Raw genomic sequence first — 57,671 nt, forward strand, 5'->3', positions numbered from 1 at the left:
TTGATTGCCAATCGTGGGGAAATTGCAGTCCGAATCATCCGGGCATGCAAAGAATTAGGAATCGAGACTGTAGCGGTCTATTCAGAAGCGGATAAAGAAGCATTACATGTTCAAATTGCTGATGAAGCATATTGCATCGGTCCTAAATTATCAAAAGACAGTTATTTAAATACTACGAACATAATCAGTACAGCCAAGAAAACGGGATCCGATGCGATTCACCCTGGATATGGATTCCTTGCTGAAAATGCTGACTTTGCTGAGCTATGCCGTGAATGTAATATCATTTTCATCGGTCCTAGCCCAGAAGCCATCAATAAAATGGGAACAAAGGACGTAGCAAGGGAAACCATGCGCAAAGCTGGTGTACCGATCGTTCCCGGTTCTAAAGGCATAATTAAAGATACGGATGAGGGTGTAGCCCTAGCTAACGAAATGGGCTATCCAGTCATCATCAAAGCTACTGCCGGCGGTGGCGGTAAAGGTATCCGCGTCGCAAGGACCGAAGAGGATCTCATTAAAGGCATAAGCATCACGCAACAGGAAGCCGCGACGGCATTTGGGAATCCAGGTGTATATATTGAAAAGTTCATTGAGGACTTCCGTCACGTTGAAATTCAGGTCATGGCAGATAACCATGGCAACGCCATACATTTAGGCGAGCGTGATTGTACGGTTCAGCGCCGTTTGCAAAAACTTGTTGAAGAAACTCCATCTCCAGCCCTTGATGGTGAAACACGGGCGGAAATGGGGCAGGCTGCAGTTACGGCTGCTCTTGCCGTTAACTATTCAGGTGCAGGCACAGTTGAATTTATTTATGACTATGTGAATAGAAGATACTACTTTATGGAAATGAATACACGTATCCAGGTTGAGCACCCAGTTACAGAAATGGTAACGGGCGTGGATTTGATTAAAGAACAGATCAAAGTTGCTTCAGGTGACAAACTTTCACTTTCACAAGAAGATGTGACTTTTAACGGATGGTCTATCGAATGCCGGATCAATGCAGAAAATCCAGAAAAGAATTTTATGCCTTCCGCAGGTAAAATTCATATGTATTTACCCCCAGGCGGCTACGGAGTGCGTGTGGATTCTGCGGCATACCCTGGGTACTCGATACCGCCGTATTACGATTCCATGATCGCTAAATTGATTGTCCATGCACCGACGAGGGACGAGGCGATTGAGAAGATGAAACGCGCTTTAGGCGAGTTTGTCATTGAGGGAATCAATACGACAATTCCTTTCCATATTAAGTTACTTCAGCATGAACAATTTGTTTCCGGAGAATTTAATACCAAATTCCTTGAAATATATGATGTAATGAACTCATAATGTAAAGGAAGACAGGAGGTGCTTTTGAATGAGTGAAATGGAAGGCCAATTACTCGAAATGAATGATTATAATAGTGGGCTTGGTAAAGTGGAGATTGCGCCTGAGGTGATAGAGGTAATTGCGGGTATCGCTGCATCGGAAGTTGAAGGTGTTGCACATATGCGTGGGAATTTCGCTACAGGTGTTGTTGAAAAGCTTGGTAAAAAGAATCACGGTAAAGGTGTTAAAGTGGACCTAACGGGAGAATCCATCAAAGTCGAACTTTATTGTGTCATGAAATTTGGTGTTTCAATTCCGAAAGTTGCTCAGGAAGTGCAAGATAACATTCGTGAAGCTTTGTTGAATATGACCGCTATCGACGCGGGCGAAGTGAACATTCATGTAGTAGGCATTGCGTTTGAAAATGCTAAACAAGAAGCGGATCACGAACAAGAAGTGTAAGTGGCTTCATTCGATTCACACCTGCAAAAACCCGGCAAAAAGCCGGGTTTTTGTTTTTTTGAATGTATACTCCATGATATCCCGTTTTTGGAGCCTGCTTATAATATTAAATTTAAATGAACATAATAAGGCGGTGTCTGGAAGTTTCCCTTTAATTCAAGGGTGATTTCTGTTAGAGTGTAAAAGGTGAAATATGAGCATGAAAGCTAGGCATGAGCTTTTTGACACTTTAAAAAAGTATGGGACTTTGTTGGCCATTTAACTGGAAATGGATCTTGAGATGTTGTCTTGAATCAAGGTGTTTGAGTCTTTTGGCCTTAATTTTAGTGAAGATTAGCTTGAATTATAAAAAAATAGCGAAAATCTTAATATTTTTGAAAAAATGTTATTTAATGTTCGTTTGTTCTAGCATTTTCATATATAATAGTAGATGTTAAAGGAGTAAGATTATGAAAAGAAGAGTAGCCCGTGAAAAATCCCTTCAAGCACTATATCAGATAGATATTGCCAAGTCGAATGCAGAAGAAGCAATGGAAAGCGTACTGGATGGTGCTCCTACTGATGAATACTTCAAGAAATTAGTAATGGGAATAACGGAAAATCGTGAACAACTTGATGCAATGATCAGGGACAATTTAGAGAACTGGACGTTGGAAAGACTGGCGAACATTGATCGGAATTTACTGCGGATCGCGGTTTATGAAATGGTTCACAGTGAAGATGTTCCTGTAAGTGTTGCAATGAATGAAGCTATTGAAATTGCTAAGAAATTCGGTGATGATCAATCAAGCAGCTTTGTAAATGCCGTTTTATCCAAAGTAAAGGTGAAAAGCGGCAGCTAAGCTGCAGCTTTGAACGAGGATTTTCTCAGCAATTTCTTTAGTAAATTATTTTGGGAGGAATATATATGTCAGCTCAAATCATTAATGGTAAAGAAATTGCAGAGTCAGTTAGGCAGGAATTGAGCAAGGAAGTGCAGCAGTTACGTGAAAAAAATATCGTTCCGGGTTTGGCTGTAATCCTTGTGGGCGACAATCAAGCTTCACAAACCTATGTACGCAATAAGCAAAAGGCCTGTGAAGATTTGGGCATGCATTCTGTATTAATTAAAAAGCCAGCGGAACTATCTCAGGAGGAATTAATTCAGAGCATTGATGAATTAAATCAGGATGACAGCATTCACGGTATATTGGTGCAGCTTCCGTTGCCTGGACATATTCAGGAAAAAGCGATCATTGAAGCGATTTCCCCCGAGAAGGATGTAGATGGATTCCATCCGATTAATATTGGGCGGATGATGACCGGGCAGGATGCCTTTTTACCTTGTACTCCATACGGGGTCATGGTGATGCTTGAGTATATCGATTATGACCTTGAAGGTAAGCATGTTGTCATCGTAGGGAGAAGTAATATCGTCGGAAAACCAGCCGGACAAATGTTTTTAAATGCGAATGCAACCGTTACTTACTGTCATTCAAAGACAAAGGATCTTGCGTATTATACCAAGCAAGCTGATGTCGTTGTGGCTGCTGTCGGCAAGAGGGACACGATCACGAGTGAACATATTAAAGAAGGTGCAGTCGTCATTGACGTTGGAATGAACAGGAATGAAGAAGGGAAGCTTTGCGGTGATGTGGCGTTTGATGAAGTAAAAAGTAAGGCTTCATTCATTACGCCTGTTCCTAAAGGCGTTGGTCCCATGACGATTACGATGCTTATGAAGAATACGGTCAAATCTGCTCAAAAAGCACTTGAACAGAACAAGCAAGCATTGAAAAGCTGAAAAAAGCGTTAAATTATTTTAAAGAAGCGGACCTCTTGTTTTATAATAACGGGAGACCGCTTTTTTCCATTCATAGATTTAATCAAGTTTTAAGTGTAACCTATAGATGACTTTCTTTAAATCCGATTCCATCGGAAGGAGACATTATATGAGCAACCAACAATATTTGAGTGTATCGGCTTTAACGAAATATATCAAAAGGAAGTTCGATGCCGATCCCCATTTGCAAAATGTATACATAAAAGGCGAAATTTCGAATTTTAAACAACATACTAGCGGACATATGTATTTTACTCTAAAGGACGAGAAGGCCCGACTCTTATCCGTTATGTTTGCCGCCAATAACAAAGGGATGAAATTCCTCCCTGAAAATGGAATGAAGGTACTTGTTAAGGGCGATATATCATTATATGAAGCGGGCGGACAGTATCAGCTATATGTGAAAAGCATGGCACCTGATGGTGTGGGGGATTTGTATCTTGCTTATGAACAGCTGAAGAAAAAGCTGGAGGCGGCAGGTTTGTTTTTGGCCGAACATAAGAAACCGATTCCACAGTACCCCAAGTCTGTGGGAGTTATAACTTCACCGACCGGAGCCGCACTAAGAGATATTCTGACAACGATCAAGCGGAGATATCCAATTGCCAGAATTATCGTTTACCCTGCACTTGTGCAAGGGAATAATGCCGCTAAATCGATTGCCAAGGCAATTTCCATGGCTAATGCAAGGGCGGAAAGCGATGTGCTCATTGTCGGAAGGGGAGGCGGGTCGATCGAGGAGCTATGGGCCTTTAACGAGGAGATAGTGGCTGAATCGATCTATGATTCTGATATACCGATTATTTCTGCTGTCGGTCACGAAACCGATTTTACAATTGCTGATTTTGTCGCCGATATGCGGGCTCCTACACCGACTGGTGCAGCAGAGTTAGCAGTTCCCCATCTGAATGAAATACACGAACGTCTGATGAACCGTAAGAATCGCTTGACCCGCTCCATTCGTGAAACGGTGAATTTTGAACGCACCCGATTGACCAGGATGGAGAGGTCTTATGCTTTTCGCTATCCACATAAAATGTATGAACAGAAGCTTGAACAGCTAGATAAGACGATGGACAGGCTAGGGAGGTCCAGCACGCGTTATTTCATGAAAAAGAGAGATGAGCTTAATCAGATCAACGATATTCTGAAAAAGCAGCATCCTGAACAAGCGGTGAAGAAATCCAAAGATGAATTGCGGCAGCATGCAAAAGTATTACGGAGGGCGATGGAAGCCATCTATCGGCAAAAATCACAGCAGTTCGTTCATATTACAGCCACGTTGTCTGCCCTCAGCCCATTAAAAATCATGGAACGGGGCTATGGATTGGTTTTTGCTGAGGATGAGACATTAGTGAAAAGTACACAGCAAGTAACCAAAGGGGATAGAATAGCCGTTTCCATAAAAGATGGAACCCTTGAATGTGAAATTAAAGAAATAAAGGAGCGAATGGAACCATGACAAAAAAACAGGAAGCTACATTTGAAGAAGCAATGGAGAATCTCGAGAAAATTGTGGAACAGTTGGAAGAGGGCGATGTGCCCTTAGAAGAAGCCATCTCCATATATAAACAAGGAATGGATTTATCCAGGCTTTGTCACTCTAAGCTTAAGGCAGTTGAAGATCAATTGACTCAAATTTTACGCGAAGATGGGGAACTTGAAAACTTCGCTGTTCAGGAGGAAGAATAACATGGGTACAGCGTCCTTTGATATGTTTTCTAAAGAATATAAGGCGATTATAGAACGAGAAATCGTTGAATATGTCAATAAGCTTGAAGCTCCGGCTGTGGTCAAAGAAGCCATGATCTATTCATTGGAGGCAGGCGGTAAACGGATTCGCCCATTATTGGTCTTTGCAGTTCTGGAGGCCTTTGGGAAAAACTTGAGGATGGGGATACCTGCAGCTGCTGCCATTGAAATGATACATACATATTCGTTGATCCATGATGATCTCCCAGCGATGGATGATGATGATCTCCGCCGGGGAAAACCGACGAACCATAAAGTATTCGGTGAGGCGCTAGCAGTACTGGCAGGTGATGCCCTCCTTACATATAGTTTTCAATTGGTGACGGAAATGATTGATCCCGAGGTGACGGCTGAAATGAAGCTGAACCTTGTATGTGAAATTGCTAAGTCTGCCGGAGCCGAAGGGATGGTTGGAGGTCAAGTTGCCGATATGGAAGGTGAAAATAAACAGTTGACCCTCCAGGAATTGGAGTATATCCATGAACATAAAACAGGGAAGTTATTGACTGCTAGCATCCTTTCCGGAGCTATATTGGCCGGAGCGAATGAAGAACAGCGACTGCATTTACGTGACTTTGCATACCACCTGGGGCTTGCTTTTCAGATTCGGGATGATATTCTGGATATTGAAGGATCAGTCGAGTTGATCGGCAAGCCAGTTGGCAGTGATGAGGGAAACCACAAAAGCACATACCCTTCTTTACTTACTCTTCAAGGGGCAAAGGAAAAGTTGGAACATCATATTGAACTTGCTCATGCCGCTTTAGGAAAAACAACCTTACAAACGGGTTTGTTGAATGAGCTAACTGATTTAATCGCGAACCGTAACCATTGATTGTGGCTAAATTTGTTATCAATTGAGGTTTTATGGTATACTCATTGTGCAAAAATATGTGAAAACCCAAATGAATTTTTTAATTGAGATACGTGATAAAATAGGTATATTAAGCCGCCGAAATCACCTGGGTGTTGGCGGCTATTTTTTAACTTAAAACCAATTTTTCGGTCAAGTCTTCCATATAGACCTCTTTTATGAGGCTTTGTTTTTGCTTACGACCGAAAATGACAGAAAGTGAGTGGTCCTGTTTGGATCTTCTATCTATAAAAGACCCTTCTTTTTTGAAGAATATGAATAATGAAGAACTAGTCGAGTTAAGTGTGGAAATACGTAAGTTCCTTGTGGAAAAATTATCGGTGACCGGTGGGCATATTGGTCCCAATTTAGGTGTAGTCGAGTTGACTATAGCCTTGCATAAAGAATTCGACAGTCCGAACGATAAAATTTTATGGGATGTCGGACACCAATCCTATGTCCATAAAATCCTGACTGGCAGAGCAGGAGAGTTTAATACCTTAAAGAAATATAAAGGTCTTTGCGGCTTTCCTAAAATGATTGAAAGCCCCCATGATGTTTGGGAAACCGGTCACAGTTCGACTTCTCTTTCAGCTGCAATGGGAATGGCGGCTGCCCGTGATATTAAAGGTGAAAAAAGTTTTATTTTACCTGTCATCGGGGACGGGGCCCTAACAGGCGGAATGGCGCTAGAAGCGTTGAATCATATCGGTGATGAAAAAAAGGACATGATCGTTATCCTGAATGATAATGAAATGTCGATAGCCCCTAACGTAGGAGCTTTACACACGATATTGGGAAGATTGCGGACAGCAGGTAAATATAACTGGGCAAAAGATGAATTGGAATTGCTTTTGAAAAAAATTCCTGCAGTCGGTGGTAAACTAGCGGCTACCGCTGAACGCTTGAAGGATAGCATGAAGTACTTATTGGTCTCAGGAATCTTTTTTGAAGAACTCGGTTTCACATACCTTGGACCAGTTGATGGTCATAATTATGAGGAATTGCTGGAGAATTTAAGATATGCCAAGAAAACGAAGGGACCCGTACTGCTGCATGTCATCACAAAAAAAGGCAAGGGTTATTCACCTGCCGAGTTGGATACAACTGGAAATTGGCATGGGACAGGCCCATACAAGATCGAGACGGGCGATTTCGTGAAATCCCCTAGTAAAGCTCCTGCTTGGAGTGCCCTCGTAAGTGATACGGTCAGCAGGCTCGCCCGTGAAGATGAACGGATTGTCGCGATTACACCTGCAATGCCTGTAGGTTCGAAATTGGTGGGGTTTTCTCAAGAGTTCCCAGAGCGTTTCTATGATGTAGGGATCGCCGAGCAGCATGCAGCAACTTTTGCAGCTGGATTGGCAACGCAAAAAATGAAACCATTCCTGGCTATTTATTCAACCTTCCTGCAAAGGGCTTATGATCAGGTGGTCCATGATATCTGCCGACAGAATCTAAACGTATTCATAGGGATCGACCGTGCCGGATTGGTTGGTTCCGATGGTGAAACGCATCAAGGGGTATTCGATATTGCTTTCTTACGCCACATTCCTAATATGGTGTTGATGATGCCGAAAGATGAAAACGAAGGCCAGCATATGGTCAATACGGCCTTAAGCTATAATGATGGTCCGATCGCTATGCGTTTCCCTCGTGGAAATGGTTCGGGAGTTGAAATGGATACTGACTTAAAGCAGATTCCAATCGGATCGTGGGAAGTTCTTAAAGAAGGAACCGATGCTGCCATCTTAACGTTCGGTACAACCATCCCCATGGCTCTTGAAGCTGCAGAACTGCTTGAGAAAGAGGATTATTCAGTTAAGGTGATCAATGCCCGGTTCATTAAGCCTTTGGATGAGAACATGCTAAGCAGTCTCCTTGGTGAAAAAATGCCTATCTTGACTATAGAAGAAGCGGTTCTACAAGGTGGTTTTGGTAGTTCTGTACTTGAATATGCTCATGATCAAGGTTTTTATGGGGCAATTATAGATCGAATGGGAATACCTGATTATTTCATTGAACATGGCAGTGTCGATGAACTTCTTGAAGAAATCGGTTTAACGACAGAAACAGCGATCAAAAAGATTAAAATGATAACACCCAAAAAAGAAAAAAGGGCCTGAAAATATGAAAGTGATGAAAGAAAGAGTAGATGTATTACTTGTAGAACAAGGCTTGGCCGATACGCGTGAAAAAGCGAAGCGTATGGTTATGGCTGGTCTTGTCTACGCAAATGAAGAGAGGTACGAAAAACCGGGTGAAAAAGTGCCGGTCGATCTTGAATTTACGATCAAAGGAAAAGTTATGCCTTACGTTTCAAGAGGCGGACTTAAGCTTGAGAAGGCCTTAAAGGACTTCGATTTACAAGTGAACGGAAAGATCCTGCTTGATATCGGATCATCAACTGGAGGGTTCACCGATTGTGCCCTGCAAAATGGTGCCACAATGTCTTATGCACTTGATGTAGGCTATAATCAACTTGCGTGGAAGCTTAGGCAGGATGAACGGGTAAAAGTAATGGAACGGACGAACTTCCGTTATGTTACACCCGCGGATCTCGATGGGGAGATGCCGAACTTTGCAAGCATTGATGTTTCATTCATCTCGCTAACGTTAATTTTACCGGTGCTAAAGACACTCCTCGTTCCGAATAGCGACGTCGTTGCTTTAGTTAAACCGCAATTCGAAGCTGGGAAGGATCAAGTGGGTAAAAAGGGGATTGTTCGTGATCCCAAAATCCATAAACAAGTGTTGGATAAAATCATTTCTTTTGCGAAAAAGGAAGGCTACGATATTAAGGATGCCTCCTTCTCACCGATTACCGGCGGTGATGGAAATATTGAATTTTTACTTCATTTATACTGGCAAGGGCCAAAAGATGATGGTGCAATATTGCTTTCGAAAACGGTTGATGACATCGTTGGGGAAGCCCATGCCCAATTTAAAAAAGAATAGCTAGAACTTTTGTATGGCTCCTTTGGCTGAATGGTTGGCTAAAAGGAGCTTTTTAACTTTAAATGGTCCTGTAATACACTTGAATCATTTAAGGGCGAATACATAAAATAGGTAGGAACAAAAAATAGAGTTGTTATGCATTTTAGAGAAAAAGTTGTACAATTGCATAAAAATCCGATAACATTAATATTAGCCACTTCAGAAAGCGGTCTATTTGCACGTACGGATGATACTTGAAGCAATCCATTTTGGGCAGGTTGCTTAAGTATGATATAAAAGTGATACTCCATTAAATGAGCAACAGTTGAGAAGAGGTGCTTCTACTTATGAATAAAGGACAACGACATATAAAAATAAGGGACATTATTACGAATAATGATATAGAAACCCAGGATGAGCTAGTTGAAGAGCTGAAATTAGCTGGATACAATGTAACTCAAGCCACTGTTTCAAGGGATATTAAAGAGCTTCACCTTGTTAAGGTCCCTTTATCGGATGGAAGGTATAAATATAGCCTGCCAGCCGATCAACGTTTCAATCCACTTCAAAAATTAAAGAGAATCCTGGTTGATGCATTTGTACGCATTGACGCAGCCAATAATTTACTGGTAATGAAGATGCTCCCGGGTAATGCCCAGGCAATCTGTGCATTGATTGATAATTTAAATTGGCAAGAAATACTCGGGACGATCGGCGGCGATGATACTTGTTTAATTATCTGCCGTTCTGAGGAAGATGCAAAGATCATTTCCGGCAAATTCTTGGACATGCTCTAATAATTTTGTGAGGTGACCTAGTTTGTTAACAGAACTATCGATTAGGAATTTTGCTATCATAGACAGCCTGTCCGTTTCTTTTGAGAAAGGCTTGACTGTCTTGACCGGAGAAACAGGGGCAGGGAAATCAATTATTATAGATGCCGTTCACCTTTTGGTAGGGGGACGTGGTTCTGCAGAGTTCATACGGCATGGTGAGTCGAAGGCCGAAATAGAAGGATTATTTCAAATCGAAGATGAGAAACACCCGGTCTTTGCCAAGGCAGAAGAGTTTGGCCTGGATATGAATGACGGTATGGCCATCCTTCGAAGGGATATTTCACAGAGCGGTAAAAGCGTTTGCAGGGTAAATGGAAAACTTGTAACGATTGCCATTTTACGCGAGATAGGACGGACATTAATAGATATTCATGGTCAGCATGAACATCAGGAATTAATGGATGAACGGCTCCACCTTCCTCTGCTGGATCAATTCGGTGGAGAAAAAATCGCATCGGCACTCACGGAATACCAAAAGCTATATAAACGTTATGAAACCGCTTCTAAACAATTAAATAGTTTGAGTCAAAATGAACAGCAAATGGTCCATCGCCTTGACTTGATCCAATTTCAATTCGATGAAATCCAAAAAGCTGATTTGAAACTTCGTGAAGATGAAGAATTAATGGAAGAGCGGAAGAAAATTAATAATTTCGAAAAAATCCATGAAGCGCTGCAAACGAGTTATAATGCTTTAAATGGTGAACAGCATGCAATAGATTGGCTTTCCGTAGCCATGAATAACCTGGAAGAGGCGGCAGGGCTTGATGAAGGTTTAAAAAACAGCTCCGAGACCGTTTCAAATAGTTACTTCCTTCTTGAAGAGGCAGTATCGAACATCCGAGATCAATTAGACTCTTTGGATTATGATACAGAACGTGTTGAATTCATTGAAAGTCGCCTTAATGAAATAAATCAATTAAAACGTAAATACGGGCGGTCCATCGTGGAGATCCTGGAATATGGTGCCGGCATAGAAGAAGAAGTCGAAAAACTGCTAAATAGGGAAACACACATAGCAAAGCTTGAAAAGGAAATGAAATCGATAAAGGCCGATTTAATTGTTGAAGCGAAGAATTTGTCTGATCTTCGTCAGACATTCGCTCAGCAGTTAACCAAAAAGATCCATCAGGAATTAAAGGATTTATACATGGAAAAGACAATTTTCGAACCCCATTTCCTTCAAACGGCTTATACTTTCGATGAGCTATCAGATAGGGGCATTAATCAATCGGGGCTGGATTCGATGGAATTTTATATTTCCACCAATCCGGGGGAACCGTTAAAACCCCTTTCTAAAATTGCATCGGGCGGAGAGCTGTCGAGAATCATGCTGGCTTTGAAAAGCATTTTTTCCAAGCACCAAGGCATTACGTCGATTATATTTGATGAAGTGGACACAGGTGTGAGCGGAAGGGTTGCACAATCCATTGCTGAAAAAATCTATAAAGTGGCAACGGGGTCTCAAGTGCTGTGCATATCCCATTTACCACAAGTGGCAGCTATGGCGGATACTCACCTTTTCATAGCGAAAAATGTAAGGGCTGGACGCACGAATACTTCGGTAAAGCCTCTAATCGAAGCTGAAAAAATAAAAGAAATCGGCAGGATGATTTCAGGAGTCGAGATTACGGATTTGACGAAGCAGCATGCCAATGAATTAATCCAGCTGGCCAAAAGGCTGAAGATTACATCTTGATGGGCCTGTAAGAAGGTTATTTAAACTTATCATAAGCATTCATTGTAAAGCTATCCAAAAACGGATAGCTTTTATTTTGTGCACCTGTTATAAATGACTGTCCTGAGGGCTAAATTAAAGGTGTAGCCATAAAGTTTCAGAGAGCGAGGAGAGTGAATGGATTGAAATTTGTATGGATAAACAGGATCATCGGTGGAATTCTCCTTGTTTCGCTATTAACATTAGGGTTATACCAGCCATCTCGTGAATATTTTTTAATTCCAAATCATCTTGTACTATTTGAAGGAAGTCAATATAGTATTTCCAAATCATTGCCTGTTTCTGCAAAAGCTTCGGGATCCAGTGATGGGATTTCGCTTCATGATGAGCAAGCTTCAATTACGCTTGGTGCTGAGAAACCAGGGACGAATGAAGTGTTACTGGATGTAGCAGGCTTGCCTGCCAAAAAGGTCGACATTAGAGTGATAAAAGACTTTAAAGTCATGCCTGGAGGCCAATCCATTGGAGTGAAGCTTAATACCCTCGGGGTGCTCGTAGTAGGTCATCATCTTATTGATACTGCGCAGGGGAAAAAATCACCAGGAGAAAAAGCGAAAATTGAAATAGGTGATATTATTACAGAAATCAATGGTCAGACGATAAAGAAGATGGGGGATGTAACCCCTTTTGTTCAACAGGCAGGTGAAAAGGGTGAGGCGTTGAATTTGGTCATCAACCGTGAGAATGAAGTGCTTCATAGTACCCTTTTACCATTGAAAGATAAGAATGAAGGAACTTACAAATTGGGTTTGTATATCCGTGATTCAGCAGCTGGCATCGGAACGATGACGTTTTATCACCCGAACTCGAAAAAATATGGCGCATTGGGACATGTCATTTCCGATATGGATACAAAAAAGCCGATTGTTGTAAAAGACGGACAGATCGTTCAATCGACTGTCACGTCCATCGAAAAGGGAAGCAATGGTGATCCGGGAGAAAAATTGGCACGCTTTTCTTCTAATAAAGAAAAAATCGGGAATATCAATCGCAATAGTCCCTTTGGGATTTTTGGGAAATTAAATCAAGATTTTAAAAATGGGATTAATGACAAGGCGCTCCCCATAACCCTTTCCCATGAGGTAAAGGAAGGACCAGCAAAAATCCTGACTGTTGTGGATGGTTCCAAAGTAGAGGAATTCGATGTGGAAATCGTCAGTTCCATACCACAGAAGTTTCCAGCGATTAAAGGGATGGTCTTAAAAGTGACGGATAAAGAATTGCTTCAAAAAACGGGTGGGATCGTTCAGGGAATGAGCGGAAGTCCCATCATACAAAATGGGAAATTAATCGGTGCAGTTACCCATGTATTTGTTAATGATCCTACAAGTGGGTATGGAGTCCATATCGAATGGATGTTAAACGAAGCCGGTATAAATATATACGACAAAGATAATTATGAAAAGGCAAGCTAATGAAACCGGGTATCCTTTGGATGCCCTTTTTTTATGAAAAACAAAGGTCATGGGTAGGAATTAAATATGATTTCTTCAAAAAATAGATGTTTTTTTAAAACGATGTGATAAAATGAAAACGAAATGAAGATTTTTCGACAATCGGTTCATTCGAATAGCAAACGAAGTCGAAAACAAGAGATATCCGGAGAATAATATTGAATTCCTTATATTTTTTCAAAAATAAAAGGAATTTAGTTTCCATTGTCGAAAAGTTCAATTACAATAGAATTTAGTCATATAGAAAAAAAGACCAATTGTAGTTGAGGAGGAAATCAAGCGTGAAAAAAATTAAGGTGTGCGTTGTAGATGATAATAGAGAACTTGTTGGCCTTCTGGAAGAATACATTTCTGCACAGGAAGACATGGAAGTAATTGGGGTGGCACATAACGGTCAAGATTGCCTGGGTATGCTTGAAAGCGTTGATCCGGATATATTGATCCTCGATATTATCATGCCTCATTTAGATGGGTTAGGTGTACTTGAAAAACTTCGTGAATTAAAACGAGGTGCTATGCCTAATGTAATTATGCTTACTGCCTTTGGTCAAGAAGATGTCACAAAAAAAGCAGTTGATTTGGGCGCGTCTTACTTTATCCTGAAACCTTTTGATATGGAAAATCTAGCTAATCATATTCGTCAGGTAAGCGGTAAAGGGCAGGCGGTTTTAAAAAATCATAGTCAGTTTAGCTATCGTCCTCAAAATGAACCCAAGCCTAAAAACCTCGATGCCAGCATCACAAGCATCATTCACGAAATTGGCGTGCCTGCACATATTAAGGGCTATTTGTATTTAAGGGAAGCCATATCCATGGTATATAATGATATTGAACTATTGGGATCGATCACCAAAGTTTTATATCCGGATATTGCAAAAAAGTACAATACTACAGCAAGCCGTGTAGAACGTGCAATCCGACATGCGATTGAAGTGGCCTGGAGCCGTGGCAATATAGAATCGATTTCATCCCTTTTCGGTTATACCGTCAGCATGACTAAGGCAAAACCTACAAATTCCGAATTCATTGCTATGGTGGCCGATAAGCTCCGTCTCGAGCATAAAGCATCTTGACAGGGGTAGGGGAAACGGTTGTTAAGATTCAGGGTAACAATTGACCATATAAAGGCTAGAGCCGCTAAATATAAATAAGAACTCTCCGTCTGGTGGTATGGGGACAGGAAGAAGTTGCTTTGTGATTTTTTATAATCGGCAACTTCAATTTTTTACGCTGCCGATTAAAAAAATTAAACGCCTTTTATTTATTGGATTTTGCAGGAAGAATCCAATAAATAAAAGGCGTTTTTGTTTGGATGAAAAAGCAGGATTTTCATTATATGAATCATTAATTTTTTTAAGTTTAGCTACATAGGTCATTTTTCTTAATTTTTAGCTTATAATTATAGGTATATATATCTATATGAAGGAAGGGAATTAGATGATTTATGAAAAGAACGAGCATTTTATATTAGAAACGGATACTGAAATGGTTTTTATCACCGTTTTTCAAAAAGGCTATTCCATTCTTCAATTGAATCCTATCCTGTTGGATTTTCCGCAGATCATGCTGGAGAACGTCAAGGATTTGAAGGATGCACTTTCAGAGGCAAGCGGGGAAAGAGTTAAAGTAGGAAGACTGAAACCGATTGCGGAGTTGGACATAGCTGCTGATAAAATGACCGCAAGTGTAAAACTCAATTGTTCAGAAAACTATCTGAAAGAGAACCAATCAGTAATTATGGATAATATTTTAGAGAACCTTCAAAGTGAAAATATTTCCGAAGGGATTTTATTGAATGTATTGCAAAATGAACTGAGAATCAAAGATCATACAGTCATTGCGAAAGGAAAAGAACCAGTCCATGGCAATGATGCAGTGGTTACCTATTTCAAGCGCTCGGACAGAAAACCAGCGGTACGCGAAGATGGAAAAGCTGATTATTATGATATGGGTTTTCTTGATAAAGTGAAAAGGGGGGATTGGCTGGGGGAAAAGAAACCGCCTTCATCTGGGGAGATGGGGAGGCTAGTTACCGGGGAAATTGCCTTGCCCAGAAAAGGAAAGGATAAGAAACTCCTATATGATCAAAAAACTGTAGCCGCTATCGAGGAAGACGGAAAGATCATTCTAAGGGCATTGATCGATGGTGTGGTGGAATTTAGAGAAGGGAAGATTGCGATAGGTGACCACCTATTGATTGACGGTGATGTAGGTAATAATACAGGGAATATCGAATTTGAAGGAAGTGTGACCGTTAACGGGACGGTCATCGATCATTTTTCCGTGACGGCTACGAAGGATATTTCCATTTTAAGTGAGTTTGGTGTGAGTAATGTGAAGGAAATCAAGTCAAAAGAGGGTGACGTATTCATTAAAGGGGGCGTATTTGGTAAGGGTGTGTCCAAGATATCGGCATCAAGGAACATCTTTGTGAAACATGCCAACGAATGCCACTTAACGGCAGGGGGGAATATACATATAGGATCATATTCGCTGGGGAGCTTCCTGAAAGCCAAGAATATCTTCACGGATGAAAAGAAGGGAAAATTAATCGGCGGCGTTATTGAGGCGGATGGAAAAGTTAGAGCGGCTGTGATCGGGAATCGTATGGAACGGAAAACGATAATTAATGTGAAGGGTTTTGACCGTAATCTTTTAAAAAAAGAATTGAATGATACTTTACTTTTATATAAATCAAAAATAATGGAACTCGAATCAATAAAGGAAAAGCTTGAATTGTATGATATGTTTCAGGGTCAAATTAATGTGGCGCAAAATTTTCAATATGAACAAACAGAAAATCGATTGGAGAGGTTGATGGCACAAATATATCAATTGGATGAGAAACGGAAGTCAATCATGGATATGCTTGAATCAAAAGGGGAAGGTGAAATTACGATTGGTCAAATGGCCTTTCCGGATACCTGCTTGCAAATCAAAAGTTTGGAAAAGAAATTGAGTTGTTTGACGAAAGGAACCTTCTATGCAGAAAATAATCACCTGCATTTTAAATAGTTTCCGATAAATGATTGATCAAGATGAAAATAATTTGCTGTGTCTGTTCATAAAATGGGGAAATAACGACTTTTGGGAGAGGTGGCAGATTTCATCATGACCTTAATCTTTGCACATCGAGGCTCGGCAGGAACACATCCGGAAAATACGATGGCTGCGTTCAAAGAAGCTGCACGTGTAGGGGCGGACGGAATCGAAACGGATGTCCAGCTCTCGAAAGATGGAGAAGTGGTCATCATTCACGATGAAAAGCTCGATCGGACCACGAATGCCTCAGGGTATGTAAAAGACCGGACCTTGATGGAGTTGAAAACACTTAATGCATCCCCAAACTTTAAGGGGAAATTGGGTAAAGAAAACATTCCGACGCTTGAAGAACTATTTATATGGCTTAACGATAATCAGCTTTATTGCAATATTGAATTGAAAAACACGCTTTTTCTGTATCCAGGCTTAGAAGAGAAAGTCATAGGGCTCATCCGTGCCTACGAAATAGAGGAAAGGATTATCCTTTCATCTTTCAATCATTATAGTTTGGTTAAATGTCATCAATTGGCACCAGAACTGGAAACGGCCCCGCTTTATAGGGATGGTCTGTATATGCCGTGGATATATGCCAAGGCAATAGGCGGGAGCGCAATCCATCCAAATATCCGGGCTGCCCCTGATTTTGTTATTCAAGCATCGATGAGCATGGGTGTCGCTGTACGGCCATATACCATCAATAAGGAAGCCGAGATGAAAAGATTATTCAAATTGGGGTGCAGTGCCATCATAACCGATTTTCCTGAGGCAGCCGTACGGGCCAGAGAAGGACTTAAATCGAGATAAAGAAAGAAGGTGCCATAATTACATGGCACCTTCTTTTTTGTGTTTAAAATTTATTGAACCTGCTTTGGACCTTATTTTGTTTTCGATCTCGATGAAGGACGAAGCCTGCGATAAAGGCTATCCCGGCAATCGCTAAAAGCAGTCCGATTAAAAATTGCAGCCAAAGGACTGGATAGGGAGGCTGTAAAATACCGAACACCATGTCCCTCATTATTTTTATGCCATAGGCAGCGAAGGCCCCGGGTATAAAAAGAATCAAAAAAGCGATTAAACGTTTCATGCTGTCAAATCCCTTCCGAAAATTCCATCTTTTAAAAATGATAATAGATATAAAATATTTGTCAAGTTTCGGGAATCTAGAAAATGACTGGAAGCTGGTGGCTTTTTTTAAAGGATTCCAATATGGTAAAATGAGGTGTAGAGTATGAAAAAAATTGCAGAGATAGATTTAATAAATGGGTAATTATTCTTGAGGGGGGATGGCTCATGCAAAAAGTCATGATAGTAGGGGGAGGAGTGGGAGGGACAACCGTGTTGAAACTCCTTTCGGAAAGCGAAGTATTCTCAATTGTTTGTATGGCTGATACAAATGAATCCGCTGAAGGGATGCTTGCTGCAAAAGAACGAAGGATTCCTACAGTGACTAATTGGAACAAGGGATTGGATGGGGATTTGGACATCATTTTTGATACGACTGGAGATCCGTCCGTCTATAAAAAGATAAAAAGGGATATGGATGATCAAACTATACTCATTCCTGGAAGTGTCGCCCTCATTATGACTAAGCTGTTTGAAGAGAAAAATCGGTTAATTAATAAATTGGAGAATGCCTCGGCAAAAATGGATTTGATCTTGAATACGACCAGCGAAGGGATGGTGGTGATTGATCAGGAGGGATTCATCATCATGTTCAATGATAGTGCGGAACGAGCATCTAACACAAAGCGCGAGGACGTGATTGGCAGACATATCAAAGATCTCTTCCCTTCAACTGGATTACTTCGAGTGATGGAAATGAATAAAAAAGAAGTAAATCAGGAAATCGCCCTTACTAATGGGATGGAGCTCATAACGACAAGGATTCCTCTGGTGAATGCCGATCAGGAAATCATAGGGGCTTTTTCCGTGTTTAGGAATAAAACGGAAGCTGTGCAATTGGCGGAGCAGATCACGGATTTAAAAGAGATACAGACGATGCTCCAGGCAATCATTCAATCCAGTGATGAAGCCATATCGGTTGTGGATGATCAAGGGAGGGGACTATTGATCAATCCGGCATATTCAAGAATCACTGGCTTAACAAAGAACCAAGTGATTGGTAAGCCAGCTTCCATCGATATTTACGAAGGTGATAGTATGCATATGAAAGTGCTTCAGACAAAAAAGCCTGTTCGGGGTGTCAATATGCGTGTCGGCCCAAAACATAAGGAAGTGATTGTGAATGTAGCTCCAATCATTGTGGATGGGTGCTTGAAAGGGAGTGTTGGCGTCATTCATGATGTATCTGAAATTCAAGCGTTGACTCACGAATTGAATCGGGCAAGACAAATTATCCGGACATTGCAGGCTAAATATTCCTTTGATGATATAATAGGAGCTTCCGAAGAGATGAAGCTTCCGATTGAACAGGCGAAATTATCGGCAAGGACACCTGCTACTGTCTTATTGAGAGGGGAATCAGGGACAGGAAAAGAATTGTTTGCACACGCCATCCATAATGCAAGCGATAGGAAATTCAATAAATTCGTACGTGTAAATTGCGCGGCCATCTCCGAATCATTACTTGAAAGTGAACTGTTTGGTTATGATGAGGGAGCCTTTACAGGGGCAAGCAGAGGCGGAAAGGTCGGTTTTTTTGAAGAGGCAAATCAAGGGAGTATCTTTTTGGACGAAATTGGTGAATTGCCAGCCAACATTCAAGCAAAATTACTACGGGTTTTACAAGAACGGGAAATCATCCGAGTGGGGGGAACAAAGCCGATTCCCATCAATGTCCGTGTCATAGCAGCTACGAATATCAACCTTGAACAGGCAATATCAAGCGGATCATTCAGGGAAGACTTATATTTCAGGCTGAACCGCATGCCCATTTTCATTGCTCCTTTACGAAAGCGAAAAGAAGATTTGAAAGAATTGGCGGAGCATTTAATTCATAAAATCAATCAGGAGTATGGACGGAGCATAGAGGGAATCACTGCAGATGCTATACATAAGATGCAAATCTATAACTGGCCGGGGAATGTGAGGGAACTGGAGAATATTTTAGGACGGGCGATCATTTTCATGAAATTGAACGAGACGATCATTGATATACAGCATATTCCGGATTTTATCGAAGAGGTTCCATTAAAACAGGATAAATTATTAATGAAGCCTTCATCTGACTACGTATCGGGTAAGCCGCTCGCGGAGATAATAGATCAGTATGAAGCCGAAATTATTCAGCAAGCGATCTATACACACAATGGAAATAAAACACTTACGGCAAAAGCGCTGGGGATATCAGTTAGAAATCTGTATTATAAAATGGAAAAATTCGAACTGTGAAAATATTTGCATGCTAAATTTTGCACACTATGAAAAAAGTTGCGCGGAATTTTCTGATTTATTTTAATTTAAGTGAGAGTCCACTTCTAACATGAAATATTTTAAAATTTGTTATAGGCTATAGTTGTCCAACTTATTAACCAACATCTCCTTTTTTTGGTTAAAAAGGATCTCGCTTTTCAATTTATTGGCATGTTATTTGCATATTTAAAGGTGCATGGATTTTTCAAGGGAACCATTCCAAATGGGGAAAATATCATGTGATTAACGGATTTTATTTAAAATGAACGTAGTAACCAGTAAGAATGAGGAGTAATTTAGCGTCCTCATATCTGACACGAACGAATTAAAACATCTAGGGAGGATTCCTTTATGGAAATTTTTAAATATCTTGAGAAGTATGATTACGAACAACTGCTATTCTGTCAGGATAAACAATCGGGTTTGAAAGCGATTATTGCCATTCATGATACGACATTGGGACCTGCACTTGGTGGCACAAGGATGTGGACGTATGCTTCTGAAGAAGACGCCATAGAAGACGCTTTAAGGCTTTCGAAAGGAATGACATATAAGAATGCAGCAGCCGGCTTGAATTTAGGCGGCGGAAAAACCGTCATCATCGGCGATCCGCGCAAGGATAAAAATGAAGAAATGTTCCGTGCATTCGGAAGGTATATCCAAGGGCTGAATGGGCGTTATATAACAGCTGAAGATGTAGGGACGACGGTTGAAGACATGGATCTTATCCACGAGGAAACGGATTTTGTCACTGGGATTTCCCCTGCATTCGGTTCTTCAGGTAACCCTTCCCCTGTAACTGCTTATGGGGTGTACCGCGGTATGAAAGCTGCTGCAAAAGAAGCATTCGGCAATGATTCTTTAGAAGGCAAGGTAATTGCAGTTCAAGGCGTCGGGAATGTAGCTTATAACTTATGCCGTCACCTTCATGAGGAGGGCGCTAAACTGATCGTTACAGATATCAATAAAGAAAGCGTGGCCCGTGCAGTTGAATCCTTTGGGGCGACAGCAGTGGATCCTGATGAAATTTATGGGGTTGAATGTGATATCTATGCTCCTTGTGCATTAGGGGCTGTCATAAATGATCAAACAATCAATAAAATCAAGGCGAAAGTCATTGCAGGTGCAGCCAATAATCAATTGAAGGAACCTGTTCATGGCGATCAAATTCATGAAAAAGGTATAATTTATGCTCCTGATTATGTAATTAATGCAGGTGGAGTCATAAACGTGGCTGATGAGCTATTAGGGTATAATCGGGAAAGAGCGCTGAAGAAAGTGGAAACGGTTTATGATACCATTGAACGAGTCATGGAGATTGCAAAACGTGATCAAATTCCAACTTATAAAGCAGCGGACAGGATGGCAGAGGAGCGCATTGCTCGTATGAGGAATTCAAGGAGTCAATTTTTACAAAATGAAAAGCATATCTTGAATGGAAGAAAATGAATGTAGTTATACAAGATATAGGTTCCTGTGTTTTTTTAAAATAAACACAGGAATTTTCAACATGGATAACGTAATAAACATAGGGCAAGTAAAAAAGGTGACAATCGTGTAATTGTGAGGAGGAGTGGTTTTGGCTGAAGAATTTGACCTCGTTATCCTCGGAGGAGGAACAGGCGGGTATGTGGCAGCAATAAGGGCTGCTCAGTTAGGATTGAAAACGGCTGTCGTGGAAAAAGGCAAGCTCGGCGGAACGTGTCTACATAAAGGCTGTATCCCTTCAAAAGCACTTTTAAGAAGTGCAGAAGTTTATCAGACTGCAGTGAAAAGCGAGGAATTCGGTATTATTACCGGGGATGTAAAGTTGGATTTCCTTAAGGTGCAGGAAAGAAAGAATAAAGTGGTTGATCAACTCTATAAAGGTGTTCAGCACTTGATGAAACAAGGGAAGATAACGGTTTATGAAGGATTAGGACGTATACTTGGTCCATCTATATTTTCACCGATGCCTGGGACAATTTCCGTGGAAATGAATAATGGCAGTGAAAATGAAATGCTCATTCCTCAGAATATCATCATAGCTACCGGTTCGTGTCCAAGGACACTGCCAGGTTTGCCAATTGATGGGGAATTGGTGCTAACATCGGATGAAGCCCTAAAGCTTGAGAGTTTGCCAAAATCATTGATTATTGTAGGCGGGGGAGTTATCGGAATTGAATGGGCCTCGATGCTGAATGATTTTGGAGTTGAAGTAACAGTACTGGAATATGCAGATAGAATCATCCCGACTGAAGACCATGATATTTCTAGTGAGATGCTTCGTCTCCTAACTAAAAAAGGCGTCAAATTCGTTACAGGTGCCAAGGTATTGCCTGAAACCTTGAAAACGGATGTTTCAGTAACTATTTCTGCTGAAGTAAATGGATCGGTAGAGGAATTCACTGCTGAAAAAATGCTGGTTTCCGTGGGCAGATCAGCAAATGTTGAAGGGATCGGCCTTGAAAATACGGAAATTGTGAAAGAAAAAGGCTTTATTGAAACCAATGAATTCTTCCAAACGAAGGAAACACATATCTATGCGATTGGTGATTGTATCGGAGGTCTTCAATTGGCTCATGTTGCCTCCCATGAAGGTATTACAGCCGTTGAGCATATGGCGGGCCAAAAACCAGAACGGTTGGATTATTCGCTAATTTCAAAATGTGTGTATTCTAGCCCTGAAGCTGCAAGCGTCGGTTTGACGGAAGAGCAGGCAAACAAGGAAGGCTATGAACTTAAAATTGGGAAATTCCCATTCCGCGCAGTTGGTAAGGCCCTTGTATACGGGGAAGCGGATGGTTTTGTCAAAATCATTGCAGATAAGAAAACGGATGATATACTTGGTGTTCATATGATCGGACCACATGTTACGGATATGATTTCAGAAGCTGGACTTGCAAAAGTGCTTGATGCGACACCTTGGGAGGTAGCCAAGACAATTCATCCACATCCAAGTCTTTCTGAAGCAATCGGCGAGGCGGCGCTTGCTGTCGATGGACTTGCCATTCATTCATAAAGAATAAGGTCAGGAGGTTTTATGATGGTAGAAAAACGTCATGAACAATTAGGCTTAAATGAGGAAACGGTTTTAGATATGTACAGGACAATGCTTTTGTCCCGCAGGGTTGATGAGCGTATGTGGCTTTTAAACCGGTCCGGGAAAATTCCCTTCGTAATTTCCTGCCAGGGGCAAGAAGCTGCACAGGTTGGGGCAGCTTTTGCGCTGGATAGGCAAAAGGATTATGTACTGCCTTATTATCGGGATGTTGGTGTGGTTCTTACCTTCGGAATGACCGCAAAAGACTTGATGCTTTCAGGTTTTGCGAAAGAGGAAGATCCCAATTCCGGGGGACGTCAAATGCCTGGCCATTTTGGTCAAAAGGAAAATAGGATCGTCACCGGTTCGTCACCTGTAACGACACAGGTCCCGCATGCAGTTGGAATTGCCCTTGCCGGGAAGATGGAAGGTAAGGATTTAGTAACATTCGTAACGTTTGGAGAAGGTTCATCAAATCAGGGCGATTTTCATGAAGGGGCCAACTTTGCAGGTGTGCATAAGCTACCGGTCATTTTCATGTGTGAAAATAATAAATATGCGATTTCCGTTCCTATTTCGAAACAGCTTTCATGTGAAAATGTTTCCGATAGGGCGATTGGCTATGGGATGCCCGGAATAACGGTGGATGGCAATGATCCATTGGAAGTGTATGCTGCAGTGAAAGAAGCGGCTGACCGTGCACGAAGGGGAGAGGGGCCATCCCTTGTAGAAACCGTTTCATATAGGCTCACTCCACATTCAAGTGATGATGATGACAGAAGCTACCGGACAGCGGATGAAGTGGCCGAAGCTAAGACCAAGGATTCCATAAAGACATTTGGAGCGTATTTAAAAGAAGTGGGAATCATGGATGATGATCTTGAGAAACAAATGAATGATGAAGTCATGAAGATAGTCAACGAAGCTACTGATTATGCTGAAAATGCTCCATATCCGAAGGCTGAAAGTGCAATGAATCATGTGTATGCACAAAAGTAAGGGGGTAATAGAATGCCAGTGATTTCTTATATAGATGCTGTAACAATGGCAATGAGGGAAGAGATGGAACGCGATTCCCGTGTATTCGTATTGGGAGAGGATGTTGGAAAAAAAGGTGGGGTCTTTAAAGCCACTCATGGTTTATATGACCAATTCGGTGAAGCCAGGGTCATCGATACACCGCTCGCTGAATCTGCAATTGCAGGAGTGGGAATTGGAGCCGCCATGTACGGGCTTCGGCCAATAGCTGAAATGCAATTTGCTGATTTCATCATGCCTGCCATTAACCAAATCGTTTCAGAGGCAGCCAAGATTAGATACCGTTCCAATAATGACTGGAGCTGTCCTATGGTAATCCGTGCTCCATATGGAGGAGGAATTCATGGAGCTCTTTATCATTCACAATCGGTTGAAGCAATCTTTGCTAATCAGCCGGGCTTGAAAATTGTGATGCCTTCCACCCCGTATGATGTAAAGGGGCTGCTTAAAGCTGCCATTCGCGATGAAGATCCAGTGCTATTCTTTGAACATAAACGCGCATACCGCTTGATTAAGGGTGAGGTACCCGCTGACGATTATGTACTTCCCATCGGTAAGGCGGATGTGAAAAGGGAAGGGGAAGACATTACTGTAATATCCTATGGCCTTTGTGTCCATTTTGCTCTTCAGGCAGCAGAAAAATTAGCGGCAGATGGAATCTCTGCACATGTTCTTGACTTGCGCACTGTCTACCCTTTAGATAAAGATGCTATCATAGAGGCAGCATCTAAAACGGGGAAAGTTTTACTGATTACGGAGGACAATAAAGAAGGAAGCATTATGAGTGAGGTCGCAGCCATCATTGCCGAGCATTGCCTTTTTGATTTGGATGCTCCTATAAAAAGGTTGGCCGGACCTGATGTACCTGCCATGCCATATGCGCCTACGATGGAAAAACAATTTATGGTAAATCCTGATAAAGTGGAAAAAGCAATGAGGGAATTGGCCGAGTATTAATGACTGTTAAGAAGGAGGAACGATTTATGGCTATGGAATTAATGAAGATGCCTCAACTAGGCGAAAGTGTCACAGAGGGAACCATCAGTAAATGGCTTGTAAAGCCTGGGGATCATGTCACGAAATACGACCCGCTAGCTGAAGTGATGACGGATAAAGTAAATGCTGAGGTTCCTTCTTCCTTCACCGGCATCATCAAGGAATTGAAAGCGGATGAGAATCAAACGTTGGCAGTCGGGGAAGTCATTTGCTCGATTGAAGTTGAAACGGCAAAGACGGATAACGATAATGTAGGGCAAGCTATTTCTCATAGCGAAGAAAATACTGATGCACCTGTTACAAGAGATGTGCAGCAAGCGTCGGCGGAACCATCAAGGAAAGCTCGCTTTTCACCAGCAGTGTTAAAACTTTCCCAGGAGCATGGAATCGATCTTTCAAAAGTGAAAGGAACGGGGAATGAGGGACGGATCACCCGTAAGGACTTACTGAAACTTGTTGAATCCGGTAATCTACCTAAGGCGGATGACTTTTCCGCAATATCCGATTCGGTTCATGAAGAGATCACCCCTCCTCCAGTTAATCGCCAAACCAGTGCAGTAACAAACGTTACGGCTGCTACTGGCGACAAGGAAATACCTGTAACTGGCATCCGGAAGGCAATTGCATCCAATATGTTAAAAAGTAAGCACGAAATTCCGCATGCCTGGACGATGGTGGAAGTTGACGCAAGCAATATGGTGAAGTTGCGGGATAATCTAAAATCCGATTTTAAACAAAAAGAAGGCTATAATTTAACTTACTTTGCCTTTTTTGTAAAAGCTGTTGCTCAAGCCCTAACGGAATTTCCAGAGCTCAATTCCATGTGGGCAGGCGATAAAATCATACAAAAGAAAGAAATCAATATTTCAATAGCCGTTGCAACTGAAGATGCCTTATTTGTACCGGTCATAAAAAATGCAGATGAAAAATCAATCAAAGGTATAGCAAGGGAGATACAGGAACTCGCATCCAAAGTGAAGGCGGGTAAGTTAAAAGCAGAGGATATGCAAGGTGGCACGTTCACTGTTAATAACACTGGCTCATTCGGTTCTGTCCAGTCCATGGGAATCATCAATTATCCACAGGCAGCCATTTTACAAGTTGAAACGATTGTGAAACGGCCAGTGGTCATAAATGACATGATTGCAGTACGAGATATGGTTAATCTCTGTTTATCACTTGATCATCGTGTTTTGGACGGACTGGTATGTGGACGATTCCTTGCAAGGGTTAAAGAAATCATCGAAAAGATTTCCAAAGACAACACTTCCATATACTAAAATGAAGAAAAAGGAAGGCCATCAGGTTCCTTCCTTTTTTTTGTACTTCTTTTTTAGAAAAACATCGACAAAAATTTTATTTTTGCTATTATTTTATTGAGAGCTGTTCTAATACAGAGCAGGGGCTTTACTCTATTTAAAGAGACGAAAAAGGCCATCAGCTTCTCTTAAAACTCCTTGGCTAATTTCTATTGGCTTAAATTTTAAGAAAATTATGATAGAATGTTAGTATAATCCAGATCAAATTGATGGGAGGGTGGTTTTCTTATCTAAACTGACTGAGCGTTCGTTCTCCCGAAGAATGGATATGGCGATTGAGGCGGCAGACGATAAGAAAGCGATTACAGATGGAACTGAAAGATGTAAAAAACATAACCTTTCCTAAGCCTTCTTTGGAAGAGTGGAAAGAAGCTGCGGAAGTCAGTTTAAAAGGGAAAAGTGTAGAAAATTTAAAAACGAATACATATGAGGGCATCACTTTATATCCACTCTATACAGAAACGGCGGATTCAACGGCAAATGTAGCTGAATTGCCAGGATTCTTCCCATTTACAAGAGGAACGTTTCCAACGGGTTATTATGAAAAACCTTGGCTGGTCGTTCAACCTGTAAGCGGTGTCACGGCTGAAGAGGCAAATGAAAAGATGAAGGTCTCGTTCAAGCGCGGTCAAAATGTCGTGGCATATCCTGTAAGATTACTTGCTGAAGGAGCAAGGGCTGAAAAATTGTTTAAAGATATCCCATTAAGGGAAATCCCGGTTTTCATTGACCTTAAGGGAAAACAAAAAGGATTATTCCCGCAATTCAAAGCCGTTGCTGAATCGCAAAATGCCCAATTGACAGGCGTAGTTGCAGAAGATCCCATTGCAGAATGGCTCATTGGCGGTCAGCTGCCAGCGGATACGGATCATTACTTTGCAGACTGGCTTAAGACAATCCAAGATTATCAGAAGGTAGGCCGGGATTTAAAGACAGTCCTGATTAATACGGCAGTCTATCATAATGGAGGAGCTAATGCCGTCCAAGAAATCGCGTACGGATTATCGGCAGCCGTCCAATATTTATTGGAAGGGCAAAAACAAGGGCTTTCCATTTCTTCAGTTTCCGAAAGAATAGTATTCTCGTTTGCAGTGGATTCCAATTACTTTATGTCCATCGCCAAACTGCGGGCTGCCAGGAGGCTTTGGGCAGGTCTTGCTGAAGCCTTCGATACAGCTCCGGATCATTTTAAAATGGCCATACATGCTGTTACTTCCGAATTGACAGAAACGCTATATGACCAGCACGTCAATATTCTTCGGACCACAAACCAAGCTTTCGCTGCTGCTATTGGTGGTATTCAATATCTTCAAATTCATCCATTTACTCATGCAACTGGTGAATCTGATGATTTTTCAGAAAGAATCGCCCGTAACACTCATTTGATTTTAAAAGAAGAAACAAATATCACGACCGTGGTCGATCCTGCTGGCGGTTCATGGTATGTTGAGCAATTAACGGATGAATTGGCTGAAAAGGCTTGGGCGAAATTCCTTGAAATCGATGAAGCCGGAGGGATTTTAGAGCTGATTAAGCAAGGTACCCTACAGAAAGAAATAGCTGAAGTATACCAAGGAAGAGTTCAAAATGCTGCTTTCAGAAAAGAGAGTATCATCGGAACGAATGTATATCCGAACCCAACTGATAAGATTAAAAGCCCGACACTGGATAAACATGTGTCATATATGAAAGTTGAGAAGCCGGTTGGCATTACGCCAATCGCCTTGGAACGGGTATCCATTCAGTTCGAACAAATAAGACTGCGCAGTGAAAGTTATAAAGAAATAAATGGAACGGCTCCAACAATCGGTTTGATTAATTTGAAAAACCTTAAATCCTATAAACCCCGTGCAGATTTCGTTAAAAGTCTGGCTGCAGCAGGAGGTATTGAAACAGTAGGTAGTAAGGGGTGTCAAACCATTCAGGAAGCAGTCGATTTCGTAGCTTCGACCAATTTCCCTATCTATTGTGTTTGCGGCAGTGATGGTGACTACGCGGAATTAGGGACAATCACAATTAAAGAAATTAAAAATCGATTCCCGGAAATCAATTTTTATTTGGCTGGCAAGCAGCAAGAAGAATTGGAAATCACACTAAGTGAAGCCGGAATCAAAGATTTTATCCATATTAAAACGAACGTAATAGCGATTTTATTGGAATTATTGCATGAGCTAGGGGTGAACTGAAATGAAAAAACCGAATTTTTCTGCTATAAATCCTGCCAAGGCTAAGATTAAAGGGACGGTAGAAGCATGGAAAAAAGAAGCCGAAAAAGCCGTTGGGCAAAATATCGATAGTCTTCTGTTTGAAACCAATGAACAAATAAAAGTCAAACCGCTTTATGTTAAAGAAGATAATCGCGAATTGGAGCATATGGAAAGTGTCCCAGGTATCGCTCCGTTTACAAGGGGGCCCTATCCTTCGATGTATGTCAATCGTCCTTGGACGGTACGCCAGTATGCAGGTTTTTCGACTGCTGAGGAATCCAATGCGTTCTACAGACGTAATCTGGCGATGGGGCAAAAAGGGCTCTCAGTTGCCTTTGATTTAGCCACACACCGTGGTTATGACTCCGATCATCCACGCGTTGTCGGTGATGTGGGGAAAGCGGGAGTTGCCATTGATTCCATCCTTGACATGAAAATCCTGTTCAACGGGATTCCGCTAGATCAGATGTCCGTATCAATGACTATGAACGGTGCAGTATTACCTATCCTGGCTTTTTATATCGTGACAGCTGAAGAACAAGGCGTTACTCAGGATAAGCTTTCAGGCACGATTCAAAATGACATCTTAAAGGAATATATGGTCCGGAATACGTATATCTACCCGCCTGAAATGTCCATGAAAATCATAGCTGATATTTTTGAGTATACATCCAAATATATGCCCAAATTCAATTCCATTTCCATCTCGGGTTATCATCTCCAAGAAGCGGGGGCGCCGGCGGATATCGAACTTGCCTATACATTGGCTGATGGTCTTGAGTATGCACGTACGGGCATGAAAGCAGGTATTGATATCGATAAGTTTGCACCGCGCCTGTCATTCTTCTGGGCTGTAGGATTGAACTATTTCATGGAAGTGGCGAAAATGAGGGCGGCTCGTTTCATTTGGTCAAAACTGATGAAACAGTTCGAACCGAAAAATAATAAAGCGATGGCATTGAGGACTCATTCCCAAACCTCCGGCTGGAGCCTCTCCGAGCAGGATCCGTTTAATAATGTCGCAAGGACCCTGATTGAAGCTCATGCGGCCGCACTTGGACATACACAGTCCCTGCATACGAACGCATTGGATGAGGCCATTGCACTGCCAACTGATTTCTCGGCCCGCATTGCACGTAACACACAGCTTTATCTGCAGGAGGAAACTGGGATCACAAAGGTAATCGATCCATGGGCGGGTTCATACTATGTAGAATCGCTCACTAATGAATTAATCGAAAGGGCTTGGGCTCACATAGAAGAAATCGAAGGTCTTGGAGGAATGGCAAAGGCAATCGAAACCGGCCTTCCAAAAATGAGGATCGAGGAAGCGGCTGCAAAGCGTCAAGCTAAAATCGATTCTCAGGATGAAACGATTGTCGGCGTCAATAAATATCGTTTAAAAAAAGAAGATCCGATTGAAATACTGGAGATTGATAATACCGCAGTTCGCGAAAGTCAGCTTAAGCGTTTGAGCGAATTAAAAGCGAAACGTGATCAGGCAAAGGTGGATGAAGCTCTTCAGGCGCTATCCATGGCTGCTAGAACAGGCGAAGGTAACCTGCTTGAACTGGCTGTACAAGCTACAAGAGTAAGGGCTTCACTAGGTGAGATCTCCGATGCGGTCGAAGAGGTGGCTGGACGTCACAAAGCAACGATCCGTTCTATCAGCGGCGTATACAGCTCGGCATACTCAAAAGAAGCGGAAATTGAGGAAGTCGTCCGCATGACGGAAGAGTTCCTTGAAAATGAAGGAAGAAGACCGCGTTTGTTAATGGCTAAAATGGGTCAGGACGGTCATGATCGTGGAGCTAAAGTAGTAGGAACGGGGTTTGCGGATTTAGGCTATGATGTCGATATCGGTCCATTATTCCAAACGCCGGAAGAAACCGCCTTACAGGCCGTGGAAAATGATGTGCATGTTGTCGGAATGAGTTCGCTTGCTGCCGGTCATAAAACATTATTGCCACAGCTTATGTCAGAACTGAAGAAATTGGGCCGTGAAGACATCATAGTGATCGTCGGCGGCGTCATCCCTGCACAGGATTATGATTACTTAATGGAAAATGGCGCTTCAGCCATTTTTGGACCTGGTACAGTCATTCCGCAGGCAGCGAAAAAAGTGCTTCAGGAAATATATAATCGCCTCGGATATGAGGAAGTGGCCCAATAATGAGTGAAGACAAGAAGCCGGAATGGGTCGATCTTAACAATCAGGAAGGTTTTGCTTCTTCATTAAAGCCAGGTGTAGAATTAGCAGCCAGTCATAACAAAGCTTCAAAAAGCAAGTTCGTCAAAAAACAAAATGTAAGCATACCAATCCATGAATTTAAAGAGGGAATCATAAAAGGGGACAGGGCCAATCTTGCTAAAGGGATTACACTGATTGAAAGCAATGCTCCCCACCACTTTGATCCTGCACAGGAATTATTACATTCCATCCTTCCTCATACAGGGAACTCGATTCGAATCGGGATTTCCGGAGTGCCAGGGGCCGGAAAAAGCTCATTTATCGAGACGTTCGGATCCTACTTATGTGCCAGGGGCCATAAGGTTGCTGTTCTAGCCGTCGATCCAAGCTCTTCTATCAACGGGGGAAGTATCCTAGGTGATAAGACGAGGATGGAGGAGTTGGCAAGAAACCCCCGTGCCTTCATAAGGCCCTCACCATCCGAAGGCACCTTAGGAGGAGTTCACCGCAAAACAAGGGAAACGATGTTGCTTTGTGAAGCGGCAGGATTTGATGTCATCCTGATAGAAACTGTTGGTGTCGGTCAGAGTGAAGCTATAGTACGAAGCATGGTCGACTTCTTCATGCTCCTTGTCCTAACCGGTGCCGGGGATGAATTACAGGGAATGAAAAAAGGGATCATGGAACTTGTGGATGGAATTGTGGTCAATAAAGCGGACGGAGAGAACATTCCGTTGGCGATTAGGACAAAGTCCGAATATAGCAGAATCTTGCACTTCCTTCAGCCGGCAACAAAGGGATGGGCAGGAAAGGCATATACTTGTTCTGCCATAACCGGCAAAGGAATTCCTGAGCTTTGGGATGTATTGAATGAATTTTCCGATATGACCAAGGAATCTGGTGTTTTTCAAGAACGGAGAAGAATGCAATCTAAGGAATGGCTTTATTCATTAATGGATCACCAGCTTAAAACGATGTTCTATAAAAATGAAACCGTCAAAGGTCTTCTCCCTGTTCTAGAGAATGAAGTGATGTCAGGGAATAAAACGGTCACTGCTGCTGTTAAGCAAGTCTTTCAATTTTTTACTGATACATTCAAGTCAAATTAAACAGTCAAATTAAACAGCAAAGGGATGGGGCATGAATCGTTTCTCATGCCCCATCCCTTTGTAAGAAGTTTTCTTGTTGTTACACACATGGTTCCCGCTTCTTTTTCGTTTTAAACATGTTTTGGATCCGCTTTATCCAGTTTAGCAGGTAAATTTATTGAATCACGAAGTGGCAATTGTTATGATAGGATTGAAGAGAAAACTTGGAAGGGGCACATACCATGAATATGGATTTTAATTTTTTAATGAACGACGTAGTCAAACAGGCTCGCGATGAGATTAAGACTGCTGGATATACAGAATTGATTACTCCCGAGGAAGTAGAAGAGGTATTTGCACAAAAAGGAACGACACTTGTTATGGTCAACTCCGTTTGTGGCTGCGCCGGGGGAATAGCTAGACCTGCAGCAGCTCATGCGATTCATAATGATAAACGCCCAGATCAGCTTGTAACTGTTTTTGCTGGGCAAGATAAGGAAGCGACGGAAAAAGCCCGTGATTACTTCGAAGGGTATCCGCCTTCATCCCCATCATTTGCATTGCTGAAAGATGGAAAAATCATCACTATGATAGAACGCCATGAAATTGAAGGGCATCACCCGATGTCTGTAGTTGAAAAATTACAAGACTACTTCGATCAATATTGCGAAGAAGTGTAAGCCATAGCCATAAGCAAGAAAACCCGCCCAATCGACGGGTTTTTTTTATTCATGAATCCGCATAAATAAGGAACATTTAGGAAAGAAGATAGATAAAGAAGCCAGATATTTCCCCTCTGGAGGAAAAGTGCGAACCGGAGAAGGGGAATCGTGAGAATATTAAGAAAAGTAAATCTATTATTTACGTTATTGAATAATTATTAGAGTGTGTTAAAATACACATTAGTGTATGAATATTAGTTATGCAAATAAATTAATTAATATAACCTAAAACCAAATTTAATAACAAGAGAATTGAAAATATGATTTTGGAGGAATAATAATGAAGTTGAAAAAGCAGTTAGCATTGTTGCTTACTTCTGTGTTATTAGTAGGTATTTTAGCAGCATGCGGAACATCTGAGAAAAAAGATAAAAACACAGCTGGCAAAGAAGACAAAAAGGTCCTGGTAATGGGAACATCTGCGGATTATCCGCCATTTGAATATGTTGAAACATCTAAAAGTGATGAAATAAAAGGATTTGACGTTGATATCGCTAAAGCAATCGGTAAAAAATTAGGTTATGAGGTTAAAGTGAAGGACATTGACTTTAATAGTCTTGTTCCGGCTCTGGAAAATAAATCGGTCGATTTCGTTATCTCTGGAATGACTCCAACAGAAAAACGTGAACAATCCGTTGATTTTAGTGATATATACTATACAGCTAAAAACATGATCATCACGACAGAGGACAGTAAGATCAAAACTGTTGAAGATTTAAAAGGGAAAACGGTAGGGGTACAGCTTGCATCCATTCAGGAGACATTGGCAAACGACTTGAATAAATCCAAAGATATCGGAATGAAAATTGAAAAACGGAATCGTATTCCAGAGGTTGTTCAAGAAATGTCCACAGGACGTTTTGACGCCGTGATCATGGAAGATACTGTTTCAAAAGGCTATTTGAAAGATAATAAAGATTTGGTGGGCTATTTGATCAAATCTGGTGAAGAAGATGCCGGTTCGGCAATCGCTTTCCAAAAAGGAAGCAAGTTAACTGACGAATTCAATGCCGAATTGAAAAAAATGTTAGAGAATGGTGAAATGGAAAAATTAATACTAAAATGGTTCGGTGGCAGCGAAACTGAATAATACAGAGAGAGGAAAAGCGTTCAGAAGGGATGCAATATGCCTTCTGAACGTTTTTCCGCGCTTTATTTATCATTAAATGAAGCAGGAGGAAGGCCCATGATAACGGTCTTTATAAGAGAGGATGAATGGAGTGAATCTGGAATTTGATAGGATTATACCCTCCCTTCCATATATCCTGGAGGGAATACCGACTACACTAAAGGTTGTAGCGGTTGCGGCTGTAATCGGTTTTGTTTTGGGAATAGTATTATCTATACTTAAAATCAGTAGGATCAAACCCTTAAATTGGATTGCTGACTTTTATACATCCATTTTCCGCGGTACCCCTTTAGTGCTGCAATTAATGTTGATTTATTTTGGTTCACCACAAATATTAGGGATTCAAATCGAAGCATTCCAAGCAGCATTTTTAGCATTCGGGCTAAATTCTGCCGCATACATCTCTGAGATTATCAGGGGGGGCATTCTAGCGGTAGATAAAGGACAACGTGAGGCTGCACTTGCACTTGGGGTTCCTTATTCAGGGATGATGCTAAATATAATACTTCCGCAGGCCATCAAGAATATCCTGCCGTCCCTTGTGAACGAAGTGATTTCCTTAACGAAGGAATCAGCCATTGTCACAATTATTGGGCTGGGGGATATCATGCGCCGTTCTTATATTGTCGGCGGTGAGACATATAAATTCTTCGAGCCGATTTTATTTGCCGGTCTCATTTATTATGTGATGGTTATGGTTCTTACCATCTTAGGCAAAGTGATTGAAAGGAGAATGAGACGCAGTGATTAAAATTGATGAGCTCAAAAAAAATTATGGTAAGCTCGAGGTATTAAAAGGCATCAGCACCGAGATAGGGCAGGGGGAAGTGTTAGCGATCATCGGCCCATCCGGTTCGGGAAAATCAACTTTCTTGCGTTGCATCAATATGCTTGAGACTCCAACTGATGGTCAAATTTGGTTTAAAGATGAAAACATCACTGAAAAAAAGACCAATATCATGAAAGTGCGTGAAAATGTCGGAATGGTTTTCCAACATTTTCATTTATTTCCTCATAAAACCGTCCTGGAGAATCTGACATATGCACCGATGAAGGTGAAAAAATTATCAAAAGCTGAAGCAGTAAAACAAGCTCGGGAGCTCTTGACTAAAGTCGGTTTGGCCGATAAAGAATCGTCATATCCGAATCGTCTATCAGGCGGACAAAAACAACGGGTCGCCATTGCACGGGCATTGGCAATGAATCCGGAAGTGATGCTTTTCGATGAGCCGACTTCTGCGCTTGATCCTGAGATGGTAAAAGAAGTGCTCGAGGTTATGAAGTCACTGGCACATACTGGGATGACCATGCTTATCGTAACGCATGAAATGGGATTTGCCAAAGAAGTGGCCGATCGTGTACTTTTCTTGGACGGGGGTCTGCTCGTTGAAGAAAGTGTTCCGGAAGAATTCTTTTCCAATCCGAAAAGCCAGCGTGCAAAAGACTTCTTGGAAAAAGTTTTATAAGCCAAGGCAAATAGTATATAATTATGAAAAAAAGGTAACGAATAGGTTACCTTTTTTTATTTTATTCCTATAATGTATTTTTGCATGAATGTATTTTAAAAAATTGGAAATTTCATTCACAAAGGACTGTAAAAACATCTGAAATCCTGATAGTATTATAATAGATAGCGAAAGAGCCAGGTGATACATAACAATGTTTAAAATCGGATACAGGACGATTAAAACTGCTTTGGGGGTTACCCTGGCAATTATTATTGCACAAATGCTTAACCTGGAGAATTTTTCGGCTGCGGGAATCATAACGATCTTATGCATTCAAGTTACAAAAAAGAAGTCGGTGTATGCCTCCTGGCACCGGTTTTTAGCTTGTTTGATCGCAATGGTCTATGCATCCCTATTGTTTCAGTTCATCGCGTTCCATCCGCTGATAATAGGATTGATCCTTTTGATTTTCATTCCTACGACAGTTGCCTTGAAGATTAATGAGGGAATTGTAACGAGCAGCGTCATCATCATGCATCTTTATGGATCTGGCGACATCACTTTTTCCTTGCTGATCAATGAAACGATATTAATTGCCGTTGGAATTGGAGTGGCACTTGTCATGAATCTGTACATGCCCAGTGTCGATGAAAAGCTGCTTGCTTATCAGGAAAGTATCGAAACTAACTTTAGTGCGATCTTGATGGGGATTGTCCGCTATTTAAGGGATAATGATCACACATGGGATGGTAAGGAAATTACTGAAACAGCCAATCTTCTTAACCAAGCCAAAAGCCTTGCTTTCAGGGACGTGGAAAATCATTTCTTAAGGGAAGAAGACCTGTATTACCATTATTTCAAAATGCGTGAAAAGCAATTTGAAATAATTGAACGCATTCTTCCTCTAGTCACGAATATTCCATTGGTCGTCAAGCAAAGCGGGATAGTGGCTGATTTTATTGAGGACCTGGCAGAAAACGTCCATCCACAAAATACGGCCATTCTTTATCTGAGGAAGCTTGAAGAAATGGAGATGCATTTTAGGGGAATGGCACTTCCACAGACACGGGAAGAGTTTGAATCAAGGGCCGCATTACTGCAGCTCATGAAGGAAATGGAACGCTATTTATTGTTGAAGCATTCCTTCAAGGGGTTACCTAAGCTGGCCAATAACCGAATGAAAAAGAGGCACTTGGCTTAAACTAAGCAAAAAAGTAAAGGAATTGATATAAATGAAATGGATCCTTTCTTTGTTGCTTATGCTATCTTTGTGGCCGTTACAGGTACAAGCCCAACCTCAATCGGTTAAGCCGGGAGATCCTTTTATCATCATCAATAAAGCCAACAATAAATTGGCGTTCATTGATGATAACGAGGTCAAGGAGATTCTGCCGGTCGGCACTGGGAAGAGTCAGGAATTGACACCTGAAGGGATTTTCACGGTTAAAATAAAAGCGGTCAATCCCTATTATCGAAAAAAGAATATTCCGGGCGGCGATCCCAGGAACCCTTTGGGATCGAGGTGGATTGGATTTGATGCACGAAATACCGATGGCAGGATTTACGGGATACATGGTACGAATCAACCGTCGTCAGTTGGTAAATTCATTTCAAATGGGTGTGTACGGATGCATAAATCCGATGTAGAGCGTTTGTATGAAAAAGTCCCTATCGGCACAAAGGTGTTAATCACCAAGTCGAACAATGATTTCAAAACTTTGGCAAAGAAAAACGGAGCGATAAAATAAAAAGAGAGGGAAGCTTTTTTGCTTCCCTCTCCATTCCGATATCTATTACAAAAGAAATGCTATACCTGATAATAAGGTCGTCAACAACATCGAGATAAGCATTAAATACACGACGATTTTTCTTATTTTCTTGTTTCCCATATGCTCTCTCCCTCAAACAGTTTAATTGGTTTTATTTTAACGTGAACATTTAGTAGAAACAAGTAAAAGTATAATGTTCATATTATTCCGAATCTTGAAAGGCTTGAATGGAAGATTAGTAGATTTTAAATAATACATAACATGGGGGAATGAATGATGATTAAAAATATCGATCATATCGGTATTGCCGTCAAGTCACTTGATGAAACCTTACCACTTTACACGGAAACACTGAACTTGGAACTTGAAGGAATTGAGACAGTGGAGAGCCAAGGCGTAAAAGTGGCCTTTATCTTGGCAGGCAATACCCGTTTGGAGTTATTGGAAGCGTTGTCACCGTCAAGTCCAATCGCCAAATTCATTGAAAAGCGCGGTGAAGGGATTCATCATGTGGCCCTTGGCGTCGATGGTATCGAAGATCGAATTAAAGAAATTAAAGAATCAGGATTGCGCATGATTGATGATTCATCAAGAAAGGGAGCTCACAAAGCAGATGTTGCTTTCGTTCATCCCAAGTCTACTGCAGGTGTATTGTTTGAGCTTTGTGAACGAGCCGGATCAAAGGAGGAGCAGGAATGACAGACATATATGAAACGATCAATGACTTATATGACAGACGTCGCAAAGTGGAAATGGGCGGCGGTGAAGATAGAATCGATAAGCAGCATGAAAAGGGCAAACTTACTGCAAGGGAAAGAATCGAACTTTTAGTTGATCCGGGAACTTTCATTGAACTTAATCCTTTTATCAAACACCGTAATACCAATTTTGGCATGGATAAGGAAGAAGGACCTGGAGAAGGGGTTGTTACCGGTTACGGAAAGGTAAACGGCCGCGACATTTATCTGTTTTCGCAGGACTTTACTGTATTTGGCGGTGCACTAGGGGAAATGCATGCTCTGAAAATTGCCAATGTTATGGATTTGGCAGCGGAAAATGGAGCCCCCTTCATAGGTTTGAACGATTCTGGTGGAGCCCGTATTCAAGAAGGTGTTGTTTCCCTTGACGGATATGGACAAATATTTTATCGGAACTCCATTTATTCAGGCGTCATTCCACAAATTTCTGTTATTATGGGTCCTTGTGCAGGCGGAGCCGTATATTCTCCAGCCATAACTGACTTTGTCTTCATGGTTGAAAAAACGAGTCAAATGTTTATAACAGGACCTAAAGTCATTGAAACGGTTACGGGCGAAAAGATTTCATCTGAAGGATTGGGTGGAGCGGCTGTACATAATACCATAAGCGGTAATGCGCATTTCAAGGGAGCGACAGAAGAACAAGTATTGGCCGACGTTAGACGTCTCCTGAGCTATCTTCCACAAAACAATGAAGAGAAGCCGCCGGTTTTGGAAACGGACGATGGAGATGACTACCGTCCGGACTTAACGGATGTAGTCCCTTATGAAGGGATACGTCCATATGATGTTCGGAAAGTATTGGAGCAAATTGTCGATGAGGATTCCTTCATGGAAGTGCAAGAGGGCTTTGCGAAAAACATAGTGGTCGGCTTAGCGCGAATCAAAGGGAAATCAGTGGGACTTGTCTGTAACCAGCCAAAAGTATTGGCAGGGGGACTGGATATTGATTCATCTGATAAGGCTGCCCGTTTTATTCGTTTTTGTGACTCGTTTAACATCCCGTTAATTACATTTGAAGATGTTTCAGGCTTCTTCCCGGGCGTTAAACAAGAACATGGCGGGATAATCCGTCACGGTGCAAAGCTGCTATATGCTTATTCAGAAGCAACAGTGCCAAAATTGACAATCATCCTGCGTAAAGCATATGGAGGAGCTTATGTGGCCCTTAATAGTAAATCCATCGGTGCTGATCTAACGTTTGCATGGCCAAATGCCGAAATCGCGGTAATGGGTTCTGCTGGAGCGGCAAACATCATTTTTGCCCGAGAAATTCAAAATAGTGAAGACCCTGATGCGACTCGTGCAGCTAAAATAGAAGAATACCGTGATAAATTCGCTAATCCATATGTTGCTGCAAGTCTTGGAATGGTAGATGATGTAATTGATCCCCGGGAAACAAGGATTAAGATCATTCAATCACTTGAAATGCTTCGCAACAAAAAAGAAAAACGCCCATGGAAAAAACACGGCAATATCCCGTTATGATCCAACTGCAAGGAGCCCGAAATATATTTATTTTGGGCTCTTTTCCTTACTGGGAAGAATTCATTATTAACGTAAACCATTTATATGTTATCATTCACCATTTTGAAGGAGAATGACCAGCATTCCATTTAAGCAGGGTTTCAATTTCACATTATTTGCCGGGGCACCGCTTTTAGAAGTATAATTAAAGAGGAAAACTTTTTTGGAGGTTTTATTTTATGATTAATGAAGAACGTTTAGTTAGTGAATTTATGGAATTGGTCCAGATTGATTCCGAAACGAAAAATGAAGCAGCCATCGCCAAAGTGCTGAAAGAAAAATTCGAGGCACTGGGTGTAGAGGTTTTTGAAGATGATACAACAGCAGTTACGGGTCATGGTGCAGGCAATTTAGTATGTACCTTAAAAGGAATGAAAGAAGGCGTGGATACCATTTATTTCACCTCCCATATGGATACGGTTGTACCAGGTAATGGAATCAAGCCTTCCATCAAAGATGGATACATAGTGTCAGACGGAACGACCATTTTAGGAGCGGATGACAAAGCTGGATTAGCGGTCATGTTAGAAACGCTTAAAGTGCTGAAAGAACAGAATATCGAGCACGGGACAATCGAATTCATCATAACAGTCGGTGAAGAATCTGGCTTGGTTGGGGCAAAGGCATTGGATCGCTCACTTATAACGGCAAAATTCGGGTTTGCTCTTGATAGTGATGGAAAAGTGGGCAATATCGTCGTTGCTGCACCTACTCAGGCGAAAGTGTCTGCGATAATTTTAGGCAAGACTGCTCACGCTGGTGTCGCCCCTGAAAAAGGAGTTTCGGCTATTACGATCGCTTCCAAAGCAATCTCAAGAATGCCGTTAGGCCGTATCGACGAGGAAACGACAGCCAACATCGGACGTTTCCAAGGTGGACAGCAAACCAATATTGTTTGTGACCATGTTGAAATCCTTGCAGAAGCAAGATCCTTGATTCCTGAAAAAATGGAAAAACAGGTGGCGCGAATGAAAGAAGCATTCGAGACTGCCGCCATTGAAATGGGCGGACGTGCTGAAGTTGAAGTTAACGTCATGTATCCTGGTTTTAAATATGGGGCTGGCGATCATGTAGTCGAAGTCGCAAGAAAGGCAGCAGAGAAAATCGGTCGTCCGTGCGAGTTGGTTAAAAGCGGCGGCGGGAGCGATGCCAATGTTATTGCAGGGTTTGGGATTCCTACTGTCAATCTCGCAGTGGGCTATGAAGATATCCATACTACGAATGAAAGAATACCCGTTGAGGAATTAACGAAGCTTGCTGAAATGGTTGTCAGTATCATCAAAGAAGTATCCGGGGAATAATTAAATCGAAAAATAGATGGGAAGAGAGAGTTTCCTGAGTAAATCAAAGAAGGTAGTCGTATTCTTGTTGGGAATGAGGAATGTGCTTTACTGATTTTAATCCGTGATTTCCATCGAGAAATCTGATGCCATATCCTTGATTCCCTCCTCCCTGTCAAGGATTTGTTGCTGGAATGCCTAAGGTCAGGAATGGATTGTTACCACTGATTTATGATTGAGGTATTATATCCAGGTAAATCAGCTCCCGGCAATGATGAACAGAGGTGGATTGCAAAATGGACGGATGTCCTCCCCATCGGACTCATTGTTCAGCAAGGCAATCATAAACTGAATATATGCAGGGTGTTGCCAATGTGGGTAGCCGTTTGGTTACGATCATTGATCCTCAAAAATTCGTATCATCTTTGTTCAAGTATTGCTGGAATTTAATGTACAGTCATCAATGACATGATGGCTGTTTTTCTTGGATTTGTATCATCTTTCACAGTGGTTACCAAAGATAAATAAGGGTACCTTAAAAGAAATGGTTTTTTATTGGCCCTATTATCCGGTGTTTTTTATTTTTACAAGGATGTGACGGTCAATCATGAAGGACATGTATCCCAAAAATGGCAGGGTCATTCTCCATGTAGACATGAATAGTTTCTATGCATCAGTTGAAATGTCATATGATGTTTCATTGAAAGGCAAACCGCTTGCGATTGCAGGCAATGTTGAAGAGAGAAGAGGTATAATCGTCACCTGCAGCTATGAGGCGAGGAAGTTCGGGGTTAAAACGACCATGCCGATTTGGCAGGCGAAAAAACTATGTCCTCAATTAGTCATTCAGAAACCGAATTTCGAGCGTTATCGAAAGGCATCACTGGCTATTTTCGATGTATTGAGGCAATATACAGAGATGGTTGAACCGGTTTCGATAGATGAGGGGTATCTGGATATTAGTGAATGCGCCGAATTGGGTTCACCTTTAGATATAGCCAATAGCATTCAGGAAAGAATTTTGAATACGATGGATCTCCCTTGCAGCATCGGGGTTGCCCCTAATAAATTTTTGGCCAAAACTGCCTCTGATATGAAGAAGCCAATGGGAATCACTGTATTAAGGAAAAGGGATATTTCGGAAAAGCTCTGGCCTTTACAAGTGGGTGAAATGCATGGCATCGGGGATAAGACCTCGGAAAAGCTTAAAACCATCGGCATAATGACAATCAGGGACCTTGCATTTGCCAATGATAGTCAATTGAAACAGCTTCTTGGGATAAATGGCATCCGTTTGAAAGATAGGGCTAATGGAATCGACCCCAGGGTTGTGGATCCCGAAGCGATTTTTGATCATAAAAGTATTGGGAACTCAACAACTCTGCCACATGACTCCACAAATCAAAAAGAATTGATCGGTGTATTGGAAAAGCTTTCTGAGAGGGTAGCCATCCGTTTGAAAAATAAACGCCTGCTTGGTCAAAAAATAGGTGTGACGATCCGTTACAAAGATCGCCGCACTATAACGAGAAGCAGGACGGTTTCTAATCCTGTTTTTGAAAAAAAGGATATCCTGGATGGCGCTGCAGATCTCTTTATGAAAAATTGGAATGGGGAAGGGATCAGACTCCTTGGTGTCACTGCCTATGATGTCATAGAGAAAGAGTCAGCCTTCAAACAGCTGGATATTTTCTCCTTTCAAGAGGATGCAGCAAAAGAACCTCTGTATGAAGCGATGGAACACTTGCAAAATAAGTACGGAGAAAATATTATTAAAAAGGGATTACCCTTGAAAAACCGTTCGATTGGAACAGACACTAGCTTCAGCAAAGATTTCTTTGAGCAATCCAGGAGAAATGAGCCTTCTTTTGACAAAGAATAGCGTATAGGCTGTGTAAAGATATAGAGAAGGGAAAGATGATCATGACAAAACAACAGATTGGCGTTATCGGATTAGCGGTAATGGGCAAGAACCTTGCATTTAATATTGAAAGCAGAGGATATTCAATTTCCGTTTATAATCGCTCAGGATCAAAAACGGACGAAATGATGAAGGAAGCGGAAGGCAAAAACGTAACGGCCGCTTACACGCTTGAGGAATTCGTCCATTCTTTGGAAACACCACGCAAAATTTTATTGATGGTTAAAGCTGGTGATGCGACAGATGCGACAATCGAGCAATTAAAACCGTTACTTGAAAAAGGGGATATCGTTATTGATGGAGGGAATACCTTCTTCAAGGACACTCAGCGCCGTAATGAGGAATTAAGCAAGCTTGGCATCCATTTCATCGGTACAGGCGTCTCAGGAGGGGAAGAAGGGGCTTTAACAGGTCCGTCCATCATGCCTGGTGGTCAAAAAGAAGCATATGAACTGGTTGCACCGATCTTGAAGGATATTTCAGCTAAGGTCGATGGTGATGCTTGCTGTACGTATATCGGACCGGATGGAGCAGGTCATTATGTGAAAATGGTACATAACGGTATTGAATACGGCGACATGCAGTTGATTTCCGAATCTTATTTCCTTTTGAAAAATCTTCTTGGACTGTCCGCTGAAGAATTCCATGAAGTCTTTAGTGAATGGAATGAAGGGGAACTTGATAGTTATCTAATTGAAATTACTGCTGATATTTTCAAAAAATATGATGAAGAAACTGGCAAGCCGATGGTCGATATCATTTTAGATAAAGCGGGCCAAAAAGGAACAGGGAAATGGACGAGTCAAAGTGCGCTTGATCTTGGTGTTCCGCTTCCAATCATTACGGAATCCGTATTCGCCCGGTTTATTTCAGCAATCAAAGACGAGCGCATTGAAGCGAGTAAAATCCTTCGTGGTCCAAAAGCCGAATCATTTACAGGCGACAAAAAGGCTTTGATTGAAAGTATCCGAAAGGCACTTTATATGAGCAAGATCTGTTCATATGCACAAGGATTTGCACAAATGAAAGCAGCATCAGAAGAAAATGACTGGAACTTGCAATATGGAGAAATTGCGATGATTTTCCGTGGCGGCTGTATCATTCGTGCACAATTCCTTCAAAAAATCAAGGAAGCGTACGATCGTGAAGCGAACTTGAACAACCTGCTTCTTGATCCTTATTTCCAAGGGATCGTCGAAAGCTATCAAGGAGCTCTACGTGAGGTAGTGTCAACGGCAGTGATGAACGGAATTCCGGTTCCTTGCTTGTCATCGGCACTTGCTTATTTCGACAGCTATCGTACAGAAACGCTGCCAGCTAACCTAATTCAAGCCCAACGTGACTATTTTGGAGCTCATACTTATCAACGCATTGATAAAGAAGGAACGTTCCATACCGAATGGATGGAAAAATAATAAGTTCAAGCCGGCTAAAAGGGAATTCCCTTTTAAGCCGGCTTTTTTTAAAACTATCTCCGATGCTCCACAAGGTTATGACCCCTAATACAATATGTGCCACCGAAACCAAATACCGTATTAGCCACCATTTTGTTTGAGCGCCGGTTCTGCTTCATTGCATAACCAGCAGCTGTCACGGCTGTTCTCAAAGCTGTTGGAATTAATCCTTCACGAATGTCCATTCGTTTAATCCCCCACATTGAAGTTAGTGGTGCTATCACTGGCACCTTTTCTAGTGTAACCTCAGCAAGACCTTACCATTCTTTTTCAAAGAGTCCAAAAGGTTGGAAATGGTAAAAATGAACTAGGTGTAAATAGTGTCGATTCATTTCCCTTTTTATGGAAAGTGTAGTATGATGTATGTCATTCATCCATCTTTTTAGGTTTAACCACCTGCGGAAAAAGGAATAAAACATTGAAGGACCATAGGATACAGTAGGTAGATATGAGAGAGAAGGAGCGGATGACTAATGTTCATCATCTGGTTGGCTGTAGCCATTTTTTTATTATTCATTGTCTTAGAATTTGGTGTTTCATTTTGGCTTAATTCAGAAAAAGATGAAGAAATGTCTAAGCCCAAGGAAATGTTTCATATTATCCGGGAGAAATTGGTCAGGAAGAATGTTTCATGAATGAAGAAGGGATGCAGATTCAAATCTGCATCCCTTCTTGATATCCTATCAATCATCATTATTTTCGTTATTCTTGATTTGCCACCAAATATGTCCATCTTCTGCAAGGAGTTCATCGGATGCAAGTGGACCTGTGGATCCTGCTTCATAATTAGGGAAAGATTCTTCTTTAGTATTTTCCCATGCATCGGAAATGGTATCGACGAACTTCCATGAGAGGGCAACCTCGTCCCAGTGTGTGAAGTTTGTAGCATCTCCGCGCATACTGTCAAACAATAGCTTTTCATATGCCTCAGGAGAATTGATATGCTCGATCCCCTTGTTGGAGACTGTCAGCTTCATTGGCTTCGTATTCGATGTCGTCCCGGATTTCTTGACATTTAAGTATAGTGTGATGCCCTCATCAGGCTGGATATGGATAACGAGCAAGTTCGGGTTCAACGTTTCTTCTGTTTTATAATATAGATTCATTGGGATATCTTTGAATTGAACAACGATATTCGTTGATTTGACATCCATTCTCTTACCGGTACGGATATAAAAAGGTACACCGGCCCAACGGAAGTTATCTATCATCAATTTACCAGCAACATAGGTCTCTGTGTTGGATTCGGGATTTACATTATGTTCATTGCGATATGCCGGAAGTGTTTGACCGCCTATCGTTCCTTCCCCATATTGGCCTCGTACGAAGTATTGATTGACTTCGTCCACTTTCATAGGTCGAAGTGAACGCAATGCCCGCACTTTTTCGCTTCGGATCTCTTCGGTTGTCAAAGCGATCGGAGGTTCCATGGCAAGCAAAGCAACCATTTGCAGCAGATGGTTTTGGACCATATCCCTTAGGGCACCGCTAGTTTCATAATAACGCCCACGTTCTTCAACGCCAAGTGTTTCACTTGAAGTAACCTGGATGTTAGATATATATCTGTTATTCCAAAGCGGCTCGAATAGGGCATTTGAAAAACGTATGACCTCAATATTTTGAACCATTTCTTTTCCTAAATAATGATCGATACGGTAGATTTCATCTTCAGCGAATGCAGTTCGAATCTGCTCATTCAATTTTTGAGCAGTTTCGAAACTGTGCCCAAATGGCTTTTCTATGACCAGCCGCTTATATCCAGTCGAATCAGTCAGGCCTTGAGCTTTAATCTGTTCGGCAATCGTTCCGAAAAACTCAGGTGCCATCGCTAAATAGAAGATCCGGTTTCCTTCTAATTGATACTGTCCGTCTAATTTTTCAGCAATGTCTTTTAACTGCAGGTATGATTCCGAGCTAGTTACGTCATGGGAGTGATAATGGAAATGAGAAATGAATTCGTCTACCTTTTCTTCCGCATGTCCGAACTTAAGTATGGAGTCCTTGACACTAGTTTGAAACTCTTCGTTCGTCAATGATCTCCTTGCTACTCCAACGACGGCGAATTTATTGATTTTCTCTTTTTGAAATAGTCGATATATGGAAGGAAACAATTTCCTTTTCGCTAAATCTCCGGTAGCACCAAAAATCATGATCAATGCTGTGGGTTTATTGTTTTCTGTCATGTTAAAACCTCAACTTTCCGTTAAATCTGTCTATAAAGTTGGAATTCCCGAATGTGTACCAATTTCTAATTTTACGTTTAGCTTTCCCTCAAAGCAATCAATTTGCGCATTTTTTCTCATATTTCATTAAAAGTTTAATGTCGTTTCGGTTTTAATGGGTCATAAATGAAAGAGCACCTTTGGTTATGCTATAGTTAAGTTATAAAGTATTTGCAACGGAGGTAGTATCGTGGATTTTGTTTTTTTAGGTACAGGCGCTGGCGTTCCGGCTAAAGCGCGCAATGTGACATCAATCGCCCTTCAATTATTGGAAGAGCGAGGGACGGTTTGGTTATTCGATTGTGGTGAAGCAACACAGCATCAAATTTTAAAAACGGCAGTCAAACCGCGAAAAATTGAAAAAATTTTCATCACCCATTTGCATGGTGATCACATCTTCGGACTCCCTGGGTTTTTAAGCAGCAGATCTTTTCAGGGCGGAGTGGACAAATTGACCGTATATGGTCCCCATGGCATTGATGCATTTATTAAGACGAGCTTACAGGTGAGTGGCACTCATTTAAAATATCCATTGGAAATCATTGAAATAGAGGAAGGCGTAGCATTTGAGGACGAACAATTCACAGTGACGGCCATGTCGCTTGATCATGGCATTTACAGTATCGGTTACCGGATTGTGGAAAAGGATCGTCCGGGAAGTTTGCTGGTCGACCGGCTGCTGCAAGAAGGTGTGAAGCCGGGTCCGCTTTTTAAAGCATTGAAAAATGGACAAACAGTCAGTCTCGATGACGGCCGTATCTTAAATGGGAAGGATTATATCAGTGCCCCGCAAAAAGGCCGTATCATCACGATTCTGGGTGATACACGAGTGTGCAACAATGCTCTCATTCTTGCTGATTCGGCGGATTACCTTGTTCATGAAGCTACATTTTCAGCAGAAGAATCTGAAATGGCATCCGCCTATTATCATTCGACCACCGTCCAGGCTGCAGAAACGGCTTTGAAAGCGGGAGCTAAGCATCTAATCCTTACCCATATCAGCTCACGGTATACTCCAGAGGATTCGGAGAGGTTAAGAAAGGAAAGCGAAGCTATCTTCGCAAACACGATCATGGCTGAAGATCTAATGGCCATTAAAGTTCCTTTATATTCAGAGGAATAGGGTAGCTGAAATCAAAGCGAATGTTTGATATAATTAATCAATTGTTCATTGGATATTTAAAGGAGTGTAAATATGACTGACCAAAATAACCTACATACTAAAGCAATGGATTTTCTCTTAAAAACAAGCCGGACTTTTTTCATTCCAATCAGCTATCTTCCAAAGGGATTACAGGAGGCAATTGGAGCTGCATACCTTTGCATGCGTGCCATCGATGAGATTGAGGACCACCCCGATCTGCCTGCAGATACTAAGGTTAGCCTGTTACATGCTCTAAACGAGCTGCTTGGGGCGGATCATAGGGAAGAAGAACTTCAATCGTTATTTGAACCATATAAGGATGATCTGCCCGAAGTGACCCTGCTTCTTTCGGACTGGATTCAATTTTGTCCTCCCGGTGCTAAAGCCAAAGTCTTGGAATCGACAAAGGAAATGGCCGGAGGCATGGCAAAATGGGTTACTAAGGACTGGCAAATTCATAATGAAGAAGAGCTCGATGATTACACATATTATGTTGCGGGTTTAGTTGGCGTCATGCTGTCTGATATGTGGAACTGGTACGATGGAACGGAAACGGACCGTGAACTTGCCATCGCATTTGGCCGTGGACTCCAAACGGTCAATATCCTGCGTAACCGTGAAGAGGATGCAGAACGTGGTGTGAACTTTTATCCGGATGGCTGGGGTTTCGATGAGATGCTTGCCCATACGGAATATAATCTTGCATTAGCTGATGCGTACATTGGGGAAATTGAAACGAAAGAGATCATCCAATTCTGTAAAATACCTTTGGAATTGGCAAAAGCCACATTGAAGGCCTTAAAAGAAGGCAAAGAAAAAATTGATCGTGCTACAGTTACCGAAATTGTTAACCAAGTAGTCGAACACTGATATTCCATTAAGCTGCTGTGAAAGGTATCATACCTTTCACAGCAGCTTTTTTTGATGTTTTACATCCAAAGATCAAAAAATTCTAAAAATTTAAAAAATATATTGGAATAATTGGGACTAAACGATTATAATTTAGGACATAAAAGCGAAAATGCTGGCTTCGTTAGAAAGACATAGTCTTAAATAAGAAAAAAGGCGGGGGGAAAATATGAAAAAGAAATTATATTCAACTGCAGCTATGACATTGGTCGCAGGCTTATTACTGGCTGGGTGTGGAAATGACAAGGAAAAAGATACGGCGAAGGATGAAGGCGGAAAGGATACCTTCAACATTGGGGTATCACAATTCGTTCAGCATGATTCTTTGGATCAGGCATATGAAGGATTCCAGGCGGCATTGAAGGATAGCGACATCAATGCCAAATATGATCTCCAAGTTGCACAGGGAGATCAAAACAACAGCCAGACGATAGCCAATAACTTTGTTGGGGATAAAGTGGATCTGATTTTTGCGAATTCCACTCCTAGTGCTCTAAGCTCTTTAAATGCGACCAAGGATATTCCAATCGTTTTTACATCGGTTACCGATCCTGTTGCGGCGGAGCTTGTTAAATCTTTGGAAAAGCCAGGCGGAAATGTGACGGGTACGACAGATTCCCATCCTGAAGCCATTGCAAAGTCAATGAAATTCCTAGCGGATGAACTTGGTGCCAAGACAATTGGAACTGTTTATAATACAGGGGAGCAAAATTCTGTCGTCCAAATAAAAAATGTAAAAGCGGAAGCGAAAAAAGCTGGATTGAAAGTTGTGGAGGCATCTGTCTCAACTTCTGCCGAGGTTAAACAGGCAGCGGAATCATTAATCGGAAAAGCGGATGCTTTCTATATCTTTACTGATAATACAGTTGTTTCGGCACTGGAATCGGTCATTTCTGTGGCAAATGATAAAGATATCCCTTTGTTTGTCGGCGAGCTGGATTCTGTGAATGCGGGTGGTTTTGCAGCCTATGGCTTCAGTTACTATGATATAGGTTATGAAGCGGGGCAAAAAGCGGTTGAAATCCTGAAGGATGGTAAAAAACCTGGAGATATCCCGGTTCAATATCCACAAAAACTGAAATTGGTCATCAATGAAAAGGCAGCAAAAGATATGGGTGTTGAAATAAAAGAAGAATGGAAAGCAGATGCTGAGTTTGTAAAATAAACTCTGCTTTTATTCGGGGAAGGAAGGAAAAAATGTTCTCAGCCTTATTCAACTCTTTTGAGTCGGGAATGATTTATGCGATCATGGCACTCGGTGTCTATTTAACATTCAGGATTCTTGACTTCCCGGATATGACAGTGGAAGGCAGTTTTGTGACAGGGGCTTCCGTTGCCGCCATTATGATCGTTAACGGTTTTTCGCCGATCATAGCCACGTTGAGTGCCATGGTTGCCGGGTTCATTGCTGGCACATTAACGGGGTTCCTGCATACGAAAGGGAAAATCAATCCACTCCTGGCAGGTATCTTAATGATGATCGCACTCTACTCCATCAACTTAAGGATCATGGGCGCATCCAACATTCCGTTGCTTTCCCAAACAACCATCATCACGAATATCCGGGATGCATGGGCTGGCACAGGAGTGGACAATGTGTTGAATGGTCTTTTAACGATCGTGGGTCTCGGTGATAGCCTGCCAAAAACGTGGGCCATATTAATCGTTATGCTGATTGTGGCTGTAGTCATTCAAGCTGGAATGTCAGCTTTTTTAAAAACGGAGATCGGTCTCGCTTTACGGGCGACTGGTGATAATGAAGCAATGGTCAAGAGTTTTTCTGCCCATACCGGAAATATGAAGATCCTGGGACTTGCAATCGGAAATGCATTTGTGGCTTTCTCGGGGTCCTTGGTTGCCCAATATAACGGTTTTAGCGATATAGGAATGGGGATTGGAATCATCGTCATCGGATTGGCATCCGTCATAATCGGCGAGGCTTTATTTGGGGCAAAAACGATTGCACGTGCGACACTTGCGGTTATTGGGGGAGCGATCATTTATCGAATCGTCGTAACTTTGGCACTCCGTGTAGATTTCCTTGATACAGGTGATGTTAAATTAATTACGGCACTTATTGTGGTCGGTGCACTTGTCATTCCGAAAATTTCCGATAAACAAAAGGAAAAAAACCGGAAGAAAAGGCGGCTCAAAGAAATACAATTGCGTCATGGTGGGACTTTATCGAAAAGGGGGGGAGAATATGCTTCAGTTAAATCAGATTTATAAGGTCTTCAATGAGGGGACACCGGATGAAAAGTTAGCCCTTGGAAATCTTGAACTGCATATGACTAAAGGTGAATTTGTAACAGTCATCGGAAGTAATGGAGCAGGTAAATCGACGTTGATGAACATGATTTCCGGTAAGATTCTCCCTGATGCCGGTGAAGTCATCATTGATGGGGAAAACGTATCGGCAATTGAGGAACATGCCCGTGCTAAAATGATTGGCCGCGTTTTTCAGGATCCGATGCTGGGGACGGCACCACATATGACGATTGAAGAAAATATGGCGATTGCATATGGCAGAATCAACAGAAGAGGTTTGGGCTTCGGGGTGACAAAAAAACGGAAAGAGCTTTTTAAAGAATGTTTGGGTACCCTTCACTTAGGCTTGGAAAATCGGATGACTGCAAAAGTGGGGTTATTATCAGGAGGGGAGCGCCAGGCACTATCATTGCTCATGGCGACCTTCACCGATCCTAAAATCCTGCTTCTTGATGAACATACAGCAGCACTCGATCCTTCCAGGGCAGAGCTTGTTACAAATCTGACGAAGGAAATCGTTAAAAAGAACCAGTTAACGACGTTGATGGTGACCCATAATATGCAGCAGGCCATCGATCTTGGAAATTCCTTGATCATGATGGATAAGGGACAGATCATTTTTGAAGCCAGAGGCGCTGAAAAGCAGAAGCTAACCGTTGAAAAACTGCTTAACGAATTCCAGCGCATCAAAGGCGAAAAAATGCTCAATGACCGTGCAGTGTTGATTTAAGGATGATGAAAAGGCCCGACCCAGGTGAGATTAACCTTGGGTCAGGGCCTTTTATTTTTGGGGTAATTAATCAAATCAGGTCCCTATTACTGAATGAATGTCGAAGAAGGACTTGAACCTAGGAAAAATGGTTATGGTGGGGTGCTCATTAACGATCTTGAATATAATCGATGTTAATCGCTGTCGGCTGTGCTCCATGTTGAACTATCATTCTTTCTGTTATTTCCAAAAATCATTTTTATGAATGGCCTTTTCTTCGTCTTTTTAGTGGCAGCAGCTTCTTCAGCCGCGAGGAAATAATCAAATGGCTGAATAATTGGTGTTTCTAACGCTTCGATACGAGCTTCGAGCTTTTTAACGAGTTTGTGCATTTCTTCCATTTCACTTCTGTGCTGTAAAAGTTGATAGGATACAACATCGTCCGCTTTTGTTTTCAGTCCATTTTCAAGCCTGACGACCCGTTCTATCAGTTGATCATGTTCTTTATTCGTTTCGGAGTGTTTCTGGACGGTTGCTTTTCTAATCTTTTTCTCTGATATACTGACCTTTTGGAGAATGATGCCCTCGTTCAGCTGATCTTGGATTTTTCTCAATAATGCAATGTCTTCCTCTGAAAACTGATAGTGGCCAAGCTGATTCCGTTCTACTTCCATGTTCAATTGGGTGACCCAGCGTTGGATCGTACTATGGGAAACATTCAGTAACCGGGCAACTGCACTTGTATTCATCGAGATTCCCCCTTTTGTTGTTGAATTCGATAAGTATGAGGCATTTCCTTTACAGATGACAAAACAAGTATTCATTCGGCAAAGAAAGTGGATTTCCTACGTAATTTGCATGAGGATCGATCCGAGAAGGAAATCCTTTTGGAGTCGATTTTGGCAAATGGTGAGTCTTTTTAGGAGATTTAAGAAGCATTTGTGATAATGTGCTTGATTCAATCAAGTTAAAAAGGGAAAAATGACTCAAATGTCGAATTACCCTTTGACAATGAAAAAAGGAGGACTAGTATGAACAGGATTAACCTTGTAACTCTAGGTGTTAAGGATATCAATGAATCCTTGAGGTTTTATCGGGATGGGTTGGGATTCCGCACATCGATTAAAGAGGAAGAACCAGCAATCGTTTTTTTTAATAATGCAGGAACGAAACTTGCTTTGTATCCTTTAGAGGAGTTAGCAAAAGACATCAATGAGAAAGCACCGCCTAAGAAACATGGTTTCCCGGGTCTTACACTCGCTTATAATGCTAAATCAAAAGAAGAAGTGGATGACGTGATCAACAAGGCTGAAAAGGCTGGGGGAACGATCGAGAAATCACCTCAAGATGTTATTTGGGGAGGATACAGCGGATATTTTTCAGACCCCGATGGTTACTATTGGGAGGTTGCGTATTCGAAGGATTGGAGTTTTGATGAAACGGATATGCTCATTATAAAGTAACGCGCATTGCGGAAGGACTGGAAAATCAAAAGACTTGGACCTTTCCCTATGCCTTCAGGAGTTGGATCATAAAAAAAGGGCTGTTGCCTTGCCACGGCCTATACGGAGTGCTAGTCAACAGCTAGTAATCATGTGCCTTTTTACTGTGAAACTACATGCTTGGCAAGTTCTTTACTTATTTGATTGCCCATTCGCTTCGATTGCTCAGTCGCCTCTTGTACACAGGCAATGAATGCTTCTTGCACCTGATGTGCTTGAAGTGCTTTCAGACCTGCTTCAGTCGTTCCGCCTGGTGAAGTTACTTCCTTTCTTAGCTCAGCAGGCGTTTTAGGTGATTTCTGTAACATATCGGCCGCACCCATCAGTGTCTGGAGAATCAATTGTTTCGCGGTTTCAGAATCGAGACCTATTTTTTCTGCTGATTTTTCCAATGCTTCGACCAAGTAATATATATAAGCCGGTCCGCTTCCTGATAAGCCTGTTACCGCGTCTAGCTGGGCTTCGTCAACGACTGCTACGGTTCCTACCGTTTCAAAAAGGGTAATCGCCGTTTGTAATTGTGATTCTTTCGTGTGACCATTAGCCGCAAGGGCAGTTGCTGATTTTCCTACAGCTGCCGATGTATTAGGCATGGCACGGACGATCGAGAACTGTTTGTTGGCGATTCCTTCCAAGCTTGTTGTATGAACCCCGGCCACCACAGAAATGAACAGCATTTCTTTGCGAATGTATTCTTTTATTGATTGCATCGTTTTTAAAATATCTTTCGGCTTCACCGCTAGTACGACAAGATTTGCATTCTGTACTAATTGCTCCAGCGATCTTGTGGCAGTTACACCGTATTCTTTTTTTAAGTAATCGAACCGGTCATCATTGGATTTATTTGTTACAAAAATATTTGCTGGATCAATTACTTGTTGAGTCACCAGCCCCGAAATGATTGCTTCTGCCATCGATCCAGCCCCGATAAATGCGATTTTTTTCATATTTCTCGCTCCTTTTTCTTTTGAATTTTCGGTCTTTTTTAAAAACAAAAAGACCCCTCATCCAATAAAGGACGAAAGGTCTAGCTTCCGTGGTACCACCTTTGTTCAACTTTTCCATAACAAAAAAACAGAAAAGCTGCACTTGAATCCTCTAACGCGGGAATTACGTCAGGTTTTCCTGAAGGCTCATAAGGTAGGTTCAATAATGAGGGGGCGATGAAGCCTTTCAGCACTTCCGAGCTTCACTCTCTTTACGCCATCAATAAATTTACTTGGCCTTAATCAAAGCCATGCCGTCTTTAATTACTTGTGATTATGAAGGATAGATCAGTACTCTGTCAATGATAATATATGCATGGACGACAAAAAATAGACATGAATTATGTGAAAATAATGACAGTGATTAAAAATACATGTAAAATGGTAATTATACCTACATTTTCTTGATAAGTGTACTAAGAATCCCGTCTAGCGTATAAAAAGATTTATATAAATATAATTTCTAAGGTGGAAAAGATTATGGCGAATTGGAATGGAGATATCGCAAAACTTGCATTGCCCACACCATTTGCAGTGGGCGATGTGAATGTTTATGTTGTTAAAGGGGATGCTTTAACCCTAATTGATACTGGAGTTAAAACAAAACGATCAAAGGAAGCTTTGATTAACGGACTTGGTGATTTGGGTCTGGAACTGACTGATATCGAACAAATCATTTTAACCCATCATCATCCTGATCATGCTGGTGCACTCGATTTCTTTGAAAAGGAAATCCCTGTTTATGGACATAAAAACAATCAGCGCTGGCTGACTATCAGTGATGAGTTCCTTGAAACCCATAATCGTTTTTTCCTTGATTATGCCACGAAGTTTGGAGTGGCAGAAGAGCTGAAAAATAAACTGATCCATAACCGCGGCGAAATCAGTTTCCTTAGTCAACGGAAGCTGCGTGGATATTTGGCTGAGGGGGATGAGCTTCCTGGTCTTCCAGGCTGGAAAGTGATAGAGACTCCAGGGCATGCGCAAAGCCATTTATCCTTTTACCGGGAAAGTGACGGTATCATGATCGCGGGTGATCACTTGCTTGCTAAGATTTCACCTAATCCTTTAATGGAACCTCCTTTACTTCCGGGCGGTAAGAGGCCTCGTCCGTTACTGCAATACAATGCATCACTTCAGAAATTATTGGATTTTTCCATTTCCACTGTATACTCCGGACATGGAACTGAAGTGGAAGGAGATGCGGTTGCCGACTTGATTCAATACAGATTCGATCGGCAGCATAACCGGGCCATGCAGGTGAAAAGCATGCTTCAAGATAAGCCTTTATCGGTTTTTGAAGTGTGTCAGCAGCTTTTTCCGAAAGTATACCTTGAGGAAGTGGGCCTGACACTTTCGGAAACGGTCGGTCAGCTGGACTATTTAGAAGATTTGGGTGAAGTCGAAACAGAAATCCAATCAGGGGTCATTCTGTATTCAATCGCTTAATGTTCGCAAGGAGGCTCACTTTTTTGAATAAGTTACAAGGGAAAGTTATTGTTATTACCGGTGCTTCCGGAGGGATTGGCAAGGAAGTTGCAATCCAAAGTGCAAAGCAGGGAGGCCGTCTCGTCCTCTTGGCCAGAAGTCTGGAAAAATTACAACAGCTAAAGAATGAACTAATCAACCAATATGGGATTGATGCATATGCCTATAAGCTCGACGTTGCAGATACTGATCAGGTGACAAGGGTATTTAATGACATCCATGAGCAAATAGGTGAAGTGGATGTGTTGGTCAATAATGCCGGTTTCGGCACGTTTAAAGAAGCGCAGGATACGGAATTAAATGAAACGAAAGCAATGTTTGCTGTTAACGTCATTGGATTAATGGCCTGTACAAAGCTGGTTCTTCCTTATATGAAGCGGAGAAAATCGGGGCATATCATCAATATCGCTTCACAGGCCGGTAAAATTGCCACTCCTAAATCAACATTGTATTCTTCGACCAAGTTCGCAGTTCTTGGCTATTCAAACGCACTTCGGCTCGAGCTGATGGAAGATCATGTTTTCGTGACCACCGTCAATCCTGGGCCCATAGAAACGAATTTCTTTAACATTGCAGATGAATCAGGGACATATTTAAAGAATGTTGAAAAATTCATGCTTAAGCCTGAAGATGTCGCGACTAAAATCGTAGCGGCGATGCTGACCAATAAGAGGGAAATCAATCTCCCTGGCTGGATGAATTTAGCTGGGAAATGGTATAACATGTTTCCAAAGATCACCGAATCTTTAGGGAAAAAAGCATTCTTCAAAAAGTAGCTGGACTTACAAGGTGAATAAGGTCAGCGATAGATAAAACAAAGGGGGAATGTCATTGGACATTCCCCCTTTGTTTTATAAAAAAATTTGAATAAATTGGTAACCATTTCATTGGGAAAACCGTCTATTTTTTAGGAGGGATTTTCATGAAGATGATCGTAAACCTTTTTATATATATAATTGTTGCCTTTATTCTGGCTAGCTGTCAATCTTCTGATAGGAACATGCATGAGGCCATCGATAAGGGGGAAAAAGGTTTCATTACAGATCTTGACGATAAAAGGATTTTGGTTAAAGGGACATACTACAAGGTGACCAATGATACATATATTCAAGATCAACATGGGAATGACCTCGATTATGCTGACCTGGAAATCGGGATGAAAGTGAAACCATGGCACCTGGGCGGGGTCAAGAAAACATTTCCTGGGAAAGCGGAAGCGGAATTGATTCTTGTTTTGACGGATGCAGAAAGCTTAGCCGAACAAAGGGCGGTCACTGCTGCCATCAATCATGTCAGCAAAGCGGAAAGTCAGCGATTCATGGTTCTCCAGGTCAGCCATTTGCCCTCAGAACATGTATATAATATCGAAATGATGAATCGTTCCAACTTAGATTCTTCATTCATGGTGACAGTTGAGGATTTAACGGATGAAATACTATATATAAAATAAAAGAAATGAATAAAACCGGACTGAATCATTTGGAATTCTGTCCGGTTATTTTATGGGAATCCGCTCACACGAATGAGCTCACGTCCTGGATTTTATAAAGTTTTCGCACCTAAATATTTTGGTTTCCAATAAGAATTATCCATATCCGCGATGGCTATTCCTTTTGAAGATGTAGCACTAATGAATTGACCATTTCCGATATAGATCCCAACATGTGATACTCCTGTTCTTCCAGAAGAAGTATCAAAGAATACAAGATCACCTTTAGATGGTGAAGATACTTTTAACCCTGTATTTGAATAGAGCAATGATGTTGTACGCGGTAAGGTAATTCCTTGTGATTTCTGGAATACATAATAAATGTAGCCTGAACAGTCGAATCCAGTTGGTGTTGTCCCGCCCCATTTGTAGGGTTTGCCGATTAAGGTTTTTGCATAGCTGATTAGGCTTGTATTATTGACATTATAAACACCAAGCGCATTAAATGTGCCTCGGCCGGCAATTCCGTCGGCAGTTAATCCTTTAGCTTTTTGGAAGTTTTTTACTGCAGATGTAGAATACGTGCCGTAATATGTAGTCAGTGAACCTGAATATGTGAAATAACCTTTGGTTTTTAAAAGTTGTTGTAGTTGTTTGACATCGTTGTGTGTCATTCCGGGTCTGAGGGTTTGATCTCCGATATTTGCAAAGGCTTGCAGTGGGGTTAGCATCATGGCAGATGCAACAGCAGCTGAAGCGATCCATTTCTTCATAATTTTCATTTCCTCTCTATCTATCTCTCTTTTATTCTTAACAATATTATCCTACAATACCATTATGACAATTAGACATAATTTTGGTTACAATTTAATTACAAAAAATGAGTAATAAGACTAAAAACAAATAGACGAAAGACTCTTGAAAACATCGAGTGGAATTTTGAAAAATGAGCCTTTTGATTCATTTAGGATTATTCAAGTTCCTAATTGATCTGTTTTTTAAAAACTATATGGATACAGAGTTTAAATTTGGTATTTCACCCGTTTTTAGGGCCTATTATATTTTTCAAGGAAATTACATTAAAAAGTAGAAATTTGTATGAAAACTTCCATTGAATAAGAACGTATATTCGGTTAAAGTTATGAATATAATAAAAGCGAACGTATATTCTTGTTAGGGTGAAGAAATGATGGATTATGGGACAATGCCGAAACAATCAATTATGTGTATCGATATAAAAAGTTTTTATGCAAGCTGTTCAGCGGTCATGCTTGGTCTGGACCCACTCGATTGTTATCTGGCGGTGGTTGGTGATTTGGAGAGGACGGGGAGCATTGTGCTTGCGGCTTCCCCAAAGATGAAGAAGGAATTTGGCATCAAGACAGGTTCGCGGAGGTTTGAGATTCCGAATGATCCAAGGATTGTCGTCGTTGAACCCAAAATGGCGACCTATTTAAGGGTCTCAACGGAAATCACCCGCTTGTTCAACCGTTATGTGCCCAAAGAAGCGATTCACGTGTATAGTGTGGACGAAAGTTTTGTGAAAGTCGATGGTGCCG

The 57,671-nt window shown here is 41.5% G+C and carries 53 protein-coding genes and 1 pseudogene (2 of these 54 cut by a window edge); 47 read left to right on the forward strand and 7 right to left on the reverse strand.

From position 1 onward, the window contains the following. The 15 genes from accC to ACQKKK_RS02970 all read left to right on the forward strand — a co-directional run. Positions 1–1,338, forward strand: partial view of an acetyl-CoA carboxylase biotin carboxylase subunit gene (accC, locus tag ACQKKK_RS02900; protein WP_427613918.1) — the 3' portion only. Its footprint begins 15 nt before the window's first position; the window shows 1,338 of its 1,353 coding nt (coding positions 16–1,353); the start codon falls outside the window, past its left edge; it ends in the stop codon at positions 1,336–1,338. A gap of 37 nt (positions 1,339–1,375) precedes the next feature. Continuing rightward, the gene (locus ACQKKK_RS02905; protein ID WP_427614063.1) at positions 1,376–1,780 is read left to right on the forward strand and encodes an Asp23/Gls24 family envelope stress response protein; all 405 of its coding nucleotides are present in this window, start codon (positions 1,376–1,378) and stop codon (positions 1,778–1,780) included. Between the two features lie 449 nt (positions 1,781–2,229). Continuing rightward, complete coding sequence (nusB, locus tag ACQKKK_RS02910; RefSeq protein WP_427613920.1) at positions 2,230–2,622, forward strand: transcription antitermination factor NusB; 393 nt, start codon at positions 2,230–2,232, stop codon at positions 2,620–2,622. A gap of 65 nt (positions 2,623–2,687) precedes the next feature. Then, entirely contained in the window at positions 2,688–3,563 is an 876-nt protein-coding gene (gene folD / locus ACQKKK_RS02915) for a bifunctional methylenetetrahydrofolate dehydrogenase/methenyltetrahydrofolate cyclohydrolase FolD (protein WP_427613921.1), read from the forward strand. A gap of 148 nt (positions 3,564–3,711) precedes the next feature. After that, a complete protein-coding gene (xseA, locus tag ACQKKK_RS02920; protein ID WP_427613922.1) occupies positions 3,712–5,064 on the forward strand; it encodes an exodeoxyribonuclease VII large subunit in 1,353 nt (450 codons plus the stop codon). Next, positions 5,061–5,294, forward strand: coding sequence for an exodeoxyribonuclease VII small subunit (locus ACQKKK_RS02925; protein ID WP_034308286.1), 234 nt, complete (start codon positions 5,061–5,063; stop codon positions 5,292–5,294). Before xseA ends, ACQKKK_RS02925 begins: the two co-directional genes overlap by 4 nt. A gap of 1 nt (position 5,295) precedes the next feature. Continuing rightward, entirely contained in the window at positions 5,296–6,189 is an 894-nt protein-coding gene (locus ACQKKK_RS02930) for a polyprenyl synthetase family protein (RefSeq protein WP_427613923.1), read from the forward strand. Positions 6,190–6,440: 251 nt separating this feature from the next. Continuing rightward, a complete protein-coding gene (gene dxs / locus ACQKKK_RS02935) occupies positions 6,441–8,333 on the forward strand; it encodes a 1-deoxy-D-xylulose-5-phosphate synthase (protein ID WP_427613924.1) in 1,893 nt (630 codons plus the stop codon). A 4-nt stretch (positions 8,334–8,337) separates the two neighbouring features. Then, positions 8,338–9,165: a TlyA family RNA methyltransferase gene (locus tag ACQKKK_RS02940; RefSeq protein ID WP_427613925.1), complete on the forward strand. Its 828-nt coding sequence runs from the start codon at positions 8,338–8,340 to the stop codon at positions 9,163–9,165. 326 nt (positions 9,166–9,491) lie between these two features. Beyond that, the gene (ahrC, locus tag ACQKKK_RS02945; protein ID WP_427613927.1) at positions 9,492–9,941 is read left to right on the forward strand and encodes a transcriptional regulator AhrC/ArgR; all 450 of its coding nucleotides are present in this window, start codon (positions 9,492–9,494) and stop codon (positions 9,939–9,941) included. Positions 9,942–9,963: 22 nt separating this feature from the next. After that, positions 9,964–11,679 (forward strand): DNA repair protein RecN, encoded by a 1,716-nt coding sequence (gene recN / locus ACQKKK_RS02950; RefSeq protein WP_427613928.1) that lies wholly within the window; start codon positions 9,964–9,966, stop codon positions 11,677–11,679. A gap of 161 nt (positions 11,680–11,840) precedes the next feature. Beyond that, entirely contained in the window at positions 11,841–13,133 is a 1,293-nt protein-coding gene (gene spoIVB / locus ACQKKK_RS02955; RefSeq protein ID WP_427613929.1) for a SpoIVB peptidase, read from the forward strand. A 320-nt stretch (positions 13,134–13,453) separates the two neighbouring features. Beyond that, the gene (spo0A, locus tag ACQKKK_RS02960; RefSeq protein ID WP_061463989.1) at positions 13,454–14,245 is read left to right on the forward strand and encodes a sporulation transcription factor Spo0A; all 792 of its coding nucleotides are present in this window, start codon (positions 13,454–13,456) and stop codon (positions 14,243–14,245) included. 364 nt (positions 14,246–14,609) lie between these two features. Then, positions 14,610–16,187, forward strand: a complete 1,578-nt coding sequence (locus tag ACQKKK_RS02965; protein WP_427613930.1) for a DUF342 domain-containing protein — start codon at positions 14,610–14,612, stop codon at positions 16,185–16,187. Positions 16,188–16,283: 96 nt separating this feature from the next. Next, positions 16,284–17,018, forward strand: coding sequence for a glycerophosphodiester phosphodiesterase (locus tag ACQKKK_RS02970; protein ID WP_427613932.1), 735 nt, complete (start codon positions 16,284–16,286; stop codon positions 17,016–17,018). Between the two features lie 43 nt (positions 17,019–17,061). Here ACQKKK_RS02970 and ACQKKK_RS02975 read toward each other — a convergent pair whose 3' ends face one another. Then, positions 17,062–17,298 (reverse strand): DUF2627 domain-containing protein, encoded by a 237-nt coding sequence (locus tag ACQKKK_RS02975; RefSeq protein WP_061463986.1) that lies wholly within the window; start codon positions 17,296–17,298, stop codon positions 17,062–17,064. 206 nt (positions 17,299–17,504) lie between these two features. Between ACQKKK_RS02975 and ACQKKK_RS02980 the strand changes: the two genes are divergently transcribed. From ACQKKK_RS02980 to ACQKKK_RS03050, 15 genes are all read left to right on the forward strand, one after another. Continuing rightward, entirely contained in the window at positions 17,505–19,565 is a 2,061-nt protein-coding gene (locus tag ACQKKK_RS02980; protein ID WP_427613934.1) for a sigma 54-interacting transcriptional regulator, read from the forward strand. Between the two features lie 372 nt (positions 19,566–19,937). Then, positions 19,938–21,035 carry a branched-chain amino acid dehydrogenase gene (bcd, locus tag ACQKKK_RS02985; protein WP_427613936.1) on the forward strand — a complete coding sequence of 366 codons (1,098 nt, stop codon included), beginning with the start codon at positions 19,938–19,940 and terminating at the stop codon, positions 21,033–21,035. Positions 21,036–21,165: 130 nt separating this feature from the next. Then, positions 21,166–22,587, forward strand: a complete 1,422-nt coding sequence (lpdA, locus tag ACQKKK_RS02990) for a dihydrolipoyl dehydrogenase (protein WP_427613938.1) — start codon at positions 21,166–21,168, stop codon at positions 22,585–22,587. Between the two features lie 24 nt (positions 22,588–22,611). Next, positions 22,612–23,607 carry a thiamine pyrophosphate-dependent dehydrogenase E1 component subunit alpha gene (locus tag ACQKKK_RS02995; RefSeq protein WP_427614064.1) on the forward strand — a complete coding sequence of 332 codons (996 nt, stop codon included), beginning with the start codon at positions 22,612–22,614 and terminating at the stop codon, positions 23,605–23,607. Positions 23,608–23,619: 12 nt separating this feature from the next. Then, entirely contained in the window at positions 23,620–24,603 is a 984-nt protein-coding gene (locus ACQKKK_RS03000) for an alpha-ketoacid dehydrogenase subunit beta (RefSeq protein ID WP_427613940.1), read from the forward strand. 26 nt (positions 24,604–24,629) lie between these two features. Beyond that, positions 24,630–25,922, forward strand: a complete 1,293-nt coding sequence (locus tag ACQKKK_RS03005) for a dihydrolipoamide acetyltransferase family protein (RefSeq protein WP_427613941.1) — start codon at positions 24,630–24,632, stop codon at positions 25,920–25,922. Positions 25,923–26,269: 347 nt separating this feature from the next. After that, on the forward strand, positions 26,270–28,147 hold the full coding sequence (locus ACQKKK_RS03010) for a methylmalonyl-CoA mutase family protein (RefSeq protein ID WP_427613942.1): 1,878 nt from the start codon (positions 26,270–26,272) through the stop codon (positions 28,145–28,147). 1 nt (position 28,148) lies between these two features. After that, complete coding sequence (gene scpA, locus ACQKKK_RS03015; RefSeq protein ID WP_427613944.1) at positions 28,149–30,341, forward strand: methylmalonyl-CoA mutase; 2,193 nt, start codon at positions 28,149–28,151, stop codon at positions 30,339–30,341. Next, positions 30,341–31,468, forward strand: coding sequence for a methylmalonyl Co-A mutase-associated GTPase MeaB (meaB, locus tag ACQKKK_RS03020; RefSeq protein WP_427613946.1), 1,128 nt, complete (start codon positions 30,341–30,343; stop codon positions 31,466–31,468). The genes scpA and meaB overlap by 1 nt, the downstream gene beginning before the upstream one ends. 221 nt (positions 31,469–31,689) lie before the next feature. After that, the gene (locus ACQKKK_RS03025) at positions 31,690–32,127 is read left to right on the forward strand and encodes a BrxA/BrxB family bacilliredoxin (protein WP_427613948.1); all 438 of its coding nucleotides are present in this window, start codon (positions 31,690–31,692) and stop codon (positions 32,125–32,127) included. Positions 32,128–32,455: 328 nt separating this feature from the next. Further along, on the forward strand, positions 32,456–33,259 hold the full coding sequence (locus tag ACQKKK_RS03030; RefSeq protein WP_427614066.1) for a transporter substrate-binding domain-containing protein: 804 nt from the start codon (positions 32,456–32,458) through the stop codon (positions 33,257–33,259). Positions 33,260–33,389: 130 nt separating this feature from the next. Further along, positions 33,390–34,049, forward strand: a complete 660-nt coding sequence (locus tag ACQKKK_RS03035) for an amino acid ABC transporter permease (RefSeq protein WP_427613950.1) — start codon at positions 33,390–33,392, stop codon at positions 34,047–34,049. Then, the gene (locus ACQKKK_RS03040; protein WP_427613952.1) at positions 34,042–34,764 is read left to right on the forward strand and encodes an amino acid ABC transporter ATP-binding protein; all 723 of its coding nucleotides are present in this window, start codon (positions 34,042–34,044) and stop codon (positions 34,762–34,764) included. The genes ACQKKK_RS03035 and ACQKKK_RS03040 overlap by 8 nt, the downstream gene beginning before the upstream one ends. A gap of 193 nt (positions 34,765–34,957) precedes the next feature. After that, positions 34,958–35,947 carry an aromatic acid exporter family protein gene (locus tag ACQKKK_RS03045; protein WP_427613954.1) on the forward strand — a complete coding sequence of 330 codons (990 nt, stop codon included), beginning with the start codon at positions 34,958–34,960 and terminating at the stop codon, positions 35,945–35,947. A 31-nt stretch (positions 35,948–35,978) separates the two neighbouring features. Beyond that, a complete protein-coding gene (locus ACQKKK_RS03050; RefSeq protein ID WP_427613956.1) occupies positions 35,979–36,494 on the forward strand; it encodes a L,D-transpeptidase in 516 nt (171 codons plus the stop codon). Positions 36,495–36,539: 45 nt separating this feature from the next. Here ACQKKK_RS03050 and prli42 read toward each other — a convergent pair whose 3' ends face one another. Continuing rightward, positions 36,540–36,635, reverse strand: a complete 96-nt coding sequence (gene prli42, locus ACQKKK_RS03055) for a stressosome-associated protein Prli42 (protein ID WP_155727341.1) — start codon at positions 36,633–36,635, stop codon at positions 36,540–36,542. Positions 36,636–36,791: 156 nt separating this feature from the next. Between prli42 and mce the strand changes: the two genes are divergently transcribed. The 6 genes from mce to gndA all read left to right on the forward strand — a co-directional run bounded on the left by mce (position 36,792) and on the right by gndA (position 43,416). After that, positions 36,792–37,214: a methylmalonyl-CoA epimerase gene (gene mce / locus ACQKKK_RS03060; protein WP_427614068.1), complete on the forward strand. Its 423-nt coding sequence runs from the start codon at positions 36,792–36,794 to the stop codon at positions 37,212–37,214. After that, positions 37,211–38,761: an acyl-CoA carboxylase subunit beta gene (locus tag ACQKKK_RS03065; RefSeq protein WP_427613958.1), complete on the forward strand. Its 1,551-nt coding sequence runs from the start codon at positions 37,211–37,213 to the stop codon at positions 38,759–38,761. The genes mce and ACQKKK_RS03065 overlap by 4 nt, the downstream gene beginning before the upstream one ends. A 218-nt stretch (positions 38,762–38,979) precedes the next feature. Then, positions 38,980–40,101 (forward strand): tripeptidase T, encoded by a 1,122-nt coding sequence (locus tag ACQKKK_RS03070; protein WP_427613960.1) that lies wholly within the window; start codon positions 38,980–38,982, stop codon positions 40,099–40,101. A 210-nt stretch (positions 40,102–40,311) separates the two neighbouring features. Beyond that, positions 40,312–40,530, forward strand: a complete 219-nt coding sequence (locus tag ACQKKK_RS03075; protein ID WP_427613962.1) for a hypothetical protein — start codon at positions 40,312–40,314, stop codon at positions 40,528–40,530. A 157-nt stretch (positions 40,531–40,687) separates the two neighbouring features. Next, positions 40,688–41,962 (forward strand): DNA polymerase IV, encoded by a 1,275-nt coding sequence (locus tag ACQKKK_RS03080; protein WP_427613964.1) that lies wholly within the window; start codon positions 40,688–40,690, stop codon positions 41,960–41,962. A gap of 41 nt (positions 41,963–42,003) precedes the next feature. Next, positions 42,004–43,416, forward strand: coding sequence for an NADP-dependent phosphogluconate dehydrogenase (gene gndA / locus ACQKKK_RS03085; protein WP_427613966.1), 1,413 nt, complete (start codon positions 42,004–42,006; stop codon positions 43,414–43,416). A gap of 53 nt (positions 43,417–43,469) precedes the next feature. Here the strand turns inward: gndA and ACQKKK_RS03090 are convergent. Continuing rightward, a pseudogene (locus ACQKKK_RS03090) lies at positions 43,470–43,640 on the reverse strand (asparagine synthase). 288 nt (positions 43,641–43,928) lie between these two features. Here ACQKKK_RS03090 and ACQKKK_RS03095 point away from each other — a divergent pair. After that, positions 43,929–44,090, forward strand: a complete 162-nt coding sequence (locus ACQKKK_RS03095) for a hypothetical protein (protein WP_427613968.1) — start codon at positions 43,929–43,931, stop codon at positions 44,088–44,090. 48 nt (positions 44,091–44,138) lie between these two features. On the opposite strand, the gene zwf is transcribed toward ACQKKK_RS03095, so the two are convergent. Further along, complete coding sequence (zwf, locus tag ACQKKK_RS03100) at positions 44,139–45,638, reverse strand: glucose-6-phosphate dehydrogenase (protein ID WP_427613970.1); 1,500 nt, start codon at positions 45,636–45,638, stop codon at positions 44,139–44,141. Between the two features lie 229 nt (positions 45,639–45,867). On the opposite strand from zwf, the gene rnz reads away from it, so the two are divergent. From rnz to ACQKKK_RS03125, 5 genes are all read left to right on the forward strand, one after another. Continuing rightward, positions 45,868–46,800 (forward strand): ribonuclease Z, encoded by a 933-nt coding sequence (gene rnz / locus ACQKKK_RS03105; RefSeq protein WP_427613972.1) that lies wholly within the window; start codon positions 45,868–45,870, stop codon positions 46,798–46,800. Positions 46,801–46,872: 72 nt separating this feature from the next. Continuing rightward, on the forward strand, positions 46,873–47,691 hold the full coding sequence (locus tag ACQKKK_RS03110) for a squalene/phytoene synthase family protein (RefSeq protein ID WP_427613974.1): 819 nt from the start codon (positions 46,873–46,875) through the stop codon (positions 47,689–47,691). A 208-nt stretch (positions 47,692–47,899) separates the two neighbouring features. After that, the gene (locus ACQKKK_RS03115) at positions 47,900–48,895 is read left to right on the forward strand and encodes an ABC transporter substrate binding protein (protein WP_427613975.1); all 996 of its coding nucleotides are present in this window, start codon (positions 47,900–47,902) and stop codon (positions 48,893–48,895) included. A gap of 32 nt (positions 48,896–48,927) precedes the next feature. Beyond that, positions 48,928–49,959: an ABC transporter permease gene (locus tag ACQKKK_RS03120; protein WP_427613977.1), complete on the forward strand. Its 1,032-nt coding sequence runs from the start codon at positions 48,928–48,930 to the stop codon at positions 49,957–49,959. Beyond that, positions 49,934–50,728, forward strand: coding sequence for an ABC transporter ATP-binding protein (locus tag ACQKKK_RS03125; RefSeq protein WP_427613979.1), 795 nt, complete (start codon positions 49,934–49,936; stop codon positions 50,726–50,728). The genes ACQKKK_RS03120 and ACQKKK_RS03125 overlap by 26 nt, the downstream gene beginning before the upstream one ends. A 173-nt stretch (positions 50,729–50,901) precedes the next feature. Here the strand turns inward: ACQKKK_RS03125 and ACQKKK_RS03130 are convergent, their stop codons facing one another. Next, complete coding sequence (locus tag ACQKKK_RS03130; protein WP_427613981.1) at positions 50,902–51,456, reverse strand: MerR family transcriptional regulator; 555 nt, start codon at positions 51,454–51,456, stop codon at positions 50,902–50,904. A gap of 282 nt (positions 51,457–51,738) precedes the next feature. Here ACQKKK_RS03130 and ACQKKK_RS03135 point away from each other — a divergent pair, with 282 nt between their 5' ends. Then, positions 51,739–52,170, forward strand: coding sequence for a VOC family protein (locus tag ACQKKK_RS03135; RefSeq protein WP_427613983.1), 432 nt, complete (start codon positions 51,739–51,741; stop codon positions 52,168–52,170). A gap of 140 nt (positions 52,171–52,310) precedes the next feature. Here the strand turns inward: ACQKKK_RS03135 and proC are convergent, their stop codons facing one another. Next, on the reverse strand, positions 52,311–53,156 hold the full coding sequence (gene proC / locus ACQKKK_RS03140; protein WP_427613985.1) for a pyrroline-5-carboxylate reductase: 846 nt from the start codon (positions 53,154–53,156) through the stop codon (positions 52,311–52,313). Positions 53,157–53,675: 519 nt separating this feature from the next. Between proC and ACQKKK_RS03145 the strand changes: the two genes are divergently transcribed. The 3 genes from ACQKKK_RS03145 to ACQKKK_RS03155 all read left to right on the forward strand — a co-directional run bounded on the left by ACQKKK_RS03145 (position 53,676) and on the right by ACQKKK_RS03155 (position 56,133). Beyond that, on the forward strand, positions 53,676–54,644 hold the full coding sequence (locus ACQKKK_RS03145; RefSeq protein WP_427613987.1) for an MBL fold metallo-hydrolase: 969 nt from the start codon (positions 53,676–53,678) through the stop codon (positions 54,642–54,644). Further along, a complete protein-coding gene (locus tag ACQKKK_RS03150; RefSeq protein ID WP_427613989.1) occupies positions 54,644–55,459 on the forward strand; it encodes an SDR family NAD(P)-dependent oxidoreductase in 816 nt (271 codons plus the stop codon). The genes ACQKKK_RS03145 and ACQKKK_RS03150 overlap by 1 nt, the downstream gene beginning before the upstream one ends. 146 nt (positions 55,460–55,605) lie before the next feature. After that, positions 55,606–56,133, forward strand: coding sequence for a hypothetical protein (locus tag ACQKKK_RS03155; RefSeq protein WP_427613991.1), 528 nt, complete (start codon positions 55,606–55,608; stop codon positions 56,131–56,133). A 92-nt stretch (positions 56,134–56,225) separates the two neighbouring features. Here the strand turns inward: ACQKKK_RS03155 and ACQKKK_RS03160 are convergent, their stop codons facing one another. Further along, positions 56,226–56,885, reverse strand: a complete 660-nt coding sequence (locus tag ACQKKK_RS03160; RefSeq protein WP_427613993.1) for a C40 family peptidase — start codon at positions 56,883–56,885, stop codon at positions 56,226–56,228. 413 nt (positions 56,886–57,298) lie between these two features. Between ACQKKK_RS03160 and ACQKKK_RS03165 the strand changes: the two genes are divergently transcribed. Continuing rightward, a protein-coding gene (locus ACQKKK_RS03165) for a DNA polymerase thumb domain-containing protein (RefSeq protein WP_427613995.1) crosses the window boundary here: on the forward strand, positions 57,299–57,671 show its start. It continues 887 nt past the right edge of the window; only the first 373 of its 1,260 coding nucleotides appear in the window; the start codon lies at positions 57,299–57,301; its stop codon lies beyond the right edge, outside the window.

This window comes from Peribacillus sp. NPDC006672 (assembly GCF_050274955.1).
Classification (GTDB): Bacteria; Bacillota; Bacilli; order Bacillales; family DSM-1321; genus Peribacillus.

Coding starts and splice junctions, on each gene's coding strand:
- ACQKKK_RS03025 (WP_427613948.1), top strand. CDS start 31,690: ATGAATATGGATTTTAATTTTTTAATGAACGACGTAGTCAAACAGGCT.
- ACQKKK_RS03120 (WP_427613977.1), top strand. CDS start 48,928: ATGTTCTCAGCCTTATTCAACTCTTTTGAGTCGGGAATGATTTATGCG.
- scpA (WP_427613944.1), top strand. CDS start 28,149: ATGAAAAAACCGAATTTTTCTGCTATAAATCCTGCCAAGGCTAAGATT.
- xseA (WP_427613922.1), top strand. CDS start 3,712: ATGAGCAACCAACAATATTTGAGTGTATCGGCTTTAACGAAATATATC.
- ACQKKK_RS03045 (WP_427613954.1), top strand. CDS start 34,958: ATGTTTAAAATCGGATACAGGACGATTAAAACTGCTTTGGGGGTTACC.
- ACQKKK_RS02925 (WP_034308286.1), top strand. CDS start 5,061: ATGACAAAAAAACAGGAAGCTACATTTGAAGAAGCAATGGAGAATCTC.
- ACQKKK_RS03000 (WP_427613940.1), top strand. CDS start 23,620: ATGCCAGTGATTTCTTATATAGATGCTGTAACAATGGCAATGAGGGAA.
- zwf (WP_427613970.1), bottom strand. CDS start 45,638: ATGACAGAAAACAATAAACCCACAGCATTGATCATGATTTTTGGTGCT.
- ACQKKK_RS02965 (WP_427613930.1), top strand. CDS start 14,610: ATGATTTATGAAAAGAACGAGCATTTTATATTAGAAACGGATACTGAA.
- ACQKKK_RS03075 (WP_427613962.1), top strand. CDS start 40,312: ATGATTGAGGTATTATATCCAGGTAAATCAGCTCCCGGCAATGATGAA.
- ACQKKK_RS02940 (WP_427613925.1), top strand. CDS start 8,338: ATGAAAGTGATGAAAGAAAGAGTAGATGTATTACTTGTAGAACAAGGC.
- ACQKKK_RS03160 (WP_427613993.1), bottom strand. CDS start 56,885: ATGAAGAAATGGATCGCTTCAGCTGCTGTTGCATCTGCCATGATGCTA.
- ACQKKK_RS03115 (WP_427613975.1), top strand. CDS start 47,900: ATGAAAAAGAAATTATATTCAACTGCAGCTATGACATTGGTCGCAGGC.
- ACQKKK_RS02905 (WP_427614063.1), top strand. CDS start 1,376: ATGGAAGGCCAATTACTCGAAATGAATGATTATAATAGTGGGCTTGGT.
- ACQKKK_RS03010 (WP_427613942.1), top strand. CDS start 26,270: ATGGAACTGAAAGATGTAAAAAACATAACCTTTCCTAAGCCTTCTTTG.
- ACQKKK_RS03155 (WP_427613991.1), top strand. CDS start 55,606: ATGAAGATGATCGTAAACCTTTTTATATATATAATTGTTGCCTTTATT.
- ACQKKK_RS02970 (WP_427613932.1), top strand. CDS start 16,284: ATGACCTTAATCTTTGCACATCGAGGCTCGGCAGGAACACATCCGGAA.
- bcd (WP_427613936.1), top strand. CDS start 19,938: ATGGAAATTTTTAAATATCTTGAGAAGTATGATTACGAACAACTGCTA.
- ACQKKK_RS02975 (WP_061463986.1), bottom strand. CDS start 17,298: ATGAAACGTTTAATCGCTTTTTTGATTCTTTTTATACCCGGGGCCTTC.
- ACQKKK_RS03050 (WP_427613956.1), top strand. CDS start 35,979: ATGAAATGGATCCTTTCTTTGTTGCTTATGCTATCTTTGTGGCCGTTA.
- ACQKKK_RS03125 (WP_427613979.1), top strand. CDS start 49,934: ATGCTTCAGTTAAATCAGATTTATAAGGTCTTCAATGAGGGGACACCG.
- ACQKKK_RS03130 (WP_427613981.1), bottom strand. CDS start 51,456: ATGAATACAAGTGCAGTTGCCCGGTTACTGAATGTTTCCCATAGTACG.
- ahrC (WP_427613927.1), top strand. CDS start 9,492: ATGAATAAAGGACAACGACATATAAAAATAAGGGACATTATTACGAAT.
- folD (WP_427613921.1), top strand. CDS start 2,688: ATGTCAGCTCAAATCATTAATGGTAAAGAAATTGCAGAGTCAGTTAGG.
- proC (WP_427613985.1), bottom strand. CDS start 53,156: ATGAAAAAAATCGCATTTATCGGGGCTGGATCGATGGCAGAAGCAATC.
- ACQKKK_RS03135 (WP_427613983.1), top strand. CDS start 51,739: ATGAACAGGATTAACCTTGTAACTCTAGGTGTTAAGGATATCAATGAA.
- ACQKKK_RS03080 (WP_427613964.1), top strand. CDS start 40,688: ATGAAGGACATGTATCCCAAAAATGGCAGGGTCATTCTCCATGTAGAC.
- meaB (WP_427613946.1), top strand. CDS start 30,341: ATGAGTGAAGACAAGAAGCCGGAATGGGTCGATCTTAACAATCAGGAA.
- ACQKKK_RS03095 (WP_427613968.1), top strand. CDS start 43,929: ATGTTCATCATCTGGTTGGCTGTAGCCATTTTTTTATTATTCATTGTC.
- ACQKKK_RS02980 (WP_427613934.1), top strand. CDS start 17,505: ATGCAAAAAGTCATGATAGTAGGGGGAGGAGTGGGAGGGACAACCGTG.
- ACQKKK_RS02930 (WP_427613923.1), top strand. CDS start 5,296: ATGGGTACAGCGTCCTTTGATATGTTTTCTAAAGAATATAAGGCGATT.
- gndA (WP_427613966.1), top strand. CDS start 42,004: ATGACAAAACAACAGATTGGCGTTATCGGATTAGCGGTAATGGGCAAG.
- ACQKKK_RS02995 (WP_427614064.1), top strand. CDS start 22,612: ATGGTAGAAAAACGTCATGAACAATTAGGCTTAAATGAGGAAACGGTT.
- nusB (WP_427613920.1), top strand. CDS start 2,230: ATGAAAAGAAGAGTAGCCCGTGAAAAATCCCTTCAAGCACTATATCAG.
- ACQKKK_RS03110 (WP_427613974.1), top strand. CDS start 46,873: ATGACTGACCAAAATAACCTACATACTAAAGCAATGGATTTTCTCTTA.
- ACQKKK_RS03070 (WP_427613960.1), top strand. CDS start 38,980: ATGATTAATGAAGAACGTTTAGTTAGTGAATTTATGGAATTGGTCCAG.
- ACQKKK_RS03065 (WP_427613958.1), top strand. CDS start 37,211: ATGACAGACATATATGAAACGATCAATGACTTATATGACAGACGTCGC.
- prli42 (WP_155727341.1), bottom strand. CDS start 36,635: ATGGGAAACAAGAAAATAAGAAAAATCGTCGTGTATTTAATGCTTATC.
- mce (WP_427614068.1), top strand. CDS start 36,792: ATGATTAAAAATATCGATCATATCGGTATTGCCGTCAAGTCACTTGAT.
- ACQKKK_RS03150 (WP_427613989.1), top strand. CDS start 54,644: ATGTTCGCAAGGAGGCTCACTTTTTTGAATAAGTTACAAGGGAAAGTT.
- ACQKKK_RS03005 (WP_427613941.1), top strand. CDS start 24,630: ATGGCTATGGAATTAATGAAGATGCCTCAACTAGGCGAAAGTGTCACA.
- ACQKKK_RS03145 (WP_427613987.1), top strand. CDS start 53,676: ATGGCGAATTGGAATGGAGATATCGCAAAACTTGCATTGCCCACACCA.